A 57,584-nucleotide genomic window follows, 5' to 3' on the forward strand; every position below is an offset into this window, starting at 1 on the left:
TGACAGGGTAGCCAATACGCTTGGCTACCTCTATGGCTTCGTCTACACTTTTTAACGGTTCATTCACTCCTGGAATCACAGGAATCCCCGCCTTCTCCATCGTTTTACGCGCTTCAATCTTGCTCCCCATTTTTTGAATAACATCTGGATGTGGACCGATAAATGTAAACCCTTCCTCTATACAGCGACGTGCAAAGTCCGCATTTTCAGAAAGAAGCCCATAGCCTGGATGAATCGCCTCAACCTCGGCTTGTTTAGCGACTTCAATGATTTTTTCAACATTTAAATAGCTTTCAAGCACTCGATTCTTTCCAACCACATATGCCTCATCTGCTAGGGTAACGTGCAACGAATCAAGGTCAGCCTCAGAATAAACGGCAACAGTCGCGATCTTTAAACGCTTGCATGTTCGGATAATACGAGCAGCAATTTCGCCACGATTTGCAATCAATATTTTTGCAAACATTGCTCTCCCCCCTTGGATCGATATCTCTACACATGTTTAATTTGTTTTTAATTCGAATACTTCCTTTGCCTGCTCTCGCAGCTTGAACTTTTGGATTTTCCCTGAGGCTGTCATTGGATACTCATCAATAAAGGCAATGTAGCGTGGTATTTTAAAGCGGGCGATTTTTCCAAAACAATACGTGCGAATTTCTTCAGCCGTTGCTGTTTCACCTTTTTTCAATTTAATCCAGGCTGAAACTTCTTCCCCAAAAGTTTCATCAGGGATACCGACGACTTGGACATCAAGAATTTTAGGGTGCTGATAAAGAAATTCCTCTACCTCTCTTGGATAAACATTTTCTCCTCCACGAATAATCATGTCTTTTAAGCGACCTGTGATACGGCAATAGCCGTTCTCGTCCATCACAGCCAAATCACCTGTATGAAGCCAGCCTTCCTTTGTAATGACGGCTGAGGTGGCATCAGGATTTTTATAATAGCCCTTCATAACATGATACCCGCGTGTGCATAGCTCTCCTTGCACTCCCCGAGGAACTTCCACCTCTGTTCCAGGCTCCACAATTTTCACTTCCACATTCGGTAAAGCGCGACCGACGGTTTCAACACGTATCTCTAACGGATCATTTACCCTTGTTTGTGTAATGACTGGCGATGATTCTGTTTGCCCATAGGCAATCGTAATTTCTGAGGCACCCATCTTTTCAACAACGGCTTTCATCACTTCAATCGGGCAATTCGAGCCTGCCATAATCCCTGTTCGTAGGGTTGATAAATCATAGCTGTCAAAATCCTTTTCATTCAGTTCAGCAATAAACATCGTCGGCACCCCATGAAGCCCAGTACATCTCTCATTTTGAACCGCTTCAAGAACGACTTTTGGGTTAAATTCCTGAATCGGAACCATCGTGGCACCAACAGAAACACAAGCTAATGTACCAAGAACACAGCCGAAGCAATGAAAAAACGGAACCGGAATGCAAAGCCGATCATTTGCGGTGAGATTCATACACTTAGCAATATTCAGCCCATTGTTAACGAGGTTATAATGGGTAAGCATCACGCCTTTTGGAAACCCCGTTGTTCCAGAGGTGTACTGCATGTTAATGACATCCCCCGGCTTTAAACTGGCCATGCGCTCCTCCAATGCCTGGTCACTCTCCTCTTCGCCAAGCTGTAAAACTTCATTCCATGTGTACATACCCGGATGCCGCTCTTCCCCTAAATGAATTACTCTCTTTAAATAGGGGAGCTTTTCCGATTGAAGATGACCAGGATCACTGTTTTTTAGTTCTGGAACAATTTCGTACAGCATTTCCAAGTAGGAAGCATCCCGATATCCATCGATAAGCAAAATCGTTGTTGCATCCGATTGTTTTAGAAGGTACTCCAATTCCGATGTTCGATAGCTTGTATTCACCGTCACGAGCACTGCACCCATTTTTCCTGTTGCAAATTGAGTAACAAGCCATTCAGGGACGTTTGTAGCCCAAATCGCTACATGCTCACCTTGCTCAATTCCTAGCTTCATAAAGCCCTTTGCCGCTTTACGACAGAGCTGGTCAAATTGTTCATACGTATAGCGTAAATCTAGTTCAGGATAAACAACGGCTTCATGAGTCGGTTGTCTTGCTGCTACTTCCTCAATGAGTTGTCCAATCGTTTGATTTAGGACTTCATCTGGCATCAATCTTACCCTCCCGTTCGTTTGATTAACGGCATCCTAACTGGCGAGCGATGACAAGACGTTGAATTTCAGACGTTCCTTCTCCAATTTCAAGTAGCTTTGCATCTCGAAGCATCCGCTCGACCTCGTATTCACGCATATACCCATATCCACCATGAATTTGGATCGCTTCGTTTGCCACCCTTGTTGCTGTTTCAGAAGCAAACAGCTTTGCAAAAGCGGCTTCTTTGGCAAATGGTCGTCCCTTATCTTTTAGCCAAGCCGCTTTTAATACCATATTTCTTGCTAGTTCAATTTCCATCGCCATATCAGCGAGTTTAAATTGAATCGCTTGGAAGCTGGAAATCGCCGTCCCGAATTGCTTCCTTTCTTTTGCATAAGCAAGGGCACGATCAAATGCAGCTTGTGCGATTCCGACACCTAGAGCACCAATAGAAATTCGACCGCCGTCCAATGTATACAAAAATTGCTTAAAGCCCTTATCAGGGTCACCTAGTAAATTTTCTTTCGGCACACGTACATTTTCTAAAACGAGCTCACATGTATTCGATGCACGCACGCCCATTTTTTCGTAGTTGCAATTAATTGTGAAACCAGGTGTTTCCGTCGGTACGATGATCGCTGAAATGATTTTTTTGCCGTACTCGTCTTTTCCTGTAACGGCTGTAACAATGACCGTTCTTGCATACCCTGCATTTGTAATCCAGCATTTTTCCCCATTAATCACGTATTCATCACCATCTAAAACAGCCTTCGTCCGTGTCCCGCCAGCATCTGATCCTGCGTTAGGCTCTGTTAACCCAAATGACCCGAGTGATTCTCCAGAAGCTAATGGGACAAGATGTGCTTGCTTTTGCTCTTCTGTTCCAAAATAGTAAATAGGACTGGCACCTAATGAAACAGCTGCAGCATAGCTTAACCCAGTTCCGCCGCAGGCGCGCCCAATTTCTTCTACAGCTACGGCGTAGGAAATCGTATCAGCACCAGATCCACCATATTTTTCAGGAAATGGGATGCCTAAAAGACCTAGGCCAGCCATTTTTTTAAAGATGTCTTCTGGAAATTCGGACGTCCGATCAAAGTGTTCCGCATGTGGAGCAATTTCTTTTTCGGCGAAATCACGAACCATTGACCGAATCATTTGCTGTTCTTTCGTTAAATCAAAATCCATCCTAACTCCCCCATTCTTATCAGGTTCCACCTTATTCTGAACGGTCGCTCATCCCTCCTGCACTCTTATGTCTACGTACACTCTCTAAAAATATTCATAAGTGATTGTTATGAAAAAGCTCGTATGCTCAAAAAAAGAAATAAATGTAAGCGCTATCAAAATCGTATCGTTAGAATAGATTTTTGTCAATCTATTATAAATTATTAGAATTTTAAGTTTATTATACTTGAACAAAACTTGGCTTTTCGCAAATTCCTTCATAGCAAAAGCCTTAGTTACAGTTATACTTGGGCCTTCGAACTTTTAACTACGTCGTTAAACTTCTATGTTGAAAGATATATACTTAACGTACAAAAAGGGACAACACCAAAAGGCCTTGAACCAGCCTTTTGGGCTACCCGCTTTTTCAGAGCGTCTTCCCACTAAGCTTTTGAAGGAACGCGCCCATGTAACGTTTGAAACGCGTGTGCAGCTTGTAAGACCGTCTCATCTTCGCCAAAACGCCCTACAACCATCATACCAATCGGGAGTTCCTTCGATTTTTGACAAGGTACATTCATGGCCGGATGACCTGTAATATTAAAAGGTGCAGTATTACAAATCATTTCTAAAGCACATGCGATTACCTCTTCTCTTGGTGCATCAGGAGCCGGAATTTTTGTTGCCTTCATCGGTGTTGTTGGCATAATGAGCACGTCATATTCCTTTAGCGCTTCGTCATATGCTTGTTTTAATTTTCTCGATAAGTTTTGTGCTATTGCATAATATTTTCCATTGTATTGCTCCTGCATATATTGTCCAAGTAAAATGGTCATTTTAACAGTCTCTGAATAATCATTGGCTCTGACTTTTCGCGCCTTCCCATAGGCATCCAAAAGTTTTGTGCTATAATGCCCCTTCCAGTTGTTCCCCATTCCATTGTCCTTGACCATTAATGCTGTTAAACCCTCAATTCCAACACCGTTCCAAATATGAATGCCGTCGAGATGCATGGGAATCGATACTTCTTCAACATGGGCTCCACTGCCTTCTAAAGACTGAGCTGCTTCTTTAACCTTTTGATCCACATCTTTCTCAGACAATCCTTCCCATCCGAAGCCTTCCTTCACAATCCCTACTTTTAAACCTTCAGCATGACCAACAAGGGCGTCGGTATATCGTTTTACTTCCAAGCCAGTCTGTCTTGGATCTAATCCATCAGGCCCAGCTAACACTTCTAGCAATAAAGCGACATCCTCCACTGATCTCGCCATTGGTCCTGTATGATCGATCGTCTGCTCGATTGGAAAAATTCCTGTGTAAGGAACGAGTCCATAGGTTGGTTTTAGACCATAAATGCCACTCCAAGAGCTCGGCATTCGAATCGAGCCACCTTGGTCACCACCAATCGCCATATCCACTTCTCCCGCCGCAACCAATGCTGCGCAACCACTAGAAGAGCCGCCGGTTGATCTGGTCGGATCATGTGGGTTTAAGACTGGGCCTGTAGCGGACGTATGGCTCCCTCCTGATAGGCAAAAATCTTCACACACGGCTTTCCCTGCTATTTCTCCTCCAGCATCAAGAATCCGCGTAACAATTGTCGCATCCTCATCAGGAACAAATCCTTCGAGAATCGCAGAACCATTCATCATCGGGACTCCTGCTAGACTTATATTATCTTTGAGAACAATCTTTTTCCCTGCCAATTTTCCACTGTCTTTTCCTTTAACCGTTGCTTTCCAATACCAAGCGTTGTATTTGTTTTCTTCAGCATCGGGACGATAACCAGATGTTCGTGGGTAATCTACGGCAAGACGAGGCTCAACAAGCTGATTTAAACGATTGTAGGACTCAAGCGTTCCGTTCATTAATTCTTGATAGGAAAATAAATCGTCCTCTGTGAGATCGAGATGAAAGTCATTCGCAATCTTTTTTAATTGTTCCACCGTTGGTTTTTTTACAGCCATACTTACGCCTCCTAAAGTTAAGTATTCAAGCTACTTCTCTATGTTGGAATAATGGCATCCTCAATGGTAAGTATAAAACGTTCAATCAGGACAGCCACAATTTCGTTAGATTATATTCCAGATAAATTGACGTCAGAACGTAAATTTACAGGAAGGAGGATTCACATTTTTACACTATCTTTCATCGATGAGAGTGAGTAAGCAATAAAAAAAGAATGGTTTGAATTAGAAGGACGGCTGAAGGAATGCCTGTGTAGTGATGGGAACGAGCTTCAATGATTCGGTTACTTGCTTCCCGTTAAGAAGACTCAGTATTCAAAAGAAAACACGACCTTTTAAACATTGTAGCTTAATGAAAAAAGACAAGGGTGTTCCCTTTTTATCAGGAACCACCCTTTTTTCTTTTATTAAATGTATTGACATACCGTGACGCCAGTCGACAATCAGCCTTCTTTTTTGAAGACCATTAACTCGCTAAGCACAACGATCTGACTTATTGATTTGTTTTATACATGAATCCCATCAGGCGCAGTATCTTTTTAAGCGTTTAATGCTAGACAGTACGTAGCTGAATGAGTTTAAGCTAAAATGATTTGTTCCTGTGTTGCGTGTTCAACCACGTCCACAAGAATGTTCATCCCTTGCTCAATTTTTTCATGGGTAGAGTGAGTAAAGTTCAATCGCATTGTATTTGCTTTAGGAGTTCCTGCGTAAAACGGCTCCCCTGGGACGTAAGCAACCCCTTGCTTCACTGCTTCTGACAGAAGTAGGGTCGTATTGATTTTTTCATCTAATTCAATCCAGAAGAACATTCCGCCTTTTGGCTCCACAAATCGTAAGCCCTGAAGGTTAGACTGTTGAAGCATTCTCAGCATCGTATCCTTTCGCGCTCTGTATTCATGAATCAGGGTTTGAATATGGCCATCCAAATCAAAATGGCGACAAAGCTGATAAAGCGCCTGTTGAGATAGTGAATTTGAGTGAAGGTCGTTTGCCTGCTTTGCCTGAGCCATCATCCGGATCACTTGAAACGGCCCTGCGATCCAACCCGTTCTTAGAGCTGGTACAGCTGTTTTAGAAAACGTACTTGTATACAATACATGCGTTCCATCATCAAGGGCAGCGAGCGGTGTATAAGTCTCATCTTCATTAAATTGAATATCTCCATATGGATCATCTTCAAAGATCAAGGCACGATACTTATGAGCAAGATTCACCAATTGAACACGGCGTTCCTTTGACCAAACACGTCCTGCAGGATTTGAAAAGGTAGGAACGACATATATACATTTTGGCTTGTACATTTTTAATTTTTGCTCAAGGTCATCTGGTAACATCCCGTTATCATCAGAGTCCACTGCAATCACTTTTGCCTCATAGGATTGAAATACTTGAAGGGCAGCTAAATACGTTGGATCTTCTGTTAAAACAACATCCCCTGGATTAAAAATCACTCTTGAAAACAGATCAATCGCTTGCTGAGATCCTGTTGTTACTAACATATCGTCTTCTGTAAAGGATTGAATGCCTTTTCGTTTCATCCGTTCTACAATCACTTCACGAAGAGGACGGTAGCCTTCGGTCTCCGAATATTGCATCGATTTTTTACCTGTTTCAAACACACGAGCAAACGCATCTTGTACGCCCTCAAGCGGAAACAAATTATCATCCGGCAAGCCTCCGGCAAAGGAAATGACGTTTTCCTTATTTACCACTTTTAAAATATCCCTTACTGCAGAGGAATGGAGATGACGAACTCGTTTCGCAAATGCATACTTCATGATGGACACCTCAATTGACGTAATTTTTTGAAATTTATCTCTATACTACCCCGTTCTGCTGAAAAGTCAATTCTTTTCACAAGATTTTCAGATTTTCTGTCTCGACAGCAAAAAAGACGATCCTTATATTAAAGTGCCGTCTTCGAACGAGTTGACGCAATGATCCAATTAAATCTGTAGAAAAGCATGTATCCACATATGATTCACTCGCCTGATGACTGAACAGAACCTATATAAAGAGTAACGAAAAAAGAATACTTTCAATCTATATTGTACCTCTTCCTCCGCTCCACCGCAATGGGGGTCAGGGCAAGTTTGCTCCGGGCAAATTTGCTCTGACCCCTCAGCTTATTCAGATTCTGGTGAGAAGCTCCGTTTTGCGAACTCATTATCCATCATAAAGAAGGCGTTGCTGTCATCATCAATACGCTTAAGCTTTTGAATGATGCTATCAAAGAGGTCTTCCTCTTCCACCTGTTCTTCAATGAACCACTTCAAGAAATTGATCGTTGCATGCTCCCTGGCATCTAGTGCAAGATCAGAAAGCTTATAAAAGCGCTTCGTCACTTCTTTTTCTTGTTTTAACGCTTTTTCATAGGCATCCAATACAGAGCTGAAATCATTATTCGGTGTTTCAAAGCCTGTAATGATCGCCCGTTCACCCATCGTATTAATAAAGTTGTAAATTTTCATGCCATGGAATCGCTCTTCTTCTGCTTGCACTAAAAAGAAATTGGCAAAGCCGTCTAAGCTTTCATGAGAACAATAGGCTGCCATCGCCATATAGGAATGAGCCGCGTAAAACTCGTAATTCATTTGTTCATTTAACGCCTTTAACAGTGTTTCGTTGAGCATGTAGGAAGCCTCCTATCGATTTGGATACTTTTAGTATAGCATGCTCGTAAAAATTAAAGAATATAGGAAATTCAAGCTGCAATCCGTTTCGTTTGTGATGGCTCTATAGGAAGATGTACAATGAACATTATTTCCAACGTAAAATAGATGATATGTATTAAGCAGAAAAGAAAGGTTGGATTCACCATGAAAATACGTTTTGCCATTGTCGGAACAAACTGGATCACCGAAAGGTTTATTGAAGCTGCCCGTAAGGTTAATGACTTTGAATTAACCGCCGTCTATTCACGGACAGAGGAACGAGCAAAGGAATTTGCTACCCCTCACCAAATCCCTTACACCTTCACACATTTAGAAGAGCTTGCGAAAAGCGACGAGGTAGATGCAGTATATCTTGCCAGTCCTAATTCCTTGCATGCACAACAAGCCGTCCTTCTCATGAATCATGGAAAGCATATTTTATGCGAAAAACCGATGGCCTCCAATAAAAAAGAAGTGCAGCAAATGATTGAAGCCGCAAAACAAAACAATGTGCTATTAATGGAGGCAATGAAATCAAGCTTTCTTCCGGGATTTCAAAGCATTCAACAGCACCTACATAAAATTGGACAGGTTCGTTTTTACTTTGCAAACTTTTGTCAATATTCCTCTCGCTACGATGCCTTTAAAGAGGGAACGATCTTAAATGCATTTAAGCCAGAGTTTTCCAATGGCTCTCTAATGGATATTGGGGTTTACGCTCTTTATCCTTTAGTTGTCCTTTTTGGGAAGCCTGAAAGCATCAAAGCAAGTGGTCATCTACTCCATTCTGGTGTCGATGGTGGTGGTAGCCTCCTCTTACATTACAAAGACAAAGAAGCCGTTATCGTCCATTCGAAAATTACAAGCTCAGCACTACCTTCTGAAATCCAAGGTGAAGAGGGAACGATGATCATTGATCGCATAAGCGAACCAGGAAATATTCAAATCCGCTACAAGGATGGAACAATCGAAGATCTTTCGGAAGAAGCTGTTGAGCCTACGATGTACTATGAAGTTGAGGCCTTTATCCAATTGCTTCAAGCAGGCAAGACAGAGTCACCAATCAATTCATTGGAACATTCACTTACTACCATTGAAATCATTGAAGAAGCCCGACAGCAAATCGGGATTATCTATCCTGCTGATAAAAGCTAAAAATGAAAAGAAACCCGTTTGTTAAGAGCGGGTTCCTTTTCGTATCTCTCATATATACTTTCGATGCACTTTCTTCCCATCATAGATAAAATCAATGGGCTTATCATTAACGACCGATTCAAGGTGAACTGCACGACCCCAAAGCTGGTAAATGTATGGGAGCACTTTTTCTACATAGCCAACATCAAGCTCTGTCCCTTCATAATTATGGGAGATATATAGCTCTCCGTTTTTTAAATAATCACCATTGGTCACTGTTAAATAAGGGAACCCCCCATTTACTCGGGATTGCACGAGCTGATCACGAACAGACTCCCATTCTTTATCGATGATTTTATAATCAGTTCCTTGCTTCTGAAACAGGTACATGTCTTCTCTTAGAACAAGATCCTTCGTCAGATAGTTTCGTATAAAGGAGATATCTGATTCGATTTCACGAACTTCAAAAATTTTCTCGCGGCCGCTTCCAGGCTCGACTCCTTGCCGCTCTTTCATATCTTCTGTAGGGTGATTGTAACGCTCTTCGATGTCTTCAAAAATTTTCAAGCCAAGATAGTACGGATTAATTGAAGTTCTCGATGGCTGGACGACACTCGCATTTAGCTTTGCAAATTCCACCGTTTCGTCGCTCGTCAAATCCATTTCGCGAAGAATCCGCGCATGCCAGTAGGATGCCCAGCCTTCATTCATAATTTTTGTCTCCAGCTGGGGCCAGAAATAAAGCATTTCTTCACGCATCATCGTCAGAATATCCCGCTGCCACGGCTCTAACTCACGACTGTATTCTTCAATGAAAAGCAGAATATCTTTTTCAGGCTTTGGTGGAAACGCCCGTTTTTTTTGCTTTGGCTCTTCTACTGGCTGTTTCTCATCAAGAGCAAAGAGATCATCATAATCCCCTTTTCGTCGCATTGGCTCCTTATCTTCATCATCCATTGTCCAAGCGAGCTTTGGTCGAACAAGACTCGGATCAATATGCTCTTGAATCGAGAGCACCGCATCCAAAAAGGATTCCACTTCTTCTTTTCCATGGACATGCTCGTAATGGGCAATCCGCTCGGCTGTAGCACTCATGCTCTCAACCATGTCTTCTCGTGTATTTGAAAACCGCACATTGTTTTTAAAGAAATCACAATGGGCAAGTACATGTGCAACAATCAATTTGTTTTGAATAAGGCTGTTACTATCAAGTAAAAATGCATAGCATGGATCAGAGTTAATAACGAGCTCATAAATTTTACTTAAACCTAGGTCATATTGAATCTTCATCTTGTGAAACTGTTTCCCAAAGCTCCAGTGCGAATAGCGAGTCGGCATTCCATATGCGCCAAATGTATAAATAATATCTGCTGGGCAAATTTCATAACGCATTGGATAAAAATCTAATCCAAATCCTTCTGCTATTTCGGTTATTTCCGCAATGGCTGTCTCAAGCTCTTTCCATTCTACATGCATAATGATCCCTCCTCAAACGCCTTTTTACACTTTATGTGAGAGAAAGACAAATGATGAAAGAGAAAAGGAAGCATCACCTTGACAAGAGAGCAAACAAAAAAAGCTGAGCATCTGAAAGCTCAACTTCTTTGTTTCGTACAATTTTTAGACCATGGCATTTACCTTTGCCATGACCTCCCGTTTTAATTGCGCAAGCTTATCCTTGCTTCCTTCCAATGAGTCACTGCTTACACCAAAATAGATTTTTAATTTCGGCTCTGTGCCAGATGGGCGTAGACAAAACCATGACTCATCATCAAGTGTGTACTTTAACACGTTCGATTTTGGAAGGATGATCCGTTCCGTTGCTTTTTGCTTAATGACTCTTTTTTCACTGCTTTCATAATCCTCAATCGTTGCAATCGATTGACCGTTAATGCTTGAAAGTGGATTTGTCCGAAAATTACTGAGGATCTCATTAATTTTTTCAACCCCGGATTTTCCTTTTAAGGTCAAGGATTCTAAGCCTTCTAGGTAGAAGCCATACTTGTCAAACACCTCAAGCAAGCCTTCATAGAGTGTCATGTTACGCGATTTATAATATGCCGTCATTTCTGCTGCAAGCAAGCATGCTTGCACGGCGTCCTTGTCTCGGACAAAATCTCCAATTAAGTAACCATAGCTTTCTTCGTATCCAAATAAAAACTTAAAGGACCCTGTTTGTTCATACTCCTTCATTTTTTCCCCAATGAATTTAAAGCCGGTTAACGTATCAACCGTTGTCATTCCGTAGTTTTCAGCAATGGCTCGCCCTAATTCAGAGGTGACGATCGTTTTTAGCACAACGCCATTTTTAGGAAGAGCCTGCTGTGCTTTCTTTTGAGACAGCAAATATTCTAGCATCAAGGCCCCTGTTTGATTGCCTGTTAAAACAATATAGTCTCCGTCGGCATTTCTAACAGCGACCCCGACTCTATCCGCATCAGGATCGGTGGCAAGAAGGACATCTGCGTTCTCTTTTTGCCCGTATTCAATTGCCAATGAAAAGGCTGCATGCTCTTCAGGATTAGGAGATTTCACAGTTGAGAAGTTCGGATCTGGAAGCTCTTGTTCTTTTACCACGGTAACCGAAGTAAACCCACTCGACTCAAGCACCCTCCGAACAGGAATATTAGCCGTTCCGTGAAGCGGGGTAAATACAATTCGAACATCTTTTCCTATTTGTTGAGTTAATTCTTTGTTAACTAAAATCGTTTGGAGCGCTTCTATGTAGGCATCATCCAATTCTTCGCCGATGATTTGGAGAAGCCTTGCTCCTTTTAGCTCCATTTCATCAGCAACGTCGAGTGTTAGCTCATCTTCAATTTGATTCACAAAACGGACCAATTCATTTGCAGGCTCTGGCGGTAGCTGACACCCGTCTGAGCCATAGACCTTAAACCCATTGTATTCTGGTGGGTTGTGGCTTGCTGTAATCACAATTCCTCCGACTGCATTCAACTCACGAACGGCAAAGGAGAGAGCTGGTGTCGGTCTGAGATCGCGAAACAAATACGTTTTTATTCCATGCTTCCCTAGAGTCAAAGCCGCTTCCAACGCAAACTCAGGTGATTTATGGCGAGAATCATAAGCAATGGCTACACCACGCTCTTTTGCATCATTCTCCTTTTGTAATAGATATTGAGCAAAGCCCTCTGATGCTTTTCGAATGGTATATGTATTCATGCGGTTCGGACCTGGACCAATTTCTCCTCGCATACCACCTGTTCCAAATTCTAAATTTTTATAAAAACAATCCTCAAGTTGTGTTTCATCACCTGAAAGCTTTTCAAGAATCTCTTTTAACTCAGGCTCTAAGGCACTGAATTGCTTCCATCTTTCATATTGTTGCCTCCAGCTCATTCCATCCCCTCCAAATCAATCTATTTGATAGTTAAAAGGCTTACATCATCAGTCTATTATATCATTCAATAAAAAATCTGTAATTTCCTCTAAATTCCCAAATGCAATTTATTTATCGAACATTCCTTATGATCGTGTTGCATTTTTATGTGGGCCTTTGATAATCATAATAAAACTAAAAGCTTCGAACACTAAAAATTAAGTGATCGAAGCTTATGTTTTCGAACTTACCTTCTCCCTCGCAAATAATCGTTGCTCTTTGATTACACGCGAATGACGCCTTCATCACTGGTTACTGGCGTTTTAGCATAATAAAGTTCTGTTTCAAGTTCTTTGCGAAACGCTTTTGTTTGTTCCTCTGTCCAGTTCAAGAATTTTTCCATATATATAAGGACAGGCTCCTTCCATTTTTCGACCCACTGAATGTTAAAAAAGAGCGCACCTGTGCGTCGGCTAAAAAAGTCGAGAGGCGTGACGACCATTTCCTCTGCCATTCCATAACGAAGCTGGGCGTAAATCGCTGGTTTCAGCCCAGCTTGTTTGGCCTCGTCACCATTATCCTCTAAATAACGAAGAACCTTAAAAATGTTGGAGCCGTAAAGCTCTGCTAGTCGACGGGCTTCCGTTTCATCCAGTCCTGCACTTACCCCTTTTTGTATAGCAACCACTAGAAAATCAGCAAAGCCAGCCGAGCCCCCAACATCACCACCAGAGAGCTTAATTTTTGCCGTTTCACACGCTTTATCTACACCTAAATCCCTTGCCACGACGTTAATGACACGTTCCGCCATTTTTCGATAGCCTGTTAATTTCCCCCCAGCAATGGAAATCAGTCCGCTATCTGAAACAAACATTTCATCTTTACGCGACACTTCAGAAGCACTTTTTCCTTCTTCATAAATGAGTGGTCGTAATCCCGTCCAGCTCGATTCAACATCCTCAGCTCGTAGCTGTAAGGTCGGAAACATAAAATTAACAGCCGAAAGGATATAATCTCGATCTTCCACTGTCATCCGAGGATGAACCACGTCTCCTTCGTAAAACGTGTCCGTAGTTCCTACATACGTTTTTCCTTCACGAGGGATGGCAAAAATCATCCGTCCATCATGCTCTGTATCAAAATAAACGGCTTGCTTTAACGGAAAACGGTCTTGATCAATCACAAGGTGAACACCTTTTGAAAGCTTAAGGCGTTTCCCCGTCTTTGAACGGTCCTGTTCTCGAAGGGTATCCACCCAAGGACCTGCTGCATTAACAATTTTTTTCGCATAAATCTTGTGGGCTTCACCTGTCAGTTGATCCACCGCAACAACGCCAACGATCTTACGATTTTTATACAGAAGTGACTCTACTTTTGTATAATTCAACGCCTTTGTTCCTCGATTGACTGCTTCTTTGATTACTTCTAGGGTGAGTCTTGCATCGTCTGTTCGATATTCAACATAAATACCGCCGCCTTTTAACTTATCGCGTCGAAGCAACGGCTCTTTTTCGAGCGTGCGATTTTTATTTAGCATGTAGCGTCGTTCCTCTTTGCGTACATCTGCGAGATGATCATATACCTTTAACCCTAAGGACGTTGAAAATTTCCCAAACGTTCCATCTTTAAAAATTGGTAGCAGCATCCATTCTGGTGTTGTGACATGCGGGGCATTTTCATAAACAATCGCCCGCTCCTTCCCCACTTCAGCTACAAGCTTTACTTCTAGCTGCTTCAAATAGCGTAAGCCACCGTGTACAAGCTTCGTGGAACGACTTGAGGTTCCCGCTGCAAAATCCTGCATTTCCACGAGTCCTGTTTGAATCCCACGAACCTGAGCATCAAGGGCAATCCCAGCCCCTGTAATTCCCCCTCCGATAACGAGCAAATCCAAGGTCTTTGACTTCATTTCTTCTAATATATCCGCCCGCTTCTTACTTGAAAACATCGTTGCCATGCTATTCATCCTCTCTTTATTGCATGTCAGGAAAAAGAGATTTTACGATGCAAAAAAAGACCACAACATCCCTATTTGGACATACTCCTAAATAGGGTGTTGTGGTCTCTCCTTTTCTCCGACCAATGATTAACTTATTTTCAGTATAACCAATTTTTTTGTAAAAAGCAAAAAATACTCTCGCAAAACCCTGCGTTCTATGTGTGGAATCGGTACTCTTTATCCATTCAAGAACGATTGCCCTTCATCATTGGAAATAAGTTCAGAGCTTAGAGTAATCAGCTAATAAAGCCTTTACTTAAAAGCTTGAGCAGCTTTAACCGCCTTTTTCCAGCCCTCATAAAGAGATGTTCGCTCCTCTTCTTCCATCGAATCTTTGAAATCTTTTTCCAAGATCCATTGCTTTGATATTTCTTCTTTGCTCTTCCAAAATCCGACACCCAGTCCTGCAAGGTATGCTGCGCCAAGGGCTGTCGTTTCTTGAATAAGCGGTCTTTCAACAGGGACACCGAGAATATCGCTCTGGAACTGCATCAAAAATTGATTTGCAACGGCTCCACCGTCAACACGTAATGTTTTTAATGTAATGCCAGAATCTGCTTCCATTGCCGTTAATACATCCTTCGTTTGATAGGCGAGAGATTCTAGAGTCGCGCGAACAACATGCTCCTTCAATGTGCCTCGTGTCAAACCAAACATTGCACCTCTCACCTCCGAATCCCAATACGGTGTACCTAAACCAACGAAAGCAGGAACCACATACACACCTTCAGACGAAGAAATTTTTGTTGCATAGCCTTCAGAATCAGCTGCAGATTTTAACATGCGCAAGCCATCACGAAGCCACTGGATCGCTGAGCCTGCGACGAAAATGCTTCCTTCTAAAGCGTACTCAACTTTTCCATCAAGCCCCCATGCGATTGTCGTTAATAGGCCGTGGTTCGATTTCACCGCTTGCTCTCCCGTGTTCATAAGCATAAAGCAGCCTGTGCCATACGTATTTTTCGCCATTCCCTCTTCAAAGCATGCCTGACCAAATAAGGCTGCTTGCTGGTCTCCAGCAACACCTGCAATGGGGATGTTCTCACCAAAGAAGTGATAATCTATTGTTTCCCCGTACACTTCAGAGGAAGGACGAACTTCTGGAAGCATCACGGCAGGAATATTCAGCATTTTAAGGAGTTCCTCATCCCATTTTAGGTCATAAATATTATACATTAACGTCCGAGAAGCATTTGAGTAGTCCGTCACATGAGCCGCTCCGCCTGTTAGCTTCCAAATCAACCATGTATCAATCGTTCCAAATAACAACTCCCCTTTTTCAGCACGCTCCTGCGCACCGTCCACATGGTCTAAAATCCAACGAACTTTTGTACCTGAAAAATATGCGTCAATCAGGAGCCCTGTTTTATCCGTTACCATTTGCCCATAGCCTTCTTCTTTTAAACGAGTACAAATGTCTGCCGTTTGTCGTGATTGCCATACGATCGCATTGTAAATCGGACGTCCAGAGTCCTTTTCCCATACAACCGTTGTTTCACGCTGGTTTGTTATCCCAATTGAAGCGATTTCACTTGCTTCTACATTTGTTTTAAGTAAAACACCAGAAATGACAGAAAGAATGGAAGCCCAAATTTGGTTAGGATTATGCTCAACCCAGCCTGGCTTCGGAAAAATTTGATCAAATTCCTTCTGCTCCACGCCGACGATTTCTCCACCTTTATTAAATAAAATCGCCCGTGAGCTTGTCGTTCCTTGATCTAACGCAAGAATATATTTTTTCTCCATTTCTATTTCCCCCTTGCTCTTTATTTTGCCATCAAGACATGTGAATTTTTACTCGTTAGAGATTTGCGTCTTTCTATAAAGATCGTATAGCTGAGTACGACAATGAATGCAAATATAAATACCCATAATGCGTTGTAATAAATACCCTCAAACAACGCTGCATAAGTAAGAGCACCTAAGCCACCGCCGATAATCGGTCCAATAATCGGAAGCCACGCATAACTCCAATTTGATGAGCCCTTATTCGGGATAGGAAGGAAAAAATGGGCAAGCCTTGGACCTAAATCACGGGCTGGATTGATTGCATAGCCTGTCGTCCCTCCCAACGATAAACCGATGACAATGATAAGTAATCCGACAACGAGAGGATTTAATCCCTCGGTAAATTCATTTGCCCCAATTGCTAAAATCCCTAATACTAAAATAAACGTACCAAGAACCTCACTAAAAAAGTTTGAAGGCAAATGCTTAATTGCAGGATTCGTAGAAAACACCCCAAGCTTAGCCCCTCGATCTTCCGTCGCTTTAAAATGAGGGTAGTATTGGAAAAACACTAAGGTTGCACCGATGAACGCACCGATCAATTGAGCGACAATATAGCCTGGAACTTCACTCCACGCAAAATCTCCTACAAGCGCCAAACCGATCGTTACCGCTGGATTCAGGTGCGCTCCACTTATGTTCCCAACACAATAAATCGCAGTTGCAACACCTAATCCCCATGCTGTCGTAATGACGATCCACCCTGATGCTTCCGCTTTCGTTCCTTTTAACACAACTCCAGCAACAACACCAGCCCCAAAGATAATAAGAATCATTGTACCAATGAGTTCCCCGACAAATGGTAGCATTGTCTTCTCCCCCTAAACAATTAAAGTTAGAACGAAAAAAAAGAGACCAACAAAAATCAGCTAACAAATGAACATTTGTTAGTGTTTTCGTTAGTCTCCAAATCTCCGTCACAGGAATATTAACTTATCTACATTAAATCACAGATTGAAAACGCTGTCAAATCATTTAGTTAAAATTACGATTGGACATTTTTTCACTTTTACCATAATTCCTTTCTTGAGGTTGAAACAGCAACAGCTCCTGCTTTTAAGGCAGCACTGACTTCATTACCTGTTCGAATCAGCCCTCCTGCAATAATCGGAATTTTCGTCTTTTCATAGACTTCTGTAATGATATGAGGCATAACCCCCGGTAGAACCTCTATTAAGTCAGGCTTGGTTGTTTCAAGTAGCTTGTAACTTGATTCAAGGGCGATCGAATCAAGAAGAAAAAGTCGCTGAACCGCAAGTAATTTATTCTTTTTAGCCGTTAGCACAACGTTCTTTCTTGTAGAAATAAGTCCCTTCGGCCGAATATCTTGTGCTAAAAATTGGGCAGCGTATTCATCCGAGCGCAAACCTTGCACTAAATCAGCGTGGAGCAACAATTCTTTCCCGTTTGATTTAACAAGCCGAACAAGACTTCTTAATTGGGCGACATGACTGTTTAATAAAATAATATAGTGGAAGTCTGTATCCAAAAATGACTCGAGTTCCTTTGCTGTTCTAGCAGCAGGAAGTATTTGTTGTCCTTGAAAATGTTTGCTCATATAAATGACCCCTTCCTCGTTACATGCTTCATTTAAGCAAGGAGCTACTTGTCTGTCAACCACTATCCCTTTCTCGATTATTCAAGTTCAGCTGTTTCAGCTTGAAAATGATCTTGCGGATCGCGATTTGCTTCAGCAATCACTGGTCCAGTCACCTCAAAAATAAACGGATTTCGAAACACCTTTGCCCCATTTGTTGCTTCAACAAATCCGACCCATGTTCCACCCATTGAAAAAATCACCTCTGTTTCATATAAACCATTTTCCACATGATGCATCGTTTTTTCCATATGGTGAACCATTCCTGGCATATCGAATTTAATTTGAACATTTGCAGAATCGATTCCAGTTCCATTTTCATCATATAAAAAAAGATGAATATCGGTTGCTTCTCCTGACTCCCATGCCTCTTCAAGACCAACAACCTCCATCCTCCAATCTGTAACGAGCTCTTTAGGACTAAATATCACATAAGACGCCCAAATCGAACCAATGACGAAAGGAATCGCTAGGAAAAGGATAACATAAGGCCGAAGCTGGATTGATCGTTCAAGTTTCATTGTCTTCCTCCTTTCATTCCTTCACCATCCTTGCCCATTTCATTTAAAATTATGCATCATCCATTCTTTTTGTTTTTTCGAAGGCTAACCAATCGACACACGTTATGGCTCAAATTGATAAGAAGGGCGCTTGCGCTAGACATCATTAAATGCATACGTTTATCTCAAAAAAGCCCCCTTTCGTCAGTCGAGCAGGTCACTCACATGACAGGAGGGGGCTTTTTTGTAACTAGCGCTGCTTATAGATAATTTGGTAAATATCGTGACGACGATCCTTAAGCTGATTGACACTTCCTGCGCGACGATGGCGGCGTAAGATTTCCAAATCAACATCCCCAATCACAACGGTTTCGATATTTGGATTGCATTCACCTACAATTCCATCACGGGCAAAGGTAAAATCAGAGGGACTAAAAATACCTGACTGTGCATATTGAATATCCATATTTTCCACATCTGGCAAATTTCCAACAGTGCCAGAGAGAACCGTGTATACTTGATTTTCTATCGCACGAGCCTGTGAACAATAACGGACCCGTAAATATCCTTGGCGGTCCTCTGTACAGAATGGTGTGAAAATGATGTTTGCCCCTTTATCAACTGCAATTCTGGCAAGCTCTGGAAATTCAATATCATAGCAAATTTGAATGGCGATTTTTCCACAATCCGTATCAAAGACTCTTACTTCATCCCCTGCACTTATTCCCCAGAACTTTCGTTCATTCGGGGTAATGTGAAGCTTATATTGCTTTTCAATTGTTCCATCACGACGAAACAGATAAGCAATATTATAAATTTTGCCCTCTTCTTCAACAAAATGAGAGCCTCCAATGATATTGACGTTGTATTTTACAGCAAGATTTGTAAAAAGTTCAATATAGTCTTCTGTAAATTCAGTTAAGCGACGAATTGCTCGGCTTGGACTCTTTTCAGGTAAAAATGATAGGAGCTGGAGTGTAAAAATTTCAGGGAATACGGCAAAGTCAGAGTGATAGCTCGCAGCAACATCTGTATAATATTCACACTGGATCGCAAAATCCTCAAACGAAGAGATTTTCTTCATTTCATATTGAATTGTTGTTATTCTTACAGGAAAGGACGTTTTAAATTGGCGCTTTGGCACCGTCGGCCGATAATCAATATTGTTCCATTCCATTAGAGTCGCATAACGCATTGAAGCTTTATCATCTTGCAAATAATTATGATTAATTCGTTTTAAGGTAAAGCCATTCATAACCTGGAAGGTCAATACTGGATCATAAATGTTATGCATGATGACTTCTTCTACATATTGTCGTGGTGTAAACTCTTTTGCATACTTGTAATAATTAGGAATTCTCCCACCGATGATAATACTCTTCAAATTAAGCTCCCTTGCAAGATCCTTTCTTGCTTCATAGAGCCGACGCCCGATTTTCATGCGACGGTATTCAGGATGTACCATGACTTCAATGCCATATAGATTATAGCCTTCTGGATCATGGTTCGTTATGTACCCATGATCCGTTATTTCATCCCATGTATGTTGATCATCGTATTCATCAAAATTTATGATGAGACTTGAACAGGTTCCGATGATCTCTCCATCATACTCGACACAAAATTGACCTTCTGGAAAAATCTTAAGATGACTTTCAAGATGCTCTCGTTTCCATGGTTCCATATTCGGGAAACAAATGCGTTGCATGTCGATAATTGCATCGAAATCCTTCTCTTCAATGTTTCGAATAATCATCTTTTTCTCAAATTTTGAAACATCGATTTTCTCCAATATTTTCCGCCCCTTTACAAGCCTTTCTGAGATTTCCCAAGTACGCAGCCTATTAAACGCACTGATTTACCTGCTTCTCTTTTAAACAAAACTTGGCATTTCGCCAAATCCTTCACAGCGAAAGCCTTAATTGCAATTATACTTAGGCCTTCAAATTTTTAACTACGTCAATAAACTCCTATGTTAAAAAAATTATATTTTCTTAACATACAAGAAAGTGTACCCTTTCTTAAAAAATTTGAACAGCATTCTCCACTTTCTACAAACGCGCTTTCATTCCCTTTTTGAATATAACCGCGCTTAAAAATTTTTTTGTAAGATTACTTACCATATTTTTTCTTTTATAGCTGGTAGGAAACTGGACGATGTAAATTGAATTATTTTATAATTCAGATAAACAAAAAACCCATTGAGTTTTCTCAATGAGCTTCTAGTATCTCTTCTTTTACTGCAATATGGACATCAATTTCTCCAATAATGCTCGTCAATGGAACCGTTACGTATGGATAGCTTGAATGAAACTTTGATTCTCCTTCATTAACGATTGGCGGTGTGACATCAATGATGCATGATTCTTTTGATAGCTCTGTAGCAGTGGTGCCAGCTACCCAATTTCCAAATTCTTGAACAGCACTCCACCCTATTTCATCTAGCTGCTGAATCTCCATACCACCCATCATTACACTTACGATCTTTTTGGCTGTCTCACTAGAAAACGTGCATATAATTTGGCCACTTAATTCACCTTTTATACCTAAAATCACTGCAACATCTCTAGAAGGAACATTTCCCTTTCCAGCACTTGCCTTTAAGGGAGTAACCTCTACTCCAAGATGATTTGTTAAAATCCCTTTTGTCGCTCTGCTTATAGCGTTTACATGGTTTACATTCATGATAACATCCTCCATCAGCTAGAATGATTTGTACAATTCGTGCGTAGTCTGATAATAGAAAGATTCCTCGCAAAATTTGATAACTTAACCCTTGGACAACTCTATCTCATCCTTACCTAAAAAAGAAAAGGAGGTGTGCTAATCATGAAGTGAATGAATCGATTGGATGCATCGAACCGTTGAGTAAGGGGCTTTAAAATGAAGCATTATGTTAGTTAGGTATAGGTACTTCTTCTTGACCATTACGAATTTCATACCATTGCTCGCGAGCCATCTCGACAATTTTCGGTTCTGTGTGTCGATTTTTATGTTGAACAACCCTTGAAAAATATTGAATAGCATCCTCTACACGTCCAACTCTACGGCTTAGCTCTCCAAGAAGATAAAGTAATTTCAACTCAGACATGTTCATGTCTTTAAAATCACCAGATCGAAAAGAAGCGTTATACTTTTCCAACGCTCCAGTAAGAAAGCGCTGCTCCTGTTCTTCATCATTCCAAAATCGATACAGCCAAGCGAGCCGTAAACAAAGACCTGCAATGATCACATGCTTTTCTTTTTTTAAGTTCGCTGTGAGTATAGCAAGCTTATACACACGAATGACTTGCTCTACCGTCCGTTCTTGACCAAAATCTTGAAACTTCCAATTTTTCAGTTTTGTTTTGATCGTCTCCATCGTTTCTGGTGGGAATGTTGATGAGAATGCTTCAGTAAACGCAAAGCCACAATTCGGACATACGTCAACCTCATAAAACATTGGGTTTAAAGTCGGATCTTTATATTCTGTACAAAAATCACTTTGAACGTGCTTCGTTCGAATAAAGCGGGAACGTAAGCGCTTGGTATTAAAGGAATTTTGACATAGTAAACACGTTTTTTCTTTATCATACAAAGGCTCGATTACGACACTCATCGTCATCACCCTAGTTATTTTGATTTAGTTTGATTTTAGTATATTGAACTGGATTAGGCTAGTCTTTTTCCGCTTTTTTCGACATTTATGACTTTTTCCCTAAATTCTTTTACACAAAAAAATCAATCTTGATCCAAGAAAAGATTCCGTTTCTATAAAAGTTAATGGAATGGTAAACGTTTTCCTTTGCATAGACATAATTGATTTGTTAACAAGAAAAAAATAAATGATTGAGAAGCTAGAGAGCGAGGCGATTTGTTTGAGAGTAAAAAGAGAATGTGTAGGTATGCTTCTTGCCGGAGGTGAAGGAAAGCGTCTTGGTCAATTAACAAAAAAACTAGCAAAGCCTGCGATCCATTTTGGCGGGAAATATCGTATTATCGACTTTCCATTGAGCAATTGTACAAACTCAGGAATCGACACGGTTGGCGTGCTAACCCAGTATGAGCCACTTGCTTTAAATGGTCATATTGGTATTGGAAGTCCCTGGGATTTAGATCGAAACCACGGAGGCGTCTCGGTTCTTCCTCCTTTTATCGAAAAAAGTGGTGGATCTTGGTACCAAGGAACTGCAGATGCGATATTCCAAAACATTTGTTTTATTGAACAATATGACCCAGACTACATCCTCATCTTATCAGGTGATCATATTTATAAAATGAATTACGCAACCATGCTTGCTTTTCATAAAAGACATCAAGCAGATGCAACCATCTCGGTTATCGAGGTTCCTCTCGATGAAGCAAGTCGATTTGGCATTATGAATACGGATGACCAGTCACAAATTACCGACTTTACTGAAAAACCAGCTAAACCGAAAAGCAACTTAGCATCGATGGGTGTTTATATATTTAATTGGCCTTTACTAAAAGCTTATTTATTAAATGATGCTGAGAACGAACATTCCACTCACGATTTTGGAAAAGATATAATTCCTAAAATGCTGCAGGAGCAAAAAAAGCTTGTTGCTTTCTCCTACCACGGTTACTGGAAAGATGTAGGAACAGTAAAAAGCTTTTGGGAAGCAAATATGGATCTTCTGAAAGAGAAACCATCCTTGAAATTAAACGACCCAAACTGGCGGATCTATTCTGTTAATCGAAATCATCCTCCTCAATACTTATCTCCTACAGCAGCGGTATCATGCTCTCTCGTCAATGAAGGTAGTATGATTCACGGTCACATTCATCACTCCATCCTCTTTGATGCCGTACATGTTGGCGAAAATTCGACGGTGACAGATTCTGTCATTTTTCCAAATGTTCATATCGGGAAAAATGTCAACATTAACCGAACGATCATTAATGAAGGAGTCATCATTCCTTCAGGTACAACCCTAGCACCAAGCCATCCCGACGATATTCTTGTCGTTGATCATGAGACTCAGCTACAGCACTCATTTGCAGTAAATGGATAGAGCCTTTCAAAAAATATAGGAATTGTTTGAAATGAGGGAAGAAAAAATGGAAAAAATGATGGGAGTCATCAATTTAGATAATGAGCAAGACCTGCTCCAAGAATTAACTTATTTTCGCTGTGCCGCTGCAGTTCCATTTGCTGGACGTTATCGACTTATCGATTTTGTGCTCTCCAATATGGTGAATGCAGGAATCAGTGAAATCGCCGTTTTTGCCAGAAAAAAATACCGTTCATTGATGGATCACCTTGGGACAGGGGCACAGTGGAACTTAAATCGTAAGCGAGGGGGATTGTTCATTTTGCCCCCTGATTGGAATGATCCCACTGATATCTCGAAAGGCGATCTCCAGCATTTTCACAATAACCGAGATTATTTCAAGCGAGGCTCAGCCGAGTATGTATTAATAAGCGGCAGCCAGCATGTATGCAACATTGATTACAATGAACTCTTTTTACAGCATCTTGAGACCCGTGCCGATGTAACCGTAGTCTATCAAACCGTTCCTTTATTAGAGGAAAGCAGTCATTATGCCACGAAACTAGAATTCACTCAAAATGGAAGGCTTTCAAGTTTAACAAATGATTTGAACAATCCTCATCTTTATATGAAAATGTACCTTATCCGAAAAGAGCTTTTATTAGAGATCGTTAATCATTGCATCGGCCGACAAAAACAAAACATTTTCTACGATGGCATTGGTGAAAACCTGTCCCAGCTCAATGTTCACACGTATCAATACAAAGGATATTTGTCGGTCATCTCTTCTGTTGAGAGCTACTATAAACATAGCATGGCATTACTAAAATCAGAGGGATACAAACAATTATTTGTCAACCGTCCCCCAGTCTACACGAAGGTAAAAGATGAACCCCCGGCAAAATATTTAAAGAGTTCAAAGGTATTCAACTCACTCATCGCGAATGGTTGTGTGATTGAAGGGCATGTAGAAAATTCGATTCTTTTCCGAGGAGTCTATGTAGAAAAAGGGGCTTCGATCAACAATTCCATCATCATGCAACGGTGTGAAATTCAAGCAGGTACGACACTCGACCATACCATTCTTGATAAAGACATTTACATCTCTCCAAATCGCACATTTGCTGGAGCACCGGAGCAGCCCTTCGTCATTGCGAAGCGAAAAGCGATGTAACTTTCGTATTACTTTATTTTATAAAGGAGCTGGACTTGTTGAATGTATTGTTTGTCGCATCTGAATGCACGCCTTTTTTTAAAACGGGTGGGCTAGCCGATGTGGTTGGTTCCCTACCGAAAGCTCTAAAAAAAGAAGGGGTATATGCTTCCGTTATTCTTCCTAAATACAAGCAGTTACCAGAGACATGGCAGCAACAGCTTGTTCAAAAAGCTATCTTTACAGTTCCTGTAAAATGGAGAAACCAATATTGTGGCCTTGAACAACTTGTCCATGAAGGTATTACCTATTATTTTATTGATAATCAATTTTATTTTTATCGTGAAACATTATATGGACAGTTTGATGATGCTGAACGATTCACTTTTTTTACCCATGCTGTACTAGCTGCACTTCCACAACTAGATAGGTACCCAGACCTTGTCCATTGCCATGACTGGCAAACTGGACTCATTCCAGCCTATATGAAAACAGGCCATGTGCAAAATCCGCTTCCTGCCATTTTTACGATTCACAATCTGCGCTATCAAGGTAGCTTCCCGCCTTCTATCTTTGAAGAATTGCTTCATTTTAACCGAGAGCATTTTGCAGGACTTGAAATGAATGGGGCGATTAACCTTTTAAAAGGTGCCCTTGTCCATGCAGATTGGGTTACAACCGTGAGTCCTACCTATGCGAACGAAATCCAAACAAAAATTGGTGGTGAAGGTCTCCATCACGTTTTGGCAATGAAGCGTGACAGCTTATCAGGGATCTTAAATGGCATTGATGAAGACGATTTTAATCCAGAAACTGATCCAAACCTTACGAAAAATTACAAACAGCATCCAAAGAAAAAAAGAGAAAACAAACAGCTCCTTCAAAAAAAGTTTGGGTTACCTCCTTCAAAAAAAATACCACTCATTGCGATTGTGTCTCGTCTTGCGGAAGAAAAAGGATTAGCTTTAATAGCGAGTGTCCTCCATGAATGGATGACCAATTCTTCCTTTCAGCTCATTGTGCTCGGTACAGGAGAGCCTCACTTCGAACGCACGTTAAGTGAGGCAGCACAAACGTACCCTGAACAGATCGGAGTAAAGTTCACATTTAATGAAGGGTTGGCTCGCCAGGTCTATGCTGCAGCTGATTTTTTGCTTATGCCTTCTCAATTTGAACCGTGTGGACTAAGTCAACTCATCGCCATCAAATATGAGACGGTTCCAATCGTCAGGGAAACAGGTGGCTTAGCGGATACCATCCAATCATTCAATGAACATACAGAAGAAGGTAATGGATTTAGCTTCAAGAATTACAACGCAGATGACATGCTCTATACGATTCGCCGGGCCCTCTCTTTTTACAAAGATGAAAAAGCATGGTCACAGCTTCTTAGAAACATCTATCGTACAAAAGTTGGCTGGAATATTTCAGCAAAGCAATATAAAAAGCTGTATCAACAGCTTGTCTCAAAGGGAGAGTTCATGCAATGACAATGGATAAAGCCACCTTCACACGTAAATTTTGCGATCGGCTATTGTTAGTATTTGGAAAAAAGGTTGATAACGCAACACCGCTTGAAGTATTTCAAACCGTTGGGCTTTTAATTCGAGACATCCTCAAACATAAATGGAAAAAAACTGAGGACATGTATCAACAGAGCAAGGAAAGGCAAGTATACTATTTCTCAATGGAGTTCCTGTTAGGGCGCTTGCTTTATTCAAATTTACTTAACACTGAAATGTATGACGTTTGTAAAGAAAGCATTGCAGAAATGGGGTTTAACTTTGAGGAAATTCTTTCTCAAGAACATGACCCGGGCCTTGGCAATGGTGGCCTTGGCCGACTAGCAGCATGCTTCCTCGATTCTCTTGCATCACTAGAATTACCTGGGCATGGCTGTGGAATCCGCTATAAATACGGTCTCTTTCAACAAAAAATGGTGGACGGCTATCAAGTCGAACTCCCTGATTATTGGTTAGAGGAAGGCTATGTGTGGGAAACAAAGCGTCTAGATAAGACGGTAGAAGTTCGTTTTGGTGGTGAAGTCAAAACAAGTGTAGAAAATGGGCGCCTCTCATTTCATCATCACAATTATGAACGGGTACTTGCCATTCCATATGATATTCCAATCGCTGGATATCAAAATAATACCGTCAATACACTCAGGCTTTGGAGTGCCGAGTCTACCTCAAACGACTTTCATTTTCATTCATCTGATCGAAATGACTACTACCATTACTTAGACTACAAGCAATCGGTTGAACAAATCTCAGAGTTTCTTTATCCCGATGATTCCTACTTTGAAGGAAAGCTTTTAAGACTTAAGCAACAATACTTTCTCGTCTCAGCAGGCTTACAAAGCATTTTGCGTCACTTCAAAGAGCGCAATCAACAACTATCTCTCATCCCTGACAGAATTTGTATTCAAATCAATGATACTCATCCAAGCCTTGTCGTTCCTGAGCTAATGAGACTGCTTTTAGATGAAGAAAACCTTAGTTGGGAGGAAGCATGGACGATTACAACGAAATCGGTGGCCTACACAAATCATACGACAATGAGTGAAGCGCTTGAAAAATGGCCTGTCCATATGATGAAATCACTCCTTCCACGTATTTACATGATTATTGAAGAAATTAATGAGCGTTTTTGCCAGCAGCTTTGGCATGACTTCCCCCAACTTCGTGATCAAATTTCAGACATGGCGATCATTTCCTTTGAACAGGTTCATATGGCCCACCTTGCGATTGTCGGCAGCTCAAGTGTGAATGGGGTTGCAAAGCTTCATACTGAGATTTTAAAGAAAAGTGTAATGAAACCTTTCTATACGGCCTTTCCAAAAAGATTCACAAACAAAACAAATGGTATTTCCCATCGCCGCTGGCTTTTAAGTGCCAATCCTAACCTAGCTGATCTCATTTCAAATATCATTGGAAAAGGCTGGATAAAGGAACCAAAAGAATTAATTGGTTTGCTAAAATACGCAAATGATGCTTCTGTACAAGAGCAAATCGCAAAGGTAAAGCAAGAAAATAAAACAAAGCTGGCGAATTTTATTCAAGAGCACTACCATTTGACCATTGACGCTCATTCCATGTTTGACGTCCATATTAAACGTCTTCATGGGTATAAACGGCAATTGTTAAATACGTTTCACATCCTTCACCTCTATCAGGTGATTCGGGCTCATCCTCATGTAGACATGGCTCCAAGAACGTTTATTTTTGCGGCCAAAGCTGCTCCAAGCTATCATTTTGCGAAAAAAGTCATAAAGCTTATAAATGCAACAGCCAATAAAATCAATCAAGATCCGATCGCCCGTGACAAACTAAAAGTGATTTTTCTAGAAAATTACAATGTGTCGCTGGCTGAAAAAATTATTCCAGCAGCTGATGTTAGCGAGCAAATCTCTACAGCCAGCAAAGAGGCTTCAGGAACTGGAAATATGAAGCTTATGATGAATGGTGCACTTACGCTTGGAACGTTAGATGGTGCGAATGTTGAAATAAAAGAAATGGTCGGCCCAGATAATATATTTACATTTGGCTTAACGGCTGACGAGGTGCTTGCTTTTCAAGAAAGGGGAGCGTATCGTTCCCGTGATATTTATAATGGTGATCAACGCATTCGCACATTGCTAGACCAGCTTGTTCATCCATTTCTTACAAATGATGATGTGGAGTTTAAGGATATTTATTACAACCTCCTCTATAATAATGACGAGTATTTTGTGTTAAAGGACTTTGATTCTTATTTGGAGGCACATGAGCTTGTCGAGCAAGCCTATCGCAACAACCAAGACTGGTTAAAAAAGAGCATCACCAATATTGCCCACTCTGGTAAATTTTCCAGTGATCGAACGATTTCAGATTACGCAAGTGAAATTTGGAACATACATCCGATTTCTATTCAGGAGTAGATTTTTAAAAGTGGTGACAAGCGCTGGAAAGGCTAACAATGAAAGCGGTCTTGAGCCACTGGTCCCTGGGTTAGGTTTTAAAATGGTCCTTTCTCAACGCATAAAAAAGGATGCTCTCAACCGAGAACATCCTTTTTTAGCTTCTGTTATTGTGTAGACCTTGAATTTCGTCACGAAGCATTAAAGCCTTATGAGGGTAGTCGGTAAAAATTCCAGAAACCCCCCATGTGAATAAACGGCGCAATGCTGACTCCTGATTCACCGTATAGGGACGTAAATGAATTCCTTCATTTTGTAAGATTTGTACCTCTTCTTTCAGCACTGAACGATAATTCACATGATAACCCGTCGTACCGATTGCTTTAAGGTAAGGCTTGGGATTGAATAGAGCTGCCATGACGATGATCCCTGTTTTTATCATTGGCTTTGCTTCAAGAAGCATTTTGACAAGCACATGATCAAAGGAGGATACAATGACTCTCTCGTTCATTTTGTAGCGTTCAAGTAGAAAAAGAAGCTTTTCAAGCAAAATCGTTCGGTCTTCCGCGACACCTTTTAACTCAATATTTAGTCGTAAATCATGCCCTTGAGCCCATTGAAAAACCTCTTCCAATGTAGGAATCGACTCACGCTTGAATTTTCGATGGAACCATCGTCCAGTACTTAATTTTTTAAGCTCGATCACGGTTTTATTGCGAACAAGACCATTTCCATCTGTCGTGCGCCCAAGTGTTAAATCATGAATAATGACAGGAACATGATCTTTACTTAGCTGCACATCAAATTCAATTCCATCAACCCCTAATGATTCTGCTGCTTTAAAAGCAACCATTGTATTTTCAGGATAATCACTCGACACACCTCGATGAGCAATGATCTGCGTCCAATTTTTCTCCATTTGGCTCTGCTCCTTTTCTTACTCTACATACTATTTATGCAAATACATAACTGTCTTGTCTTAGTACGCCCATTATTCTTTAATTTACGAAATCGTATGAGAAGAAAACAAGAACATTATCATCCCTTAAAGCACTGATCTTTACGACAAAAGTATGGACAAATAAAGCCATTTGTTAGTCTGAATCTTTCTCCATCCATTTTAACAGTTTTAATTCCATATAAAGATTTACCTTCTCTTTCATATCTTTGAGCTGCAGCCCTGTTAGCTCGATCATTCGTCTGACTCGGTAATTCAATGTATTAGGATGGACATGTAAAATAGACGCTGCTTCGTTCATGCGGCAATCCACATCCAATAATGTCTCAAGTGTTTTGGTTAATTCTGTTTGCTGCTTTTTGTCATATTGAACAAGAGTTTTCAATGTCTCACTTTGAAACCACATGTAAGTATCTTTGGGTAGGCTTAAAAAGAGACGATAAAATCCGAGTTCATCAAAAAAGCGTTTACCTCGTAACTCTTGATCAAATACCTTTTTTAATTGGACAACCTCTTTTGCCTCCTGTTTGCTCTTTGCCAAATGTTCGAGTGTATCGCACACTCGACCAATGCCCCAATAAACAGTTGATTGTGGCTCTTGCTCCTGCCATGATTTTTCCCAATTCACTCCAAATTCCTCTAGCTCATTTTCCATGAAAGCAGCATTTGTATGTGTGGAGACGAAAACAATCCAGCTGTCTTCAATGAACGCTGCAAAGGAGACATGAAGCTTTGATTTAACGCGTTCTGTAATAAAAGTCAACACCTGATCCTTTTCCTGCGAGATGGTCGTCGAACATTCAAAATGAATGACCGCTCCTTTCGTTGGGATCGGCACCTGTAATGTACGAAGAACCTCCTGTGCTGCATGATTAGATATGGAACCACGAAACAACTTTGTCCAAACAGACTCCTGCTTTTTTCGACGCTGATGACGATTTTCCTGTTCTTTTAAGATCATCTGTTTAATAACCTCGACAACCTTTTTAAGGTAATCCAGTTCTTTGTTCCCTAATGGCTGCACAAGCTCAAGTGCCCATATGTACCCGAGCACATAGCGCTCATTTCGAATCGCCACAGCGATCCGCTCTCCAAGCCCCACCTCTAATATACCTGGAATACGCAACGGCTCATCAGATTGATTGAGCTGCTGCAGCGTTCCATTTTGCCATAGCCTTTGAATGACTTCATCTGGCACTTGTCGATTCATAATTGTGCTAATTCGAGCCTGGTCTGTTTCTCGTTTATGCTTACTATATGCAAGCAAACGATGCTTACGGTCTTCTAATGTTATGGCACATTCAAGTGTCTGACTTAATACATCAATTGCCTCTTGCAAGCTTTCAAATGATTCTTTCTCTTTCATTTTACTTATCCCTTCAGCAAGCGTTACTTTTATTTTAACGAACTATTGTCTTTATAACTAGCAATCATTTTAACTGGCATCCTAAATAACCTGTTAGAGAAGCTTACATTAATAGTCAATAACAAAAACGAGTTGGGCGCCTCAACCATTGTGAGCGTCCAACTCGTTTTTCATTGAAAGAATTTTTCTTTGCTACGTTGCAACTCAGTTTCTTTACATGGAAACGATAAAGCTTCCTTTCTCTTCCTCTCCCCAATAAAAGCGGAACTCATCGTTTGATTGGATCGCCCCAACACCTTCAGGGGTGCCAGTATAAATAATGTCACCAGTCCCTAATCCAAACGCCTCAGAAATTTGCTCGATGATTTGCTGGAAATTAAACATCATGTCTTGAATGTTTCCTTGCTGTACTATGTCACCATTTTTGGTTAAAGAAAAATTAGTGTTGCGACATGCTTCGATTCCTGGAAAAGCCCAAAAATCAGTGACAATCGCTGAAGATTTAAAACCCTTTGCTCTTAGCCAAGGATGTCCCTGTTTTTTAAGTTCGCTTTGTTCGTCTCGAAGGGTGAAGTCGATGCCTAAAGCCATTTTATCGATTACATCTTCCACATGATCACCTTGCTTCACATCTTTTGAAACATGGAGCACAATTTCTAATTCATGATGAATTTCCCCTCGGTTACTTGGAAACAGAACGGTTTGTCCTTTTGCAACCGTCAATGCACGAGTCGGTTTTGAAAAGAGTATTGGCTTTTCAGGAATCGCATTCCCAAGCTCGACTGCATGTTTGGCATAATTCCGGCCAATACAATAAATATTTTTGATTTCATTCATTGTAATCCACCTTTCTATTTTATTAACGCAGCTGCTTTAAACGTTCGATAATGGCTTCACTCACTTCTTCAGTTGATGAACTCCCACCAATATCTGGGGTTTTAATTCCTGCCTCGGTAACATCCTCTACAATGTCAAGGAGCTTTGCAGCTAACTCCTTCTCTCCGAAATGGTCGAGCATCATTTTCCCCGTCCAAATCTGACCAATTGGATTGGCAATGCCTTTACCGACAATATCTGGGGCTGAACCATGGACTGGTTCAAACATCGATGGATACGTCCCGTCCACATTTAAATTCGCAGCTGGTGCAATGCCAATACTGCCCATGACTGCTGCACTTACATCCGTTAAAATATCACCAAACAGGTTGCTTGCCACAATCACATCAAATTCTGACGGTTTTGAAACAAGATACGCTGTTAAAGCATCGATATGTATAGATTGCGTTTTCACTTGTGGATGATGATCAGCTACTTCCTGAAATACCTCATCCCAAAATGGCATGGAAAAAACAATCCCATTTGACTTTGTCGCACTTGTCACATGGTTGTTCCTCGTTTTTGCTAGTTCAAACGCATACGCCATTGCACGCTTTGTCGCTTTTTTTGTAAAGACCGCATTTTGAACAACGATTTCATCATCTCCTTGATGAATCCGTCCCCCAACCTCGCTATATTCACCCTCGCTATTTTCCCGTACGACAATTAAATCAAAGCCATTTGCTCGTGTAATTGTCGGTTCAATACCACGAATTTGCTTTGCATGGCGGACATTTAAGGCTTGTTGAAAGCCTCGACGAATCTTTATGAGTAACCCCCATAATGACACATGATCTGGGACAAGCTGAGGATTCCCAACCGCCCCTAAAAAAACGGCATCGCTTTGCTGAAGCCGCTCAAGGCCATCTTCTGGCATCATCGAGCCATGCTCCAAATAATATTCACAGCTCCACGGGTATTCCGTTTTTTTAAATTGAATTCCACCGTGAAGCTCCGCCACCATATCCAACACGTTCAAAGCATGGGGCATAATCTCTTTTCCTACACCATCTCCAGGAATGACAGAAAGCTCAATTGTTTTCATTTTCTCTCCCCTTTCGCTCTTCTCCTTTTCATCATAGCGAATTCTGATCATACTTGAAAGCGTTAACCAGACAAACTTCTTATCTTTTATGAAAAAAAAGAGGCTGGACATTGATGAGACATCCGACCGTCATGATCGTTGCTGCATAGCATTCGCTTCGGAAATATACTTCGCTAAGGCTGTGCATTGTTTGCTTTTTCAATCATACACGTTCGTTATGTCCCAGCCTCCTTTTCTACAATCCAGCAGAACGCTGGAGACGCTTTGCAATTTCAAGAAAGTCCTCTTCAGAAATACCTGGCGCAAACTCCTCTGGAAGCTCTTGAAGATTTGGGATCGGGCCCCCTTCAGGCGTTCCAGGTACGACTTCCAAGAGGCCCCCTTCCGTTGGATGCTCTCCTTTCCAAATTTGCGTAATTTTCTTATAATCAGTGTCGCTCCAGGTATATAGTTTGCGATGAAGCCCTTGTTCTTCAAACTTTCGGGCTGCGTCAAATTTTCGGTTGCTCAAATCAGGAATCGGGAGCATCTTGGTCATATCGACACCTGTAGCGATCTCCAGTGCTTTAGCATAGGCGATAATATGGACCCCGCCACGAACGAGTAAGTAACCAATCATTTCTCTTGCGACTGGGTGATTGGTCATTTCATATACACGCATTTTATGCGTTCTTGCCCCCACTTCTAAGAAAAAATTGTGCAGCAAATCAAAGATTAAATTTCCACTGCTAACAACATAATCACCACGCCACGATGCCCCCATGGAATCCATAGGATACGCCGTTTGTGCCGTTGCGATAAAATGATACGTATTTCGCTTATCCTTTGCATCCTGCATTGGAGAAATATCGGGATCTCCAGGGAAGGTTGTCCCTTCGATCATCAAATTAATCGTATTGGAAACGAGTTCAACATGACCGAACTCCTCTGCCGTTATGCTCGCAACTAGCTCATAAAACGGTCGTAATTTCTTTTTGTTCCGAAAATTAAACGATTGATACATGTAGTTATTTAAGGTAGACATCTCTCCAAATCGGCCGCCAAGCAATTCTTGAACGGCAGCTGCTGCATTGGCATCAGGATGATCAGGCTTCGGCAAATCAATGATCAGCTTATCAATTCTTTTGAACACATGAACCCCTCCAATACGTAATCGTCTTCTTTACGTCATATGAAAGGGAATGTTTGTCTTATTCCTTCTCGAACAAGTGAAGCTGCCGAATTCTTTCCATCGCTTCGCGAAGAATCTTTTCATTGCTCAGTAAACCAATTCGCACAAAGCCTTCTCCCCACTCACCAAAGCCATTACCTGGGGCAACAACTACCCTTGCTTCTTCTAATAAGAAATTTGCAAATTCCTCTGAACGGTAGCCATCAGGGACAGGAAACCAAGCAAAAAAGGAGCCTGCCGGGGCTTTCACATTCCAGCCAATATCAGTTGCTGCTTTTACGAGCACGTTACGGCGTGATTCATAGGTAGCAACTAACGCTTCCACCGATTTTTGTTCACTTAACAAAGCATGGGCAGCTGCCTCCTGAATGCCACCAAAAAGACTGCAATAATAGTGATCCTGAATTAACTCAAGGGCTTTAATCACGCTTGGATTTCCAACTGCAAACCCGACTCTCCATCCAGCCATGTTATAGGTTTTTGACAAGGTCATCATTTCCACGCCTACCTCTTTAGCACCTGGAATCTGCAAAAAGCTAAGCGGCTTTTTTCCTTCATAGCCTATTGCAGCATAAGCAAAGTCGTGAATGATGCAAACATCGTAATCCTTCCCTAGTGCAATCGCTTCTTCAAACAATTCAGGGGTTGCCGTGGCGCCTGTAGGGTTGTTCGGATAATTTAAAAACATTAGCTTCGCTTTTTCTAACACAGATTGGGGAATTTCTTTGAAATTTGGCAAAAATTCATTTTCAGCTCGCAATGGCATCGTCTCCATTCTCCCCCCTGCAAGGGCAATGCCGGACCAGTAATCAGGATACCCAGGGTCAGGAACAAGCGCAATATCCCCTTCATTTAAAAAACATTGACTGATTTCAACAAGCCCTGTTTTCGTCCCACCTAAGACAGCGACCTCAGTTGTAGGGTCAATTTTCACTCCATACTCTCTGAAGTAATAGCTTGCAATCGCTTCCTTTAAAAATGGATACCCATCAAAGGGTGCATACTTATGATAGAGAGGATTCCCCGACGTTTGTCTTAGCTTCTCGACAATATGCCCAGGGGTTGGCTGATCTGGATTACCTTGACCAAGGTTGATCACATCATCATGCTCTTGCATAACTTCTCCTACCTTTTTTACAAGCTTTGCAAAAAACTGATTTGGCAACCGCTGAAGGGCTGCTGACGGCTTAAAGGTTTTCATCTTGATCACTCCATATACTATTGATCCTGCTATTACCTTTTAACTCTAATCCTTTGGTTCCCAGCTTTAAAACTGAATGGATATAAAATGATGCATGCAAAATAAAAAAACCCTTTTCTTCTGAAAAGAGCGATTTCTACTTACGGAATCTCTTATTCGTTCAGAATCGAGAGGGTAGGGCCATGCCATTGAAGTCTATGGCTCTGCACCCTTAGCCTTTTAGGAAAAAATTTAATATTCTGCATAGTTTGCTTAAATTTTATGGAGATCATCAGCGTTTGTCAATCTTCATTTTCTCTTCTCATTCTTCAAACTGTCATGGAATCAAGGAGCTGCTTCATATTCTTGTAGAAGAGAAGGAGGCCATGCTCATGAAAGAAATTCAAGAACGAGTCATGATGGCAATAGAACGTCTATGGGAAGAGGAAGTTTTCTTTTTACAAACGCTCGGTCGTTTTCCTAGTACACTTGGAAATGAAGGTGCCATTCAAGCTTATGTGGCAGACTACTTTTCGAACGTTTTAAAATTAGAAGTTGATAAGTTTGTCCCAGAGCCGAAGACACTAAGCGAACATCCTGCCTATGTCCCTGTGGAATGGAGCTATACAGGTCGACCTGTCGTAGTCGGCACAGCACGGACAAAAGGAAAATCTGTCGGAAAGAGCTTAATCCTCCAAAGCCATGTGGACGTTGTCAGCCCAGAGCCGATGCAAGAGTGGGATTATCATCCGTGGAAAGCGACAATTGTCGGTGATCGCATGTATGGCAGGGGCATCCAAGATATGAAAGCGGGAATGGCAGCGATGATTTTTGCCTATCGCGGGATTCAAGAAGCGGGCATTCGTCTAGGCGCTGACGTCATCTTTCAGTCTGTCATTGAAGAGGAATGCACAGGAAACGGCGCCCTTGCTGCCCTTGAGAGAGGGCATATTGCAGACGGCGCTCTTATTCCTGAGCCTTTTGGCTTAAAGGCTGTTACTGCTCAAGTAGGGGTGATTTGGTTGAGGATAAAGGTAAAAGGTATAGGCGCCCATACTGAGCGAGCGGATCAAGCGGTGAATCCAATTGAAAAAGCGTATGTGCTACTTAAAGCTCTCGAGCAATATGAGAAACATATCAATCAACAGCCAAAGCACCCAGCCTTTGTCCATCATCCCCACCCTCTCAACGTTAACATCGGAACACTTCACAGTGGTGACTGGCCATCAAGCGTACCTTCAGAGTGTACCCTAGAAGTTCGGATCGGTTTTTATCCACAAATCGATCCAGCAAAGATTCAGAAAGAGGTCAAAGCGTGGATCATGGAAGCCTGTTATCAAGATGAATGGCTTTCCCATACAAAACCAGAGCTTGCCTTCTTTGGCTTTAAGGCAAAGGGTGCTGAAATAAACAAAGACGAACCTTTGCTTCAAACCCTCGCCAAGGTGCATGAACACGTTCATGGGACAAAATTGAATACGACTTCGATTACGGCTAAAACCGACATTCGCACCTTTTTATTGGAATATGGCATACCTGCCACATGCTATGGTCCTGTCGGTGAAGGGATGCATGGCACGAATGAATGGGTCGATCTCAAAAGTGTAAAAGATGTCACCAAAACCTACGCTGCTTTCATACTCGAATGGTGTGGCGTACGTTCCTAATGGAGGCGTTCGATTTTTGAACAAAAGTCCTATTGAGCCTCATTCGATTTGGCTTAATAGGACTCCTTTCTTTATTTTCTTAGTCTAAATGAATCCCTTGCTTCTTGATAAAGCCTTTCAAATGAGGGCGTTTCGGTGTTGAAAAATGTTTCGCCACTAATTCAGACCAGCTGTCGGAGCGCTTACCATTGGTACGTTCCATGTAATAACGTCTCGTTTCTTCATCATACTGATCTAGAAGCTGTTCTAGCTTGTCTTTTTCATAGCGATCATGATGAACTACTGCTTGTCTTGGTAGCCTTGGCTTTTGCTGAGGACTTTGCGCCGGATACCCAACACACAGACCCATGATCGGGATCACATACTTTGGTAATTCAAGTAATGCTGCCACCTCTTCAGGATTGTTTCGAATCCCACCGATCATCACGCCACCTAGCCCGTAGGAGCGAGCTGCTAGGAACATGTTTTGTGCCACAAGGGCTGCATCAACAGCTCCAACCATTACGTTTTCTACTTCATTGATTTCAAAAGTAGATTGATGTTTTTTTGTCGCTGTATGTAGCCGATGAAAATCAGCGCAAATGATAAAAAACACAGGACATTCTTCCACATATACTTGATTGCCTGTTAGTTCAGCAAGCTTTTGCTTTTTACTTTGATCTTGAATGACCAAAATGCTATAGGCCTGAATGTGGTTGGAAGATGGAGCCCATTGCCCTGATAATGTAATGTCTTCAATGATCTCGTTTGCCACCTCTTCATTGGTGAATTTTCGGATTGAACGGTGACTTTGAATCAACTCTGTTATTTTATTTCCCATTGATTTGTGTAGCCTCCTCATGTAATTTCTTATATTTAGTTGGCACTCTGCTTGCAAAAACAGGAACTAGCTCACGCATTTCTTGCACTTTTCCTACATCGATGGTAGCAGTTATCGTCTCTTCTTGATCTTGACTTCCTTTCGCTTCAACATCTCCCCATGGGTTAATGACGAAAGAACGGCCGGCGAATTCTACATTGTCATATGTCCCAACACGGTTCGAGGATACAACATAGCATTGATTTTCAATCGCCCGAGCTTGTTGAAGAATTTGCCAATGAGATGCTCTGGCCTCGGGCCATTCGGCAACGACAAACAACACGTTTGCCCCCGCTAAAGCAAGACCACGGATTAGCTCTGGAAAGCGCAGATCATAGCATATGACGAGCCCCATTTTATACCCATCAAGCTCAAATACCTCTGCATGCTTTTCTCCAGCCTCTAAGTAGCGTGGTTCATCGAGCATCGGAACAAGGTGAATTTTGTCATAATGATAAACCAATTCTCCGCTTCGATTAAAAACAAACGCACGGTTAAAAATTTTATTCTTCACTTTTGTGGCATAGGAGCCTGCCACAAGATTGACACGATGTTGTTTGGCCAAGCCTTGGAGAAATCGTTCTGTTTCACGGCGGTCATCCTCAGCTAATTCCTGCAATTCTTTTAATGTGTACGCCGTTGTCCACATTTCAGGAAGAACAAGAATGTCAGGTTTTTCCGCCTCCATCGTTTCCTCAACCCACTTTTGGACTTTTCTCTCATTTGCTCTAGGATTTCCTGCAATAACATCCATTTGATAAATGGCTATCTTCATCGATTCACCTACTTTCTTCCTCTATTGTAACGAAAAACCCTGTATAACGAAAAGGAAGGTTCATAAATTATTTCGTTAATCCTAGCGATAAAATGAGAAAATCCCCCTTCAGACTAAATGGCTAAAGGAGGATCTCGACTCAAAATTAAAGACTTTTTTTTGCTGCTCGCTTTTGATAAATTTTATACCCAATAAAAATGATGAGAAGCACGAGAAGAACGATGACGATGGGCTCAAGATATCTTGCCACAACATGTCCCGCTTCTTCCCAGTTTGGACCAAGCAAATATCCAACATAGATGTATAGGGACGTAATTGGTAGCATCGCTAAAAACGTATAGATGGAAAATTTGTATACATTCATTTTCGCAATTCCACACGGTATTGAAATGGCCGTTCGCACAACAGGCATAAACCTTGCAAAAAAGGCAACCCCCGCCCCATACTTTTCAAAAAATCGATCGGCCGCATCTAACTCCTTTTCACGAACTAGAAAATATTTTCCATACTTATTCGCAAGAGGACGACCTCCATATCTACCAAGCGCATAAAGGGTTAGTGGTCCAGTTACCCCACCAATCGTTCCCGCAAGAATCGCTAAATATAAATTCATATCCCCTTGATAAACCCAATACCCAACAAGTGGTAGGACAAGCTCTGCTGGAATAAACTCAAAGGTTAAAGCCAAGGTGATGCCAAAATACGATAGAGATTTAAATGCATAAATCATCTCTAAGATAAACGTTTCAATCAAAGCAATTCCTCTTTTCCTACAAACTTATTTCATTTCGAGCGTTTACCATTGTCTAGTATAGCATTTAAGCACTCATAAATTACACCTCAGTTTTTACTAGCTTGCGAACACTTTTCGTAGAATCAAATGATTCCTGCATGTTAAAAAGGAGACATCCTCTATCAAACGAAGACTTGTACCATATTTATTTCATCCTTCACTATTTTAGAAGGAGAAAAGCAATCCTTCAAAAGTTAGGTTTTTCGCTTCTTGTAAAAATAAGACATTCCCACTACAATAAATGTGGTTCAAATTTGGAAAAGGAGCGCAATGATGACACAAAAACCTGTACCTACGCTTGATTCAAACCGCATCGAAGCTTTGGACATGATGCGTGGGCTTGCCCTATTTGGTATTTTGCTTGTGAACAGCATGCATTTCCAGTATGGATTGTTTCCAGAAAATACGAATGATTATCCGCTCGGTTCATTGGATTATGCCACGGAAGTCTTCATAAAAATTTTTGGTCAAGCAAGCTTTTATACACTTTTCTCCTTTTTATTTGGATACGGAATGGCTTTGTTGAAGGAGAGCCTCGAACAACGAGAACTCGATTTCAGCAAACTTTATTGGCGCCGAATGTTCATCCTGCTTGGGGTTGGCTTCTTGCACGGCACTTATATATGGGATGGAGATATTCTTTTTATGTATGCCATTGGCGGCTTCTTCCTCTTCTTTTTCTTAAAGCTTAAAGAAAAGGGACTGCTCGTATGGGCACTGATTTTGCTCGGCTTAATGGCTGTTAGTTCTGCATCCCCCGTTTCTCCTGAGGAAGAAGCCTTGCTCAATGAGCCTTTTGTTCAGTATTCAGAGCAAGAAAATGAAGTACTGCGCAATGGAAGCTATGCAGATGTTGTCCAATTCCGTGTTGAAGCAGATCCAACCGGTATGGGAATTATCGGTGATGTCCTTATCTTTATTACAAACATCATCTCAGTTATGGGGATGTTCTTACTCGGTGCCTATGTCGCAAGAAAGAAATGGCTTGTACAAATTAAAGAACACAAAAAACTCATCAAACAAGTTTGGTGGATGACCTTGCTTGTCGGTTTTCCGTTAAAAGCGGCTTACTTTCTTAATCCATCCTATCAGTTAGAGATGATTCAAATCTTAATTGGTGGTCCACTTGTTGCGATGTTTTATGCTTCAAGCATCGCACTTCTTTCAAAGACTGAAAGAGGACATCGTTTATTAAAACCGCTTGCTTATACTGGAAGGATGTCGTTAACAAATTACCTCATGCAATCGATTGTGTTTACAACGCTCTTCTATGGATATGGGATTGGATTATTTGGAGAGCTTGGCTTATTTCTTGGAGCCCTTCTCGTGGTTGCCTTTTATGCGCTTTTGTTGGTTGCTAGTCGTATTTGGTTAAAGAATTTCTACATGGGACCGTTTGAATGGTTTTGGCGTGCAGGCACCTATTGGACGATCCCAGCCTTTCGCCGCCATTTAAAGTAAATGGAACATTAATAATGGTAGAACCCATTTGAGGCGTTTCACCAACATGGTGAACGCCCATTTTTTATAAAATATCTCCGTGTGAGGCTGAAGCAATTCTTTCACCCTTTACAAATCATTATTCCTTTTCCCTCACTTCGATTGGAATCGGCTTCCCTAAGGCAACACCGTCTAATGACAGGCGGTTTGTATGACCGTAAAGCTGTACACCTAATCTAGCGGCTTCCACCAAGCTTTCTGAAAAAAACGGGTCAATGTGGAAAGCTGGTCGAATCACATCAGCATCCTCCCGCTGCACCACAAATAGAATGGCTGTTTCATAATTTCCTGTTTGCTGGATCTCAGTTAATTCCCGTACATGCTTTGCTCCTCTAGCGGTTACCGCATCCGGAAAATGGGCAATTCTGTTCTCTACAAGGGTCACACTTTTCACCTCCAGCAGTAATTGTTTGTCTTCGTTCTCCAATAAAAAATCCCACCGCGATCCACCATACAAATATTCAGCACGGACAAAATTCCACTGCTTTAATGGTTCAATCTGCTTTTCTTGAAGCCCTTTAGCAATAAGACGATTGGGCAAGGTCGTATCAAGGGAAACATAGCCTTCCCCTGATTGTGTTTCACAAAGAACAACCGACCATTTTGTTTTCCGCTTCTCATCATCTACATACCGAACCCATATAGAACATCCTGGCACTAAGAGTTCGATTAAACGGCCTGGATCAGGTAAATGGGCAGTAACTACCTCATCATGTTCAAGCTTCACTTCAACAATGAAACGATTGGGTCTATCTATAAAAATCCCGCGATAAAGCTTTGTAGTAAAGGGAAAAAATAAGGGCTTCATCGTTTTTCCTCCGAGTGATAAATAATCTTAGTAATGTCCAATTGGTTTAATGTTACCACTTCTTTCCTTCATCCTTCAAAGACGTTTAAGGTCAATCAATAAGTGAATAGAAAAGTACAACGACTAAATAAGGAGGAATGAACTCAGAAGAGAAGCATTTGATTGAGAAGGATGGTCAGCTAAATATAAAACAACATTCCTCTGATTATTTGGAGGAATTAGAAATGACGAATAAATCTCAATATAAAACATACTAAGATTAGTAGTACAGACCCCGGCCAGGGTTTGTGCTACTATTTTTTATAGTAGAAGTGAAGTAAGGCCGACCAGCCTCTGGGACCATTTAAGAGTCCGCATTTAAAACCGGCCAACTTCACACCCTTATTTGAATCAGTTTAGTATGTTGGGTCCTAAGAGATCGAGTAAAAGAAAGTGGAATCGATAAGGCAATGTGAAGGCTTCTATGATTGGCAAGAGAAGGAGAAGTGAATATGAAACATGTACTGGCATTCGATGTTAGTATGGGGAAAAGTACGATGGTGATCTATAATCATCATAAGCAATGCGAACATGAAGGTGAACTTACCCACACTAAATCATCGTTTAAAGCTTTGAATGAAAAAATTTATGAATTGACTACACTGGATGGACAAGCACCTGAAATCGTATTTGAAGCAACAGGTGTATATTCAAGACCATTAGAGTACTTTTTTCAAACAGAAGGTCACACTTATCATAGAGTGAGCCCATTGGAAGCGACTATACAAACGTCTTCTATGCGCCGTAATAAGACGGATAAAAGTGATGCTCATGAGCTAGCTAAATCTCACTTTCGAACAGAACGTACCACGACTTACCAAGAAGAAATTTATTATAAACAAATGCGTGCACTCACACGTTATTATAATGAATTAGATAGTGAAGTAATCAATCTATTTAGTCGTATGCACGCAATTTTACAACTTAGTTTCCCTGAGCTTGAACATCTATTTTCTAAGCGTTCGGCACTCTTTTTAAATGTCGTTCAACTATTTCCCCACCCAGATGAAGTATTAAATAGTTCTAAAACGGTCATACGAAACCGAATCAAGGCGAATACAAAAAAGAATATATCCCTTACGTGCGCTGAAGAGAAAGGCATCGAATTACTTCACGCAGCGAGAGATTCTTACCCAGCGATATCAAGAGAAGATGTCCGCTGTGACCAAGTTCGAGATTATGCCAAACGTATTGCAGATTTAAAAGAGAAAAAAGAAAAACTTATAAAAGAGATGGTTACTCTATCAGAGGAACATATCGAGTATAAGGTATTACTTTCATTTCCAGGGATTGGTGAAGCAACAGCTGTAAGATTAATTGGAGAATTCGGGGATCTACGACGTTTTAAAAACCCTAAACAATTAAATGCATACGTTGGGATTGATATCATGCGGTATCAATCAGGTAAGACATTTTATAAGGATAAAATTAATAAGCGAGGGAATAACAAGCTACGAAAAATCTTATTCTATATGATTCAAACGATGATTAGACTTCGCACCAAGACGAACAACCATATTGTAGAGTATTACGACAAATTAAAAACGCAACCTCAAGGAAAGCCCCATAAAGTTGCGTCAATAGCGTGTGTGAATAAATTTTTGAAAGTGGTATTTCATCTCATCACACACAACATTACCTATGATTACGAAGCAGTTTAACCTGTTCGTAAATTAGTTACGTATACTATATCACACTTGACCTTTCGAAAAAACACACATCGTTAGGTCTATTTGCCTTACGCAATTTAATTTGGAGTGAGAGAAGCCCCCTTCCCCCTCTAAATTAAATCTTCTAACCCATATAAATGTGATGAAAAACACTTGACTAGAGGTAAGAAAAGAGGCTGGGACATAAATAACGTGTATGATTGAAAATGCGAACAATGCACAACCATAGCGAAGGATATTTCCGAAGCGAATGCAATCCATCAACGATCATGACCTTCGGAGTTCTCATCAATAAAAATTCTTTTGTCCCAGCCCCTTTTAAGTAAAAAAGGAAAATTATACTGTTTGTTCTCTTCTTGATCGACAAGATCTATCAATAAATCCCCATGCCCTTTTACTTATTATCAAATAATAGCACTTTTTGTATATATTTCCCTAAAAATGTATGCTAGGATAAAAAAAAGCATGAAAAGGAGGAAACGCATGGAGAAAATTAATGTGTTTCTTGATGATTACCGTGCTTGTCCCCAAGGCTATTTTCTCGCTGAAAACATTGATGAATGCTTTATGCTGTTAAAAAAATTTAAGATTGATCATTTATCTTTGGATCACGACCTTGAAAACAAAAAAAGAAATGGCCTTATGCTCGTAAAAATGATGGTGGAGCAGCAGCTGTTTGCTGAAAGAATCACGATCCACTCAGCAAATGCTGGAGGCGGGAAAGCGATGTACAATTATTTGAAAACCGCACAAAAAGAACGAAAAATGCCCAAAGATATAAAAATTACGTTACGCCCATTACCACTTCACTAATCCTCATGAAGAATTTTCTTTTCTAGCCTTTATTTCAATCCTCCGACCTTTATTATTTGCTACACTAATAATAAATTAACAAAAGGAGAAGAAAATGAGAAAGGTCATCGTATTACCGTATCAAGATTATTGGGTTGCACTTTTTCAAAAGGAAGCGAAATCCCTCAAAGCTATCTTTTCAAGTGAAATCATTGACATTCACCATATTGGCAGTACGTCTGTTCCAAATCTTGCATCAAAGCCAATAATTGATTTATTAATAGAGGTTAAGAGCATTAAAAAGATTGACAAATACAATCATGATATGGAGCTGTTTGGTTACGAACGCAAAGGGGAAAAGGGAATAGCTGGCCGTCGTTTTTTTCAAAAGGGCGGAGATGAACGAACACACCATGTTCACGTCTTTGAAGTAGGTCACCCAGAAATAAAGAGACATCTATTGTTTCGGGATTATTTAGCGGCCCATCCTGAAGACGCTCAACAATATGGAGAACTAAAGCTTGCGCTAGCAAAACAATTTCCGACTGACATCTCGTCATACATTGAGGGGAAAGATTCTTTGATTAAAAAACTGGAGCAAAAGGCAAACAAATGGAATCGTACAAATGCCTTCCTTTAATTCATTCATCAATGATAAAGCCAAATAAAACCTGTGGAAGTCACTGATTCACAGGTTTTATTTATTGTTTTTTAAAATAAATGACTTTTAACTTGCACGAAGCGCTTGATCAAGATCCCATAAAAGGACTTCTGCTGTTTCGCTCCCGATTGATAATCGTACCATATCTGGAATTACACCGGCGCTTCTCTGCCTTTCTTCATCTAGCTGCTGATGGGTTGTGCTGGCTGGATGATTGACAAGAGATTTCGCATCCCTGACGTTGGCTAAGTGAGGGAACAACTGCAAACGGTTAATAACTTCTTGTCCTCGTACCAGAATCAACGTCCCACCTATGGACGTCCCATGTCTTCCAATAAATTTTGTCTCAGAATGAACGACAATGTCTGCCCCGTGCTCAATTGAGCGGCAAAGATATGACGTAGCAAATGTGTTATCCACACTTAAAGGAACTCCGTGTTCATGAGCAATGTTTGCGAATAGCTTCTATATCTGCTCGATTATTCCAATGAAAATCTCCTTTGTTTTATTCATTTAATTTGAAATATCTCTCTGTGACAAAGCCATCACTCCTAGTTGTGACATCTTTTGTTTGCAATGATGTAGTTTTATTACATCACCATATTTATTTTGAATATCTTTTAGCGATTGTGCATGAGATACTTCACACCTGTCACCTACAGCTTCTTCAACTACAATTGGATGAAAACCATATTGGATGGCATCAACAGCTGTTGCTCTCACACAGCCAGACGTTGTACACCCAGTTAAGATTAATGTATCTACATTTAAACCTTTTAAAATTGACAGTAAGTTGGTTGCAAAAAAAACAGACGCAAATTTCTTTACAATAAAAATGCTGTTTTCTCCTAAAGCAATCCTTTGATCTAGTTCAACTGCTTCACTACCTTGTTTTAAAGAAGCTAGACCAGTCATTTTTTTTCCCCATAGTCCTGTCTCTATTTCATGATTATAGGCCATAGTCGAAACAATAATTGGTATCCCACTATGTTGTGCATTTTCAATTAATTGATTAATAGGATTAATTAATTCCGCTAGCTTTTCCGTACCAAGCTGATAGCTACTATCCGTAAATGCCTTCATCATATCAATAATAAGGAGTGCAGGTGTTTTACCAAATCCCACATTACGAGAGAATCCTTTTTCTATCCAAAAACTATCATTCATCCTCCTACGCCCTTTCTGTCTAATGATTTTAGCAAACTAACCGCTTTTTTTGGGGAACAATAATTGTTGATGCTATAGCTATATATTTCAGCTCACTTTTCAATTTATATTTTCTATATGTTTTTGAGAAGCATGTAAATACTCGGCTTGATACCATTCAGCTATTTCATCACTAGTCGTTATCCATATGTTTTCATGATTCGTAATATAATCCAACGCTTTTTTCAAGTACTTACTTCTAAAAGGCAGCCCTGTAATAAAAGGATGCAGAGAAATACACATGACTTTTCCTGTCTTTTCTCCTTCTTCATATAAAACTTCAAATTGATCAACAAGGGTTTGATAGAAATCTTCTCCGCTCATTCCTGTGCCAATAAACATCGTAACATCGTTTATTTCAATAGAATAAGGAATTGAAATCATTTTTCCTTGTTTTGTATTTAATTTAAACGGCTGTTCATCATTGCACCAATCAAGTAAATAAGTCAAACCGAGTTCTTCAAGTAAATCAGGTGTGTTAATTGTTTCTGATAAAGCTGGCCCTAACCATCCTTTTGGCTCTTTCCCTGTATACTTTTTTATTGTTGACACTACCTCTATTAAATAAAGACGTTCTTCTTCAATAGTCATATTTGTTTGTAATATCGAATTGTTTTTGCCATGTGCCAACCAAGCCCAATTTCTTTTGTTTCCTTCCTCAATTATTTCTGGATACTTATGGCAAACATCTGAATTCAAAAGGACACTTGCTCGTATTCCGAATTTGTCAAGCACATCCATTGTTCTCCAAACTCCTACTCTAGGAGAGTAATCTCTCCATCCATAATTTAAGGGGTCAGGGACCAAGCCTGCGGTACCACCAAATATGCTTGTAGAGGGCTTATCTAATTGATAATGCTCAATATTAAGCCCTATCCATAAAGCAACTCTTGCTCCATTTGGAAATTTCATTTTAGGACGGCGAATAATTGGTGAATAATCATAAAGTGTTTGATCCAAAGTTTACAGCCTCCTCTTTACTAGTTTTTTATTGACATCAGCGACTTCTGGAAAAACAACTTTGTATCTTGCTTTATCAAAAAACACATATTTTATCGGATACATGCGCTTTATGATTACCAAAAAATTCAAATACACATTAAAATGTGTTCAATTTATTATCTCTAAATAAGTACATTTAATATTTTGAATAATCTTATTTTTAAAAACATTTTATACGATTACCTTTGATTATAAAAGCTTTCGTTTGCACTATATGCAAGACTTTCAAAAAAATTCCTAATCACACATCCGTACTAACCATCTTTAACATGCTGGAATATTTATTTTTTAAACCGTGTCGCTATGAATATACCAACAAAAATAAGCACCCCACCAATCCCTTGTGCAAAAGTCAGATTTTCATTTATGAGGAAAACCCCTAATATTGCTGCAAAAACTGGAGTTAAATTCATATAGACTGAACACCTAGAAGCACCTATTAAATAAACAGAGCGATTCCAAAAGAGAAAGGAGAAAATGGATGGAAATACACCTAAGTAGAGGAGCCCTGCCCAATGAAGATGAGTAGCCACAGCAAACACGTTCTCATACTTTACCCATTCATAAACGGTAAAAGGGATTAGCAAAAAAACAGCAATGATTGAACTGTACCCAAAAAGAGCGATCGGGTGAACATTTAGTTTCTTTCGCATCAATAGAATGGAGTAAACTGCCCAAGACAACACGCCACCTAACATGACCACATCCCCAAAATTCCATTGAACCGCAAGTAACCTTACGATACTACCATCGAACATCACCCAAACAACACCAAGCATTGAAACAATGACAGCAAAGATGATTCTTCCCTTTGGTACTTCCTTTATGATAACGAATGACAAAAACATGATAAAAATGGGGGATAAGCTATTTAAAATCGCTACATTAATAGCAGATGTGTAAGATAGCGCCCAATAAGACATGAAATTATATCCAATCACTCCTGTTAATGCAAACCAGAAAAAGAGAGGTAAATGTTTTTTTACCTGTCCCCATTCTTTTTTTAAGGGTTCAAAGATAAACGGCAAAATGATTAGTACTGAAAGGAGAATTCGTAAAAATGAAATCGTTACGGGACTAAACTCAGGTGCCAAATAACGCCCTACAACCGCATTTCCACCCCAGAAAAATGTAGCAAACGTCAATAATATCGTTGGATAATTCCAAGTCTGCCGAATGACTCCACCCATAGCCTCACACCTTTTAACTTTCCTATTTTTTAAAAGATCACAACAACATTAATTCCAATTAAAACTAACACCCCACCAACGATCGTTCTAAGGGTGATATTCTCTGCATTTTTTAACAAGAAATAGCTTAAAGGCGTAACAAGGATCGGTGTAGATAATGTAATTAAGTTCGCAATGGAAATAGGAATGTAAAACATGGAGCTAATTAAAAAAATTTGAGCGCTGATCGTACAAATTCCACTTAAACAATAAAGCTTTAAAGCGAAACGGTCGGCTTCCTTCAACGTTGTAAAAATATTTTTTGTTTTTAAACTAAAGACCATGTGAAAACCGAGTCCAACAATGGCACCAAGTAAAGCACCTAGAATCGGTTCATTCCAGTCTTGAACTGCTACACCACGAAGAATGTTACTTACTGCATAGGATAATGCGCTAAGCAAGGCAATCCAAACCCCTGGCATGATATAGTCTTTCAGTGAATGAAGGTTAGCAAAGCGTACCAAATCTTTTCGTAAGGCGTGTCTTTGTTGTGAAGGAACATAACTAATTGTTAACAACCCTGAAATCATTAAAAAAATTGAAATCCAATCTGTATAGGTTAAACGCTCACCTAATAGTAACCCTGCAATAATAACCGTGAAAATGGGATTACTTACTTGGAACATACTCGCTTTCGAAGGCCCAATTTTAATAATCGTTTCAAAAAATAGCCACCTGCCCAAATACGTAGAAAAAAAACCGGCTAATAGAAATAGAAAAAACGCCGGCCAATGAATCATAAAACTACTTTCTCGAATCACTAAATGTCCAATAAATAACAAACTAGCAAATAGAACATTTACAGTGATCGATATTAAAAAACCAACTTTTATATTGAGAAGTCCAGAAGCAATTTTTGTCAAAATAATGTTTATTGAAAATAATACTAATGCGATGATGGCAAAAAGCTCTCCCATGGATTCTTCTCCCCTCGATTATCAACTTCACACAGGAACCTGATAATCTAAAATTATCTCTTTCTTTAATTCTGCAGATCTTAATGAAGCGATACAGACTTCTAAATTCGCCCTTGCCCAACGTCCGTCATGGATAATAGGTGCATCATTTACAATGGCCTCATACATTTCATTTAATACAACATCTCTCCCATTAGTTGTTGTTGGTATCAAAATTTCCTCTTTTTCATTTTCACCATAAACAAAAATTCCATTGGGAGATTGACGGATATCGCCTCTTTCACAGCTAACGATCGTTAGACCAAAGAAGGGGTGATTTTTCGGTTTTTGTTGCTTTGTCGCCTTAGATGATGATTGATAGCCACGACTATTTTTTTGTTTGATTTCATCCATTGGTGACATCGTTCTTTTTATTTGCTTCCTAGCGTTTCCATAGGGCTCGTTACTTCGAACAGGCCCACCTTCCCCCAGCCCGTTTGTTAATTCGGTCGAATGAAAATGGTCATAGCCATTATAAATGGCTGTAGCTGTAACGCCATTTTCAAACTCCATCCAGACAGAGTGGCTCCCTTCTGTATCACGCTCTTTATCCCATCTCCCTGTTGAAGCGCGAACACTGCGAACCTTTCCACCACCTAAAAAGCGAATGATATCAAACTGATGTGAGCCTTGTCTAAATGTAACCCCTCCCCCTAATGAGGTGTTTAGTTCTTCAGGCGTTCGTGGTCGATAGATCCAGTCGTTGTAATAAAGATTATGGATCATCCGTACATCACCAATTTGTCCACTATCAATGACTTTTTTCATCTCAATAATTGGTAACTCAAAGCTATGCGAATGACCAACGAGAAGATGAGCATCGTTTCTTTCACAAATATCAATCATTGACGTAGCTTCATCCAGTGACGTAGCCATTGGCTTTTCGACAATAACGTGCTTTCTGTTTTCAGCAGCTATAAAGACATGCTCTTTGTGTAGTTCCGTCGGTGTTGCAATATAAATTACATCAATCTCATTGCTTTCACACATCGCCTCAACCGACTCATAAGCCCTAGCCTGAAAGTCTTTTTCAAACTCTTCCCGACGTTTTTTGTCCCGAGTTGCTGCAGCTGATACCTTCATTTTTGGATGTCTTTCAACATAAGAAATAAATTCTGTTCCTGCAATACCAAGTCCTGCTATTCCAACTCTTATTTCTCGTTCTCTCATCCTCCCACCCCTAAACAATTAAGATAAAAACCTTGATAACTTGTGCACTAAGTATTGCCAGTTCCAATGGGCATTGAACTTTGTTCCTAAATCAGGTAATTCATCAAAGTCTTCAGCTGGTATCTCGTCAGGCTCAAAGCCTGTTTTCATTGCTTCTAACGTAATCGTAGCGAGCTGATTAAAGTTGATTGCTTGGACGGTCGCTTCCTCTACACTATGTCCAGTCACTGTAATTCCATGGCCCTTTAACAAGCAAATATCTCGCTCCCCCATTGCTTCCATCATTTTACTCGCTAATTCAGACCGAGTAATTAAATAGGAGTGACCAAAAATAGGGATTCCTGCTTTTGCCATCCGGGCTGCTGGAATATTAAACGCCCCAAATATTGGCTTTAGCGGAAGATTTGATATCCCACAAATGAGCGCATGAGGCGGATGGGCATGGATCACACATTGAACCTCTTCTCTTCTTTTATAAATTTCACCATGGATTGGAAGTTCATTAGGGGGTTTATGGTCAACTAACGTCTCACCCCTTCCATCAAAATCAACAACCTTAATATCATTTGCTGTCGTATACAAAAGCCCCTTTTCCTCAGGTCCTCGACAGCGTATGAGCATTCGATTTTCTCCTATTTTCACACTCACATGACCGAGAATTCCTTCCACTAATCCTTCCATTGCTAGAATTTGACAAGATTTTGCAACCTTTTCTTTTAACTCGTCAATCGAAGACATACCCACTTCCCCTCTCCAAACCAATTAGTATGGCTATTTTTCAGCAAATTCTTATTCCTCTAGTTCCTGTGCCACAAATTGCTTTAACTCTTTCACTTCTCCTTGCCAATTGCATTCGTCACACCAAAAAAAATAGACGGTTTCATTTAGCTTCCAAAATTCATTTGTAAAACTATAGGTTTTATTTGTTAATGAGTTGCCACAGTGTGTACAATACTTAACTGGAAAGATAATTTCCTTTATCTTCGACATACGTAACCTCCTCCTCTAGCATCTCATCGACTTCTTAATAAATGAGCCCTCTATCGACCATCTACTGTCTAAACAAAGAGGGCTCTCAACTTTTTATTACCTATACTTTTTCTAGTTTTTTTCTTCCCTTACATATATCGATAATCTCATCAATATTCGGTGCATATCGTGTATTCCAATCCTTCGCTACCCCTGTAAGAAGCTCGCCTTCATCATATTTGTTTTCTTCTTGAGGCAATGCAATAAATTGTGCTTTTTCATAGTCTCGAATCACGCATTTCGGATCCTCACCATCCTGCACTCGTTTCATCTCATTCATTAACATTTTGCGGTACATAATGATTCCTTTATCAGATGTACCAAGCTTCTCCGTTGTCCGATCAGCAATTTCTCCTTGCGTCACCCATGCCATCATATCTTGGCCATCGATGTAATCCGTGATAAACTTCCCCTTATCATCTTTTAATGGGCATTCATAAAGTGTAATGGGATAATCCTTTGGAATCTCCACCCCATCCTTTGGAATAAAACACGTATACCAAAAGTGCAATGTCGTTTTATCATCAATTGGTACACGAATTTGGAATGAATGGGCTCCTCCATCCCCTACACGTAACATATTCGGAAAGACCACAGGGTGTCCAATCCGCCAATCCTCGCTTTCCTCTGTCTGTCCTTCAAGAATTCTCCGCTTAATAATGCCGTATTCAAATTCATCGAATCCAATTTTGACATGGTGTTTACTAATTGGCCACTCAGTTGCAGGACGCCCTTCCTTCTCAAAAATGTGCTGGAAATAGCGTCCGTGTAACCACTCTAAATGAGTAGGGTCCATTGAATTTTCCATAATCTGCAACCAATTACATGGAATGATTTGATAACCGATTGTTCTGATAACATTTTCCTCAACAAACAAGTCATACTTCGGAAGCTCTGGAGCCGGCTTAGGACCCATGTAAGCAAAAACTAGTCCGCCTAATGACTGCACTTCATATGAAGTGATTTTAATTCGGTCTTTAAAGGTGCTGTTTTCTGGTTCATTGGGCTGTTCTGTACAAGTTCCATCATTTTTGAAACACCAGCCATGATATTGGCAGCGAATCCCTTCGTCTTCTGGAATCCCATATTCAAGTGATACACCTCGATGGGGACATCGTTCTTGAACAAGACCTAAAGCCCCATTTCGATTACGGAATAAAACCAAATCTTCTCCAAGAATTTTTACTTTTTTTGTCGCTCTCTCTCCTATTTCCGATTCAGCTGCAATTGGGTGCCAGTACCGTCGAAGTAGTTCACCCATAGGCGTTTCTGGACCTACACTTGTTAAGAGGTTGTTATTTTCTGCTGATAAAACCATTTACTCTCACTCCTTATTTGTAATTTAGTCTAATACACCAATTTCTTGAAAATAGAGTTCAGCCCCTGGATGTAGGGTTGCAGGAGCAACATTTGCCATTTGCTCAGGTGTAATTTCGGATACGTTTTGATGAAGGGCGCGATACTTTTCAATGTTTTCAACAATGGCACGGGTAATGGTATACGCCTCTTCCACAGACATCTCAGAATCTACTAGTAAAAATGCACTTGCGAATGAAGTAGAAACATCCTCTTCTTGCCAATCATACGTCCCTGCTTCAATCAAACCAGGTGCTAATCCCATCTTTTCTGCAAGAACTTGTTGAGCATTCGCATCGAGTTCTAGCAGCATAATATCTGTAGAGGTAGACAATTCTTGAAAGGCAGAATCCGGTGCAAAAACAGGTACACCAACCAAATCAGCCCGATTATTTCGCATTAATTCACTTCCTGGACGATACGGTTCATAGAAAATACTGCCACCCCACGATTCAATATCCTCGTAGGTAAAACCATAGGCTTCAAAAATGGTTCGATTCACCGTTTCAGAAAGGTTTCCACGTTGGTTAACAGCCGCTCTCAAAGGAACCTCTTTCTCTTTAATATCTGCAAGTGACGTAATGCCGTGTTGTTCAGCAAATCTTTTGGAAATCACAACCTGTACTGGTGAGTTATCATACAAAGACAATAGGGCTGTTACCTCATCCAATGGTTCATTAAAAGGCTCTTGCCCATTTAGCCCAGCCATTACTTCAAAGTTAAAGGCAATACCAAGTGGAACTTCACCTCTAGAAACATTAACAATGTTCCCCACCCCACTACCCGTTTCATAGCTATATTGTAAATTCGGTACTTCTTCCCCAATTAAACTACCAATCCCCTCACCAAGCATCGACCAAAATCCTCCAGCCGACCCTCCAACTGTTGTTAAAGTGAGAGTATCAACAGGAGTAACATTCCCTGTAACTTCTTCTGTTTGATTTTCATTTCCCTCTTCATTCGAATCGGATGAAACTTGATCAGAAGCTCCTCCTCCGCCACAGGCACTGATAAAAATCAAAGAAACAGCTAGTAATAAAGTGAACCAAACTTTCTTTTTCACTATAAATACACCCCATTCATTCGTTTTTTATAACGTATTTGGCTGCTCAGTCCCTACCTTCTCCTCAGTAAAAGAAGCGGGAACTTTCCAGTGATAACGGAAAATATACAAAACAAATATTGCTGCTGTTATCAAATTTAAAATCAGATTTGGATAAATCATTGAAAGCGCTACCAAGAATAAGAATGCTCTTTCAACCCATTTTAGTTTTACTCGTAAATACCCTTCCATACTTGCAGCTAGGGCATATACACCTACGACAGCAGTAAGTGCAGTTATACTAATTTGCCATACACTGCCTTGCATAAGCAAACTTGGATGGTACACAAACATGAACGGGAGAATAAAACCGACTGACGCTAATTTTGTTGCTTGAACACCAACTGTTAAAGGATTTGCATTCGCTATCCCCGCTGCCGTAAAGGAGGCAACCCCTACTGGTGGTGTTATTGCAGAAAGTGCACAGAAAAAGAGTAAAAACAAATGTGTTTGTAACAAAGGAAGCCCTAGTTGTAGTAACGCTGGAGCAACAAGTGTCGCTACAAGGACATAGGCTGATGGGGTAGGCATTCCCATTCCAAGGATGATACAAATGAAAGCGCCTACAATTAATGATAAAAATATCGCTTCACCCGTTACTGTGAAAATTAAAGATGTAAATTTTCCAGCAAGCCCTGTTAAATTTATGACACCAATAATAATCCCCGCTGCCGCCGTTGCTACGGTTAAAGGCGCAATATGGTAAACAACATCTGTAAAAATTTCTTTGATGTCTCTAAAGCTAATTCTTGTAGTTTTTTTAATAAAGCTGATTAGAAAGGTAGCAATAATCCCATACGTTGCTGCTAAGGAAGGTGTATATCCTTGCTCCATCGCCCAAACTAATATAATCACTGGAAATGCATAAAAATAACCAGCACGGATTGTTTTAAATAAATTAGGAATCTCACTTTTCGGCATTCCAACCATTCCAAGCTTCACTGAACGGAAATGAACTTGGAAATAAACCCCTAAATAGTAGAGTATCGCACTTAATAGAGAGGCAACGATGATTTCAAAATAAGAAATACCTGTAAATTCAGCCATCAGGAAAGCAACCGAGCCCATAATTGGCGGCAAAATAGTCCCTCCTGAGGACGCACTGGCCTCTACTGCTGCGGCATACTCTGGTTGATACCCTTTTGCTTTCATATTAGGAATTGTAATTGAACCAGTTGCAGCTACATCTGCTGTCGGGCTTCCAGAAATACTACCAAACGCTGCAGAGGTTGTTACGGAAACTTTTGCTAATCCCCCCACACGTCTACCAACCAATGCAGCACAAAAGTCAATAATAAATTGACCGGCACCAGACTTCTTGAAAAAGTAACCAAAGGTGATAAATAAAAACGCATAGGTTGCTGCTACTTGAACAGGTGCACCAAATACACCATTTGTCGTGAAAATCAATTCCTCTAGAATACGCTCATTTGAAAGTTCGCGGTGGCCAAACCTGCCTGGAAGAACATGACCGACGTACGCGTACAATAATCCGATAACAAGGATTGACGTTAACCCAAAGCCGAGTGTTCTTCTACAAAGTTCCAAGACACCGATAAGAATGATTAGACCAGCAATCATTTGTAAGGCAGATAACGAATCTAATCCGCTCACCCTTGTCAAAAAGTAATCCATGTTCCATACAATATACATACAAGCTAGAAAAAAGAGAAAGGCAGATGTTAAATCAAACGCAGAAGGATTTTTCCTTATTTTTTTTGTGCCACGCGTTGTTAAAAACGCCAGAGGAAGAATAAATCCGACAAAAATGACACTGTAGTGATACGGACTCATATTGCCAATGCCACCTAACCATAACGTAAAAGCCGAAATAACCAAGGCGAAGGTAATAAAAATATAATAGTAAATTCCTGTTGGTAATTCTCGATGACCTTCTCGAAACAAAAAATTAAACAAGCTACTTCGCATTTTACATTTCACCCCCGTTAATGAAAACTGATAATTCTAAAATTTATGATTTTTTAGCTTATTGACATTTTAATCCCTTTATAAGAGATGAACAATTAAAGTTTCCCGCTATATGCAAAATTAATTTAAATTTTTTCTTAATCAGCACATTTTTTTTCGACAAAATCCGACAGTAAAAATAAATGTATCTAGAATAATCAGTTTTTAATCTTCAATATTCCAACTAATCGTATTTAACACGTCACCAATGATAATTTTTTCATAATTCTAATTTTTATGTTATATTATTGTTTATAGGGAACAAAATGAAAATATATTGCTTTATGTGGAAATAAAACGACGAGCGAGGTGTAGGGATGAAAGCAGGAATGAAAACAACAAAAGAAAATACGTTATCATCGGTTAAAAATGCTTTACGTTTACTAAAAAGCTTTTCTTCCGAAGAGCCTGAAAAGAAAATTACGGAATTAGCAAAATCACTAAATTTAGGAACAAGTACGGTAAGTAGGTTAATGACAACATTGGCTAGTGAAGGGTTTGTCTATAAAAAGAACCATCGATATCGCCTAGGCTGGTCTCTTCTATCATTAAGTGGTGTTGTAACAGCAGATATTGAAATTCATCAAGAAGCTATCCCTGTTCTAAATAATTTATTAACCAAGACTGAAGAGACATCGCACTTAAATATACTTGAAGGATTAGAGGCTATTTGTATTCACAAAGTAGAAAGTACGCATGCGGTCCGTGCCTTCACCCAAATTGGGAATAGAAATCCATTACATTGTACAAGTTCAGGAAAAGTACTACTTGCATTTAATGAAGAAAAATTATTTGATAAGCTTACGGAAAATGGATTGCAAGCTTATACGTATAACACGATTACTGACTCCGTTCAGCTTCGAGAGGCTTTAGCGGAAATAAGAGAGCAAGGCTATGCAGTAAGTAACGAAGAAATTTATCAAGGGGTGGCAGCGATTGCCGCACCGATTCGAGATTATACTGGGGAAGTTGTGGCTGCCATCAACATTATCGGCCCGATCCAACGAATTAACCGACATAGTATCCCGAACCATACGAAAAATGTCGTTGAGGCCGCAAAGGAAATTTCAGAACGACTTGGGTATTTAGAAAGCTTCAGGAAATAATTGTTTATTGTTAAATTGCTGAAGCCCAGCCTATAAGTGGGCTGGGTTTCAGGGATGATATCTTGATCTAGACAATTAATTCGTTCTTCTTTCTTCTAGTTGGCTCATAAAGTTCTCTTCATCAGTAAACAACTCAGTTCCCATTAAATAAGAGATGATTCGTGGCAAATCAGTATTGTCAAGCAAGCCAACAAATTCATTTGCTCCTTCACCATAAGCATATAATGGAACTTCGACGCCAGAATGATTGCGTGTTCCCCAGCTGATGTACGCATGGTTTGAAACGACCGTTCCAAGTACGTTTGATAATGCATACTGATCGTTCCAATTGACTGAAGTAATCATTTTTTCATCTTCCTCTGTTATCTCAAAGCCAACGAAAGGTGAAACGATTTCGTTAATATTGGCTACGTACGCTTTTGTTTCTTCAGGCTTATTGCTTGTTGTTCCAATGGCTACATGTTTACCAAACATTTCAGCAAATGATTGAACGTTCACATAGTTACTTTTCTCTTCTGCGTCATAAAACATATCAAATAACTTTACTTCTCTCCCGTTGTTAACTTCTTGGCGACCAAAGTCAAGAGTGACGCTGTGTGTATTATTCTTTAATACTGCTTTTCTTGTTTTTGAATCATAGGTAAATGATGTACTGAATTGTCTCGCTGCCTGGCGAACTGGAAGATAATGATTTCCATCAACTTCTTTGCTTCCTGTTAGGGAAAGGCTTAGAGCATTCGTAACTAATTGTTCTGCAATCACATTGTTACTTGCTTTAACATTTTTTAAAATGGAAATATTGTCTGCATATCCACCAGGAGTTGTGCCAATAACCATTCCACCAGTCTCATGGTCACCTACAACGACGACTAAGGTTTCCTTATCTTCTTTTGCAAATTCAAGAGCTTCGTCTACAGCTTTTTCAAATTCTAACGTATCCGTAATTGCAGCAACAGGATCGTTGGCATGTC

General features: G+C 40.3%; 48 protein-coding genes and 1 pseudogene. 11 read left to right on the top strand and 38 right to left on the bottom strand.

All coding sequences use genetic code 11. The annotated features are described in order from the left end of the window. The 6 genes from BLT_RS0115655 to BLT_RS0115680 form a co-directional block, all read right to left on the bottom strand. Positions 1–466 (bottom strand): biotin carboxylase N-terminal domain-containing protein (locus BLT_RS0115655; RefSeq protein WP_017728717.1); only part of this gene is annotated, 466 nt, incomplete at its 3' end. A 36-nt stretch (positions 467–502) separates the two neighbouring features. Then, the gene (locus BLT_RS0115660; protein WP_017728718.1) at positions 503–2,152 is read right to left on the bottom strand and encodes an AMP-binding protein; all 1,650 of its coding nucleotides are present in this window, start codon (positions 2,150–2,152) and stop codon (positions 503–505) included. 25 nt (positions 2,153–2,177) lie between these two features. Then, a complete protein-coding gene (locus tag BLT_RS0115665) occupies positions 2,178–3,323 on the bottom strand; it encodes an acyl-CoA dehydrogenase (RefSeq protein ID WP_017728719.1) in 1,146 nt (381 codons plus the stop codon). Between the two features lie 422 nt (positions 3,324–3,745). Beyond that, complete coding sequence (locus BLT_RS0115670; protein ID WP_017728720.1) at positions 3,746–5,272, bottom strand: amidase; 1,527 nt, start codon at positions 5,270–5,272, stop codon at positions 3,746–3,748. A 578-nt stretch (positions 5,273–5,850) separates the two neighbouring features. After that, positions 5,851–7,053, bottom strand: coding sequence for an aminotransferase-like domain-containing protein (locus BLT_RS0115675; protein ID WP_017728721.1), 1,203 nt, complete (start codon positions 7,051–7,053; stop codon positions 5,851–5,853). Positions 7,054–7,401: 348 nt separating this feature from the next. Beyond that, positions 7,402–7,908 carry a ferritin gene (locus BLT_RS0115680; RefSeq protein WP_017728722.1) on the bottom strand — a complete coding sequence of 169 codons (507 nt, stop codon included), beginning with the start codon at positions 7,906–7,908 and terminating at the stop codon, positions 7,402–7,404. 186 nt (positions 7,909–8,094) lie between these two features. Between BLT_RS0115680 and BLT_RS0115685 the strand changes: the two genes are divergently transcribed. Beyond that, positions 8,095–9,084 (top strand): Gfo/Idh/MocA family protein, encoded by a 990-nt coding sequence (locus BLT_RS0115685; protein WP_017728723.1) that lies wholly within the window; start codon positions 8,095–8,097, stop codon positions 9,082–9,084. Positions 9,085–9,132: 48 nt separating this feature from the next. Here the strand turns inward: BLT_RS0115685 and BLT_RS0115690 are convergent, their stop codons facing one another. From BLT_RS0115690 to BLT_RS0115735, 10 genes are all read right to left on the bottom strand, one after another. Beyond that, the gene (locus BLT_RS0115690) at positions 9,133–10,539 is read right to left on the bottom strand and encodes a SpoVR family protein (RefSeq protein WP_017728724.1); all 1,407 of its coding nucleotides are present in this window, start codon (positions 10,537–10,539) and stop codon (positions 9,133–9,135) included. 144 nt (positions 10,540–10,683) lie between these two features. Then, positions 10,684–12,420, bottom strand: a complete 1,737-nt coding sequence (locus BLT_RS0115695) for a phospho-sugar mutase (RefSeq protein ID WP_017728725.1) — start codon at positions 12,418–12,420, stop codon at positions 10,684–10,686. A gap of 263 nt (positions 12,421–12,683) precedes the next feature. Beyond that, positions 12,684–14,357, bottom strand: a complete 1,674-nt coding sequence (locus BLT_RS0115700) for a glycerol-3-phosphate dehydrogenase/oxidase (RefSeq protein ID WP_017728726.1) — start codon at positions 14,355–14,357, stop codon at positions 12,684–12,686. 294 nt (positions 14,358–14,651) lie between these two features. After that, a complete protein-coding gene (glpK, locus tag BLT_RS0115705; protein WP_017728727.1) occupies positions 14,652–16,145 on the bottom strand; it encodes a glycerol kinase GlpK in 1,494 nt (497 codons plus the stop codon). Between the two features lie 20 nt (positions 16,146–16,165). After that, positions 16,166–16,996, bottom strand: a complete 831-nt coding sequence (locus BLT_RS0115710) for an MIP/aquaporin family protein (protein ID WP_017728728.1) — start codon at positions 16,994–16,996, stop codon at positions 16,166–16,168. Between the two features lie 200 nt (positions 16,997–17,196). Beyond that, a complete protein-coding gene (locus BLT_RS0115715; RefSeq protein WP_017728729.1) occupies positions 17,197–17,745 on the bottom strand; it encodes a glycerol-3-phosphate responsive antiterminator in 549 nt (182 codons plus the stop codon). Between the two features lie 77 nt (positions 17,746–17,822). Continuing rightward, positions 17,823–18,305 carry a FixH family protein gene (locus tag BLT_RS0115720; protein WP_017728730.1) on the bottom strand — a complete coding sequence of 161 codons (483 nt, stop codon included), beginning with the start codon at positions 18,303–18,305 and terminating at the stop codon, positions 17,823–17,825. Positions 18,306–18,534: 229 nt separating this feature from the next. Then, positions 18,535–20,079: a bifunctional GNAT family N-acetyltransferase/carbon-nitrogen hydrolase family protein gene (locus BLT_RS0115725; protein WP_026105152.1), complete on the bottom strand. Its 1,545-nt coding sequence runs from the start codon at positions 20,077–20,079 to the stop codon at positions 18,535–18,537. 416 nt (positions 20,080–20,495) lie between these two features. Further along, positions 20,496–20,969, bottom strand: a complete 474-nt coding sequence (locus tag BLT_RS0115730; RefSeq protein WP_017728732.1) for a chemotaxis protein CheX — start codon at positions 20,967–20,969, stop codon at positions 20,496–20,498. A gap of 211 nt (positions 20,970–21,180) precedes the next feature. Then, positions 21,181–21,882: a DUF2225 domain-containing protein gene (locus tag BLT_RS0115735; protein WP_017728733.1), complete on the bottom strand. Its 702-nt coding sequence runs from the start codon at positions 21,880–21,882 to the stop codon at positions 21,181–21,183. Positions 21,883–22,108: 226 nt separating this feature from the next. Here BLT_RS0115735 and BLT_RS0115740 point away from each other — a divergent pair, with 226 nt between their 5' ends. The 4 genes from BLT_RS0115740 to BLT_RS0115755 are packed head-to-tail and all read left to right on the top strand — an operon-like array spanning position 22,109 to position 28,350. Continuing rightward, the gene (locus BLT_RS0115740; RefSeq protein ID WP_051045259.1) at positions 22,109–23,299 is read left to right on the top strand and encodes a glucose-1-phosphate adenylyltransferase; all 1,191 of its coding nucleotides are present in this window, start codon (positions 22,109–22,111) and stop codon (positions 23,297–23,299) included. Positions 23,300–23,345: 46 nt separating this feature from the next. Then, positions 23,346–24,452, top strand: coding sequence for a glucose-1-phosphate adenylyltransferase subunit GlgD (gene glgD, locus BLT_RS0115745; protein ID WP_026105154.1), 1,107 nt, complete (start codon positions 23,346–23,348; stop codon positions 24,450–24,452). Positions 24,453–24,490: 38 nt separating this feature from the next. Then, complete coding sequence (gene glgA, locus BLT_RS0115750) at positions 24,491–25,921, top strand: glycogen synthase GlgA (protein WP_017728736.1); 1,431 nt, start codon at positions 24,491–24,493, stop codon at positions 25,919–25,921. Beyond that, the gene (locus BLT_RS0115755) at positions 25,918–28,350 is read left to right on the top strand and encodes a glycogen/starch/alpha-glucan phosphorylase (RefSeq protein ID WP_017728737.1); all 2,433 of its coding nucleotides are present in this window, start codon (positions 25,918–25,920) and stop codon (positions 28,348–28,350) included. Before glgA ends, BLT_RS0115755 begins: the two co-directional genes overlap by 4 nt. A gap of 136 nt (positions 28,351–28,486) precedes the next feature. Here the strand turns inward: BLT_RS0115755 and BLT_RS0115765 are convergent, their stop codons facing one another. From BLT_RS0115765 to BLT_RS0115790, 6 genes are all read right to left on the bottom strand, one after another. After that, the gene (locus tag BLT_RS0115765) at positions 28,487–29,248 is read right to left on the bottom strand and encodes a glycerophosphodiester phosphodiesterase family protein (RefSeq protein ID WP_017728739.1); all 762 of its coding nucleotides are present in this window, start codon (positions 29,246–29,248) and stop codon (positions 28,487–28,489) included. Between the two features lie 175 nt (positions 29,249–29,423). Further along, the gene (locus BLT_RS0115770; RefSeq protein WP_017728740.1) at positions 29,424–30,653 is read right to left on the bottom strand and encodes a PucR family transcriptional regulator; all 1,230 of its coding nucleotides are present in this window, start codon (positions 30,651–30,653) and stop codon (positions 29,424–29,426) included. A 213-nt stretch (positions 30,654–30,866) separates the two neighbouring features. Continuing rightward, positions 30,867–31,490: a fumarylacetoacetate hydrolase family protein gene (locus BLT_RS0115775; protein ID WP_017728741.1), complete on the bottom strand. Its 624-nt coding sequence runs from the start codon at positions 31,488–31,490 to the stop codon at positions 30,867–30,869. Between the two features lie 22 nt (positions 31,491–31,512). After that, the gene (locus BLT_RS0115780; protein WP_026105155.1) at positions 31,513–32,574 is read right to left on the bottom strand and encodes a tartrate dehydrogenase; all 1,062 of its coding nucleotides are present in this window, start codon (positions 32,572–32,574) and stop codon (positions 31,513–31,515) included. Between the two features lie 235 nt (positions 32,575–32,809). After that, positions 32,810–33,706 (bottom strand): manganese catalase family protein, encoded by an 897-nt coding sequence (locus tag BLT_RS0115785; protein WP_017728743.1) that lies wholly within the window; start codon positions 33,704–33,706, stop codon positions 32,810–32,812. Between the two features lie 58 nt (positions 33,707–33,764). Next, a complete protein-coding gene (locus BLT_RS0115790) occupies positions 33,765–34,946 on the bottom strand; it encodes a pyridoxal phosphate-dependent aminotransferase (protein WP_017728744.1) in 1,182 nt (393 codons plus the stop codon). Positions 34,947–35,317: 371 nt separating this feature from the next. On the opposite strand from BLT_RS0115790, the gene BLT_RS0115795 reads away from it, so the two are divergent. Then, positions 35,318–36,592: an ArgE/DapE family deacylase gene (locus tag BLT_RS0115795; RefSeq protein ID WP_017728745.1), complete on the top strand. Its 1,275-nt coding sequence runs from the start codon at positions 35,318–35,320 to the stop codon at positions 36,590–36,592. Positions 36,593–36,671: 79 nt separating this feature from the next. On the opposite strand, the gene nfsA is transcribed toward BLT_RS0115795, so the two are convergent. The 3 genes from nfsA to BLT_RS0115810 form a co-directional block, all read right to left on the bottom strand. Further along, complete coding sequence (nfsA, locus tag BLT_RS0115800; RefSeq protein WP_017728746.1) at positions 36,672–37,412, bottom strand: oxygen-insensitive NADPH nitroreductase; 741 nt, start codon at positions 37,410–37,412, stop codon at positions 36,672–36,674. Then, positions 37,402–38,226 (bottom strand): carbon-nitrogen family hydrolase, encoded by an 825-nt coding sequence (locus BLT_RS0115805; RefSeq protein WP_017728747.1) that lies wholly within the window; start codon positions 38,224–38,226, stop codon positions 37,402–37,404. The genes nfsA and BLT_RS0115805 overlap by 11 nt, the downstream gene beginning before the upstream one ends. 145 nt (positions 38,227–38,371) lie before the next feature. Then, positions 38,372–38,980, bottom strand: coding sequence for a DedA family protein (locus tag BLT_RS0115810; RefSeq protein WP_017728748.1), 609 nt, complete (start codon positions 38,978–38,980; stop codon positions 38,372–38,374). 312 nt (positions 38,981–39,292) lie between these two features. Between BLT_RS0115810 and BLT_RS0115815 the strand changes: the two genes are divergently transcribed. Next, positions 39,293–40,480 carry a DUF418 domain-containing protein gene (locus BLT_RS0115815; protein WP_017728749.1) on the top strand — a complete coding sequence of 396 codons (1,188 nt, stop codon included), beginning with the start codon at positions 39,293–39,295 and terminating at the stop codon, positions 40,478–40,480. Between the two features lie 118 nt (positions 40,481–40,598). Here the strand turns inward: BLT_RS0115815 and sfsA are convergent, their stop codons facing one another. Next, the gene (gene sfsA / locus BLT_RS0115820) at positions 40,599–41,327 is read right to left on the bottom strand and encodes a DNA/RNA nuclease SfsA (protein ID WP_017728750.1); all 729 of its coding nucleotides are present in this window, start codon (positions 41,325–41,327) and stop codon (positions 40,599–40,601) included. A gap of 491 nt (positions 41,328–41,818) precedes the next feature. Here sfsA and BLT_RS0115830 point away from each other — a divergent pair, with 491 nt between their 5' ends. From BLT_RS0115830 to BLT_RS0115840, 3 genes are all read left to right on the top strand, one after another. Beyond that, a complete protein-coding gene (locus BLT_RS0115830; RefSeq protein ID WP_017728219.1) occupies positions 41,819–43,027 on the top strand; it encodes an IS110 family transposase in 1,209 nt (402 codons plus the stop codon). A gap of 492 nt (positions 43,028–43,519) precedes the next feature. Then, positions 43,520–43,849, top strand: coding sequence for a cyclic-phosphate processing receiver domain-containing protein (locus BLT_RS0115835; RefSeq protein WP_017728752.1), 330 nt, complete (start codon positions 43,520–43,522; stop codon positions 43,847–43,849). A 94-nt stretch (positions 43,850–43,943) separates the two neighbouring features. Beyond that, positions 43,944–44,468: a GrpB family protein gene (locus tag BLT_RS0115840; protein WP_017728753.1), complete on the top strand. Its 525-nt coding sequence runs from the start codon at positions 43,944–43,946 to the stop codon at positions 44,466–44,468. An 87-nt stretch (positions 44,469–44,555) separates the two neighbouring features. Here BLT_RS0115840 and BLT_RS0115845 read toward each other — a convergent pair. The 11 genes and pseudogenes from BLT_RS0115845 to BLT_RS22150 all read right to left on the bottom strand — a co-directional run. After that, positions 44,556–44,945, bottom strand: a pseudogene (locus tag BLT_RS0115845) (PLP-dependent transferase); the annotation flags it as partial. A 57-nt stretch (positions 44,946–45,002) separates the two neighbouring features. Next, positions 45,003–45,656, bottom strand: a complete 654-nt coding sequence (locus BLT_RS22145) for an isochorismatase family protein (RefSeq protein ID WP_017728755.1) — start codon at positions 45,654–45,656, stop codon at positions 45,003–45,005. Positions 45,657–45,755: 99 nt separating this feature from the next. Then, entirely contained in the window at positions 45,756–46,655 is a 900-nt protein-coding gene (locus BLT_RS0115855; RefSeq protein WP_017728756.1) for a polysaccharide deacetylase family protein, read from the bottom strand. A 323-nt stretch (positions 46,656–46,978) separates the two neighbouring features. Then, positions 46,979–47,887, bottom strand: coding sequence for a DMT family transporter (locus tag BLT_RS0115860; protein WP_017728757.1), 909 nt, complete (start codon positions 47,885–47,887; stop codon positions 46,979–46,981). A gap of 29 nt (positions 47,888–47,916) precedes the next feature. Then, entirely contained in the window at positions 47,917–48,843 is a 927-nt protein-coding gene (locus BLT_RS0115865) for a DMT family transporter (protein ID WP_017728758.1), read from the bottom strand. Between the two features lie 27 nt (positions 48,844–48,870). Further along, the gene (locus BLT_RS0115870; RefSeq protein WP_017728759.1) at positions 48,871–50,052 is read right to left on the bottom strand and encodes a Gfo/Idh/MocA family protein; all 1,182 of its coding nucleotides are present in this window, start codon (positions 50,050–50,052) and stop codon (positions 48,871–48,873) included. An 18-nt stretch (positions 50,053–50,070) separates the two neighbouring features. Beyond that, positions 50,071–50,790: a class II aldolase/adducin family protein gene (locus BLT_RS0115875; protein ID WP_017728760.1), complete on the bottom strand. Its 720-nt coding sequence runs from the start codon at positions 50,788–50,790 to the stop codon at positions 50,071–50,073. A gap of 51 nt (positions 50,791–50,841) precedes the next feature. Continuing rightward, the gene (locus BLT_RS0115880; protein WP_017728761.1) at positions 50,842–51,042 is read right to left on the bottom strand and encodes a hypothetical protein; all 201 of its coding nucleotides are present in this window, start codon (positions 51,040–51,042) and stop codon (positions 50,842–50,844) included. A 100-nt stretch (positions 51,043–51,142) separates the two neighbouring features. Beyond that, positions 51,143–52,399 (bottom strand): aromatic ring-hydroxylating dioxygenase subunit alpha, encoded by a 1,257-nt coding sequence (locus tag BLT_RS0115885; protein ID WP_017728762.1) that lies wholly within the window; start codon positions 52,397–52,399, stop codon positions 51,143–51,145. A gap of 24 nt (positions 52,400–52,423) precedes the next feature. After that, a complete protein-coding gene (locus BLT_RS0115890) occupies positions 52,424–53,500 on the bottom strand; it encodes a TAXI family TRAP transporter solute-binding subunit (protein ID WP_017728763.1) in 1,077 nt (358 codons plus the stop codon). 27 nt (positions 53,501–53,527) lie between these two features. Beyond that, complete coding sequence (locus BLT_RS22150; RefSeq protein WP_017728764.1) at positions 53,528–55,468, bottom strand: TRAP transporter permease; 1,941 nt, start codon at positions 55,466–55,468, stop codon at positions 53,528–53,530. Positions 55,469–55,836: 368 nt separating this feature from the next. On the opposite strand from BLT_RS22150, the gene BLT_RS0115900 reads away from it, so the two are divergent. After that, positions 55,837–56,613: an IclR family transcriptional regulator gene (locus tag BLT_RS0115900; RefSeq protein WP_026105157.1), complete on the top strand. Its 777-nt coding sequence runs from the start codon at positions 55,837–55,839 to the stop codon at positions 56,611–56,613. A 75-nt stretch (positions 56,614–56,688) separates the two neighbouring features. Here BLT_RS0115900 and BLT_RS0115905 read toward each other — a convergent pair. Continuing rightward, positions 56,689–57,584 (bottom strand): alkaline phosphatase (locus BLT_RS0115905; protein ID WP_026105158.1); only part of this gene is annotated, 896 nt, incomplete at its 5' end.

The organism is Halalkalibacterium ligniniphilum (assembly GCF_000334155.1).
Classification (GTDB): Bacteria; Bacillota; Bacilli; order Bacillales; family Bacillaceae_D; genus Halalkalibacterium; species Halalkalibacterium ligniniphilum.

Excerpts from the sequence above, each read along its gene's own strand:
- BLT_RS0115715 (WP_017728729.1), bottom strand. The coding sequence starts at position 17,745 with ATGAGCAAACATTTTCAAGGACAACAAATACTTCCTGCTGCTAGAACA.
- BLT_RS0115780 (WP_026105155.1), bottom strand. The coding sequence starts at position 32,574 with ATGAAAACAATTGAGCTTTCTGTCATTCCTGGAGATGGTGTAGGAAAA.
- BLT_RS0115735 (WP_017728733.1), bottom strand. The coding sequence starts at position 21,882 with ATGAGTGTCGTAATCGAGCCTTTGTATGATAAAGAAAAAACGTGTTTA.
- BLT_RS0115765 (WP_017728739.1), bottom strand. The coding sequence starts at position 29,248 with ATGGAGAAAAATTGGACGCAGATCATTGCTCATCGAGGTGTGTCGAGT.
- BLT_RS0115720 (WP_017728730.1), bottom strand. The coding sequence starts at position 18,305 with ATGAAACTTGAACGATCAATCCAGCTTCGGCCTTATGTTATCCTTTTC.
- BLT_RS0115900 (WP_026105157.1), top strand. The coding sequence starts at position 55,837 with ATGAAAACAACAAAAGAAAATACGTTATCATCGGTTAAAAATGCTTTA.
- BLT_RS0115690 (WP_017728724.1), bottom strand. The coding sequence starts at position 10,539 with ATGCATGTAGAATGGAAAGAGCTTGAGACAGCCATTGCGGAAATAACC.
- BLT_RS0115865 (WP_017728758.1), bottom strand. The coding sequence starts at position 48,843 with ATGGGAGAGCTTTTTGCCATCATCGCATTAGTATTATTTTCAATAAAC.
- BLT_RS0115680 (WP_017728722.1), bottom strand. The coding sequence starts at position 7,908 with ATGCTCAACGAAACACTGTTAAAGGCGTTAAATGAACAAATGAATTAC.
- BLT_RS22145 (WP_017728755.1), bottom strand. The coding sequence starts at position 45,656 with ATGAATGATAGTTTTTGGATAGAAAAAGGATTCTCTCGTAATGTGGGA.
- BLT_RS0115790 (WP_017728744.1), bottom strand. The coding sequence starts at position 34,946 with ATGAAAACCTTTAAGCCGTCAGCAGCCCTTCAGCGGTTGCCAAATCAG.
- BLT_RS0115870 (WP_017728759.1), bottom strand. The coding sequence starts at position 50,052 with ATGAGAGAACGAGAAATAAGAGTTGGAATAGCAGGACTTGGTATTGCA.
- BLT_RS0115740 (WP_051045259.1), top strand. The coding sequence starts at position 22,109 with ATGATTGAGAAGCTAGAGAGCGAGGCGATTTGTTTGAGAGTAAAAAGA.
- glgD (WP_026105154.1), top strand. The coding sequence starts at position 23,346 with ATGGAAAAAATGATGGGAGTCATCAATTTAGATAATGAGCAAGACCTG.
- BLT_RS0115830 (WP_017728219.1), top strand. The coding sequence starts at position 41,819 with ATGAAACATGTACTGGCATTCGATGTTAGTATGGGGAAAAGTACGATG.
- BLT_RS0115815 (WP_017728749.1), top strand. The coding sequence starts at position 39,293 with ATGACACAAAAACCTGTACCTACGCTTGATTCAAACCGCATCGAAGCT.
- BLT_RS0115840 (WP_017728753.1), top strand. The coding sequence starts at position 43,944 with ATGAGAAAGGTCATCGTATTACCGTATCAAGATTATTGGGTTGCACTT.
- BLT_RS0115710 (WP_017728728.1), bottom strand. The coding sequence starts at position 16,996 with ATGCTACCATTTGTCGGGGAACTCATTGGTACAATGATTCTTATTATC.
- BLT_RS0115835 (WP_017728752.1), top strand. The coding sequence starts at position 43,520 with ATGGAGAAAATTAATGTGTTTCTTGATGATTACCGTGCTTGTCCCCAA.
- BLT_RS0115885 (WP_017728762.1), bottom strand. The coding sequence starts at position 52,399 with ATGGTTTTATCAGCAGAAAATAACAACCTCTTAACAAGTGTAGGTCCA.
- BLT_RS0115675 (WP_017728721.1), bottom strand. The coding sequence starts at position 7,053 with ATGAAGTATGCATTTGCGAAACGAGTTCGTCATCTCCATTCCTCTGCA.
- BLT_RS22150 (WP_017728764.1), bottom strand. The coding sequence starts at position 55,468 with ATGCGAAGTAGCTTGTTTAATTTTTTGTTTCGAGAAGGTCATCGAGAA.
- BLT_RS0115755 (WP_017728737.1), top strand. The coding sequence starts at position 25,918 with ATGACAATGGATAAAGCCACCTTCACACGTAAATTTTGCGATCGGCTA.
- BLT_RS0115695 (WP_017728725.1), bottom strand. The coding sequence starts at position 12,420 with ATGAGCTGGAGGCAACAATATGAAAGATGGAAGCAATTCAGTGCCTTA.
- BLT_RS0115685 (WP_017728723.1), top strand. The coding sequence starts at position 8,095 with ATGAAAATACGTTTTGCCATTGTCGGAACAAACTGGATCACCGAAAGG.
- BLT_RS0115730 (WP_017728732.1), bottom strand. The coding sequence starts at position 20,969 with ATGAATGTAAACCATGTAAACGCTATAAGCAGAGCGACAAAAGGGATT.
- BLT_RS0115700 (WP_017728726.1), bottom strand. The coding sequence starts at position 14,357 with ATGGCAACGATGTTTTCAAGTAAGAAGCGGGCGGATATATTAGAAGAA.
- nfsA (WP_017728746.1), bottom strand. The coding sequence starts at position 37,412 with ATGGGAAATAAAATAACAGAGTTGATTCAAAGTCACCGTTCAATCCGA.
- sfsA (WP_017728750.1), bottom strand. The coding sequence starts at position 41,327 with ATGAAGCCCTTATTTTTTCCCTTTACTACAAAGCTTTATCGCGGGATT.
- glpK (WP_017728727.1), bottom strand. The coding sequence starts at position 16,145 with ATGGAGAAAAAATATATTCTTGCGTTAGATCAAGGAACGACAAGCTCA.
- BLT_RS0115805 (WP_017728747.1), bottom strand. The coding sequence starts at position 38,226 with ATGAAGATAGCCATTTATCAAATGGATGTTATTGCAGGAAATCCTAGA.
- BLT_RS0115795 (WP_017728745.1), top strand. The coding sequence starts at position 35,318 with ATGAAAGAAATTCAAGAACGAGTCATGATGGCAATAGAACGTCTATGG.
- BLT_RS0115660 (WP_017728718.1), bottom strand. The coding sequence starts at position 2,152 with ATGCCAGATGAAGTCCTAAATCAAACGATTGGACAACTCATTGAGGAA.
- BLT_RS0115665 (WP_017728719.1), bottom strand. The coding sequence starts at position 3,323 with ATGGATTTTGATTTAACGAAAGAACAGCAAATGATTCGGTCAATGGTT.
- BLT_RS0115775 (WP_017728741.1), bottom strand. The coding sequence starts at position 31,490 with ATGAATGAAATCAAAAATATTTATTGTATTGGCCGGAATTATGCCAAA.
- BLT_RS0115860 (WP_017728757.1), bottom strand. The coding sequence starts at position 47,887 with ATGGGTGGAGTCATTCGGCAGACTTGGAATTATCCAACGATATTATTG.
- BLT_RS0115875 (WP_017728760.1), bottom strand. The coding sequence starts at position 50,790 with ATGTCTTCGATTGACGAGTTAAAAGAAAAGGTTGCAAAATCTTGTCAA.
- BLT_RS0115670 (WP_017728720.1), bottom strand. The coding sequence starts at position 5,272 with ATGGCTGTAAAAAAACCAACGGTGGAACAATTAAAAAAGATTGCGAAT.
- BLT_RS0115770 (WP_017728740.1), bottom strand. The coding sequence starts at position 30,653 with ATGAAAGAGAAAGAATCATTTGAAAGCTTGCAAGAGGCAATTGATGTA.
- BLT_RS0115880 (WP_017728761.1), bottom strand. The coding sequence starts at position 51,042 with ATGTCGAAGATAAAGGAAATTATCTTTCCAGTTAAGTATTGTACACAC.